The organism is Moraxella oblonga NBRC 102422, from assembly GCF_001598275.1.
Classification (GTDB): Bacteria; Pseudomonadota; Gammaproteobacteria; order Pseudomonadales; family Moraxellaceae; genus Moraxella; species Moraxella oblonga.
The window spans coordinates 1-57,671 of the sequence record NZ_BCYQ01000001.1 but is presented as its reverse complement, the minus strand read 5'-3'; the positions used below and the strand labels follow the sequence as shown (position 1 = coordinate 57,671).

The 57,671-nt window shown below is 40.4% G+C and carries 44 protein-coding genes (1 of these 44 running past the window's edge); 26 read left to right on the top strand and 18 right to left on the bottom strand.

Annotation, left to right across the window (positions count from 1 at the left end):
- Together MOB01S_RS00210 and MOB01S_RS00205 are read right to left on the bottom strand one after the other, a co-directional pair.
- Window positions 1-3,822: the 5' portion of a UvrD-helicase domain-containing protein gene (locus MOB01S_RS00210; protein WP_066799855.1), read on the bottom strand. The gene continues 45 nt to the left of window position 1, outside the view; the window shows 3,822 of its 3,867 coding nt (coding positions 1-3,822); it begins with the start codon at window positions 3,820-3,822; the stop codon falls past the left edge of the window.
- A 32-nt stretch (window positions 3,823-3,854) separates the two neighbouring features.
- Window positions 3,855-7,925, bottom strand: coding sequence for an exodeoxyribonuclease V subunit gamma (locus tag MOB01S_RS00205; protein ID WP_066799854.1), 4,071 nt, complete (start codon window positions 7,923-7,925; stop codon window positions 3,855-3,857).
- A gap of 102 nt (window positions 7,926-8,027) precedes the next feature.
- Between MOB01S_RS00205 and dnaE the strand changes: the two genes are divergently transcribed.
- The 3 genes from dnaE (at window position 8,028) to recR (ending at window position 12,874) form a co-directional block, all read left to right on the top strand.
- Window positions 8,028-11,855 (top strand): DNA polymerase III subunit alpha, encoded by a 3,828-nt coding sequence (gene dnaE / locus MOB01S_RS00200; RefSeq protein WP_066799852.1) that lies wholly within the window; start codon window positions 8,028-8,030, stop codon window positions 11,853-11,855.
- 93 nt (window positions 11,856-11,948) lie between these two features.
- Window positions 11,949-12,281 carry a YbaB/EbfC family nucleoid-associated protein gene (locus tag MOB01S_RS00195; RefSeq protein WP_066799849.1) on the top strand — a complete coding sequence of 111 codons (333 nt, stop codon included), beginning with the start codon at window positions 11,949-11,951 and terminating at the stop codon, window positions 12,279-12,281.
- A complete protein-coding gene (recR, locus tag MOB01S_RS00190) occupies window positions 12,281-12,874 on the top strand; it encodes a recombination mediator RecR (protein WP_066799845.1) in 594 nt (197 codons plus the stop codon). The genes MOB01S_RS00195 and recR overlap by 1 nt, the downstream gene beginning before the upstream one ends.
- A 23-nt stretch (window positions 12,875-12,897) precedes the next feature.
- On the opposite strand, the gene dnaB is transcribed toward recR, so the two are convergent.
- Window positions 12,898-14,349 carry a replicative DNA helicase gene (gene dnaB, locus MOB01S_RS00185; protein ID WP_066799834.1) on the bottom strand — a complete coding sequence of 484 codons (1,452 nt, stop codon included), beginning with the start codon at window positions 14,347-14,349 and terminating at the stop codon, window positions 12,898-12,900.
- A 116-nt stretch (window positions 14,350-14,465) separates the two neighbouring features.
- Between dnaB and pdxA the strand changes: the two genes are divergently transcribed.
- Complete coding sequence (gene pdxA / locus MOB01S_RS00180; RefSeq protein WP_066799831.1) at window positions 14,466-15,458, top strand: 4-hydroxythreonine-4-phosphate dehydrogenase PdxA; 993 nt, start codon at window positions 14,466-14,468, stop codon at window positions 15,456-15,458.
- Window positions 15,459-15,561: 103 nt separating this feature from the next.
- On the opposite strand, the gene MOB01S_RS00175 is transcribed toward pdxA, so the two are convergent.
- From MOB01S_RS00175 to tusD, 4 genes are read right to left on the bottom strand one after another with little or no spacing between them, the layout of a single operon-like run.
- On the bottom strand, window positions 15,562-16,170 hold the full coding sequence (locus MOB01S_RS00175; protein WP_066799829.1) for a ubiquitin-associated-like domain-containing protein: 609 nt from the start codon (window positions 16,168-16,170) through the stop codon (window positions 15,562-15,564).
- Window positions 16,167-16,484: a TusE/DsrC/DsvC family sulfur relay protein gene (locus MOB01S_RS00170; protein ID WP_066799826.1), complete on the bottom strand. Its 318-nt coding sequence runs from the start codon at window positions 16,482-16,484 to the stop codon at window positions 16,167-16,169. The genes MOB01S_RS00175 and MOB01S_RS00170 overlap by 4 nt, the downstream gene beginning before the upstream one ends.
- A complete protein-coding gene (locus MOB01S_RS00165; RefSeq protein ID WP_066799823.1) occupies window positions 16,484-16,780 on the bottom strand; it encodes a hypothetical protein in 297 nt (98 codons plus the stop codon). The genes MOB01S_RS00170 and MOB01S_RS00165 overlap by 1 nt, the downstream gene beginning before the upstream one ends.
- A 21-nt stretch (window positions 16,781-16,801) precedes the next feature.
- A complete protein-coding gene (gene tusD, locus MOB01S_RS00160; protein WP_066799914.1) occupies window positions 16,802-17,182 on the bottom strand; it encodes a sulfurtransferase complex subunit TusD in 381 nt (126 codons plus the stop codon).
- Between the two features lie 87 nt (window positions 17,183-17,269).
- Between tusD and glnE the strand changes: the two genes are divergently transcribed.
- Together glnE and ypfJ are read left to right on the top strand one after the other, a co-directional pair.
- On the top strand, window positions 17,270-20,032 hold the full coding sequence (gene glnE, locus MOB01S_RS00155) for a bifunctional [glutamate--ammonia ligase]-adenylyl-L-tyrosine phosphorylase/[glutamate--ammonia-ligase] adenylyltransferase (protein ID WP_066799821.1): 2,763 nt from the start codon (window positions 17,270-17,272) through the stop codon (window positions 20,030-20,032).
- Between the two features lie 93 nt (window positions 20,033-20,125).
- Window positions 20,126-21,022: a KPN_02809 family neutral zinc metallopeptidase gene (gene ypfJ, locus MOB01S_RS00150; RefSeq protein WP_066799818.1), complete on the top strand. Its 897-nt coding sequence runs from the start codon at window positions 20,126-20,128 to the stop codon at window positions 21,020-21,022.
- Between the two features lie 61 nt (window positions 21,023-21,083).
- Here the strand turns inward: ypfJ and MOB01S_RS00145 are convergent, their stop codons facing one another.
- The 5 genes from MOB01S_RS00145 to MOB01S_RS00125 all read right to left on the bottom strand — a co-directional run bounded on the left by MOB01S_RS00145 (window position 21,084) and on the right by MOB01S_RS00125 (window position 24,963).
- Entirely contained in the window at window positions 21,084-21,371 is a 288-nt protein-coding gene (locus MOB01S_RS00145) for a YeaC family protein (RefSeq protein ID WP_066799815.1), read from the bottom strand.
- A gap of 213 nt (window positions 21,372-21,584) precedes the next feature.
- A complete protein-coding gene (locus MOB01S_RS00140) occupies window positions 21,585-22,508 on the bottom strand; it encodes a bestrophin family protein (RefSeq protein WP_066799812.1) in 924 nt (307 codons plus the stop codon).
- Between the two features lie 3 nt (window positions 22,509-22,511).
- Complete coding sequence (locus MOB01S_RS00135; protein WP_066799810.1) at window positions 22,512-23,309, bottom strand: purine nucleoside phosphorylase YfiH/LACC1 family protein; 798 nt, start codon at window positions 23,307-23,309, stop codon at window positions 22,512-22,514.
- A 4-nt stretch (window positions 23,310-23,313) separates the two neighbouring features.
- A complete protein-coding gene (locus MOB01S_RS00130; RefSeq protein WP_066799809.1) occupies window positions 23,314-24,291 on the bottom strand; it encodes an RluA family pseudouridine synthase in 978 nt (325 codons plus the stop codon).
- Window positions 24,292-24,294: 3 nt separating this feature from the next.
- Window positions 24,295-24,963 carry an NYN domain-containing protein gene (locus MOB01S_RS00125; protein ID WP_066799808.1) on the bottom strand — a complete coding sequence of 223 codons (669 nt, stop codon included), beginning with the start codon at window positions 24,961-24,963 and terminating at the stop codon, window positions 24,295-24,297.
- Window positions 24,964-25,218: 255 nt separating this feature from the next.
- On the opposite strand from MOB01S_RS00125, the gene MOB01S_RS00120 reads away from it, so the two are divergent.
- The 3 genes from MOB01S_RS00120 (at window position 25,219) to MOB01S_RS00110 (ending at window position 29,627) form a co-directional block, all read left to right on the top strand.
- Window positions 25,219-26,190, top strand: coding sequence for an outer membrane protein assembly factor BamD (locus MOB01S_RS00120; protein WP_066799806.1), 972 nt, complete (start codon window positions 25,219-25,221; stop codon window positions 26,188-26,190).
- A gap of 37 nt (window positions 26,191-26,227) precedes the next feature.
- Window positions 26,228-28,279 carry a DNA primase gene (locus tag MOB01S_RS00115; protein WP_066799804.1) on the top strand — a complete coding sequence of 684 codons (2,052 nt, stop codon included), beginning with the start codon at window positions 26,228-26,230 and terminating at the stop codon, window positions 28,277-28,279.
- 94 nt (window positions 28,280-28,373) lie between these two features.
- Window positions 28,374-29,627 carry a transferrin-binding protein-like solute binding protein gene (locus MOB01S_RS00110; protein WP_066799801.1) on the top strand — a complete coding sequence of 418 codons (1,254 nt, stop codon included), beginning with the start codon at window positions 28,374-28,376 and terminating at the stop codon, window positions 29,625-29,627.
- Window positions 29,628-29,699: 72 nt separating this feature from the next.
- Here MOB01S_RS00110 and hrpA read toward each other — a convergent pair whose 3' ends face one another.
- A complete protein-coding gene (gene hrpA / locus MOB01S_RS00105) occupies window positions 29,700-33,884 on the bottom strand; it encodes an ATP-dependent RNA helicase HrpA (protein WP_066799906.1) in 4,185 nt (1,394 codons plus the stop codon).
- Between the two features lie 156 nt (window positions 33,885-34,040).
- Here hrpA and MOB01S_RS00100 point away from each other — a divergent pair, with 156 nt between their 5' ends.
- From MOB01S_RS00100 to MOB01S_RS00080, 6 genes are all read left to right on the top strand, one after another.
- Window positions 34,041-34,967: a MotA/TolQ/ExbB proton channel family protein gene (locus tag MOB01S_RS00100; protein ID WP_066799798.1), complete on the top strand. Its 927-nt coding sequence runs from the start codon at window positions 34,041-34,043 to the stop codon at window positions 34,965-34,967.
- A gap of 28 nt (window positions 34,968-34,995) precedes the next feature.
- Window positions 34,996-35,886, top strand: a complete 891-nt coding sequence (gene tolA, locus MOB01S_RS00095; protein ID WP_066799795.1) for a cell envelope integrity protein TolA — start codon at window positions 34,996-34,998, stop codon at window positions 35,884-35,886.
- A 16-nt stretch (window positions 35,887-35,902) separates the two neighbouring features.
- Window positions 35,903-37,228, top strand: a complete 1,326-nt coding sequence (locus MOB01S_RS00090; RefSeq protein ID WP_066799793.1) for a PD40 domain-containing protein — start codon at window positions 35,903-35,905, stop codon at window positions 37,226-37,228.
- The gene (locus tag MOB01S_RS12255) at window positions 37,228-37,413 is read left to right on the top strand and encodes a hypothetical protein (protein WP_157073841.1); all 186 of its coding nucleotides are present in this window, start codon (window positions 37,228-37,230) and stop codon (window positions 37,411-37,413) included. Before MOB01S_RS00090 ends, MOB01S_RS12255 begins: the two co-directional genes overlap by 1 nt.
- Window positions 37,414-37,517: 104 nt before the next feature.
- Window positions 37,518-38,663, top strand: a complete 1,146-nt coding sequence (locus tag MOB01S_RS00085; RefSeq protein ID WP_066799787.1) for a beta-ketoacyl-ACP synthase III — start codon at window positions 37,518-37,520, stop codon at window positions 38,661-38,663.
- Window positions 38,664-38,728: 65 nt separating this feature from the next.
- The gene (locus MOB01S_RS00080) at window positions 38,729-39,172 is read left to right on the top strand and encodes a thioesterase family protein (RefSeq protein WP_066799904.1); all 444 of its coding nucleotides are present in this window, start codon (window positions 38,729-38,731) and stop codon (window positions 39,170-39,172) included.
- A 496-nt stretch (window positions 39,173-39,668) separates the two neighbouring features.
- On the opposite strand, the gene tpx is transcribed toward MOB01S_RS00080, so the two are convergent.
- The 4 genes from tpx to MOB01S_RS00060 form a co-directional block, all read right to left on the bottom strand.
- Complete coding sequence (tpx, locus tag MOB01S_RS00075; RefSeq protein ID WP_066799785.1) at window positions 39,669-40,169, bottom strand: thiol peroxidase; 501 nt, start codon at window positions 40,167-40,169, stop codon at window positions 39,669-39,671.
- 29 nt (window positions 40,170-40,198) lie between these two features.
- Window positions 40,199-41,065, bottom strand: a complete 867-nt coding sequence (locus MOB01S_RS00070; protein ID WP_066799782.1) for an SDR family oxidoreductase — start codon at window positions 41,063-41,065, stop codon at window positions 40,199-40,201.
- Window positions 41,066-41,196: 131 nt separating this feature from the next.
- Complete coding sequence (gene sohB / locus MOB01S_RS00065) at window positions 41,197-42,171, bottom strand: protease SohB (protein WP_066799779.1); 975 nt, start codon at window positions 42,169-42,171, stop codon at window positions 41,197-41,199.
- 65 nt (window positions 42,172-42,236) lie between these two features.
- On the bottom strand, window positions 42,237-44,123 hold the full coding sequence (locus MOB01S_RS00060; protein WP_066799777.1) for a potassium/proton antiporter: 1,887 nt from the start codon (window positions 44,121-44,123) through the stop codon (window positions 42,237-42,239).
- 203 nt (window positions 44,124-44,326) lie between these two features.
- Between MOB01S_RS00060 and aspS the strand changes: the two genes are divergently transcribed.
- From aspS to msbA, 11 genes are all read left to right on the top strand, one after another.
- Window positions 44,327-46,126, top strand: coding sequence for an aspartate--tRNA ligase (gene aspS, locus MOB01S_RS00055; protein WP_066799774.1), 1,800 nt, complete (start codon window positions 44,327-44,329; stop codon window positions 46,124-46,126).
- Window positions 46,127-46,226: 100 nt separating this feature from the next.
- Window positions 46,227-47,159 carry a lysophospholipid acyltransferase family protein gene (locus MOB01S_RS00050; protein ID WP_066799765.1) on the top strand — a complete coding sequence of 311 codons (933 nt, stop codon included), beginning with the start codon at window positions 46,227-46,229 and terminating at the stop codon, window positions 47,157-47,159.
- Complete coding sequence (locus MOB01S_RS00045; RefSeq protein WP_066799762.1) at window positions 47,143-47,916, top strand: glycosyltransferase; 774 nt, start codon at window positions 47,143-47,145, stop codon at window positions 47,914-47,916. The genes MOB01S_RS00050 and MOB01S_RS00045 overlap by 17 nt, the downstream gene beginning before the upstream one ends.
- 266 nt (window positions 47,917-48,182) lie before the next feature.
- A complete protein-coding gene (locus MOB01S_RS00040) occupies window positions 48,183-49,487 on the top strand; it encodes a phosphoethanolamine transferase (RefSeq protein ID WP_245639962.1) in 1,305 nt (434 codons plus the stop codon).
- Entirely contained in the window at window positions 49,487-51,079 is a 1,593-nt protein-coding gene (locus MOB01S_RS00035; RefSeq protein WP_066799756.1) for a glycosyltransferase family 2 protein, read from the top strand. Before MOB01S_RS00040 ends, MOB01S_RS00035 begins: the two co-directional genes overlap by 1 nt.
- Before the next feature lie 123 nt (window positions 51,080-51,202).
- Complete coding sequence (locus MOB01S_RS00030) at window positions 51,203-52,048, top strand: glycosyltransferase family 25 protein (RefSeq protein ID WP_066799753.1); 846 nt, start codon at window positions 51,203-51,205, stop codon at window positions 52,046-52,048.
- Window positions 52,048-52,824 carry a glycosyltransferase family 25 protein gene (locus MOB01S_RS00025; protein WP_066799746.1) on the top strand — a complete coding sequence of 259 codons (777 nt, stop codon included), beginning with the start codon at window positions 52,048-52,050 and terminating at the stop codon, window positions 52,822-52,824. The genes MOB01S_RS00030 and MOB01S_RS00025 overlap by 1 nt, the downstream gene beginning before the upstream one ends.
- Window positions 52,825-52,835: 11 nt before the next feature.
- Complete coding sequence (locus MOB01S_RS00020; RefSeq protein WP_066799744.1) at window positions 52,836-53,633, top strand: glycosyltransferase; 798 nt, start codon at window positions 52,836-52,838, stop codon at window positions 53,631-53,633.
- Between the two features lie 107 nt (window positions 53,634-53,740).
- Window positions 53,741-54,352 carry a glycosyl transferase gene (locus tag MOB01S_RS12740; RefSeq protein ID WP_245639961.1) on the top strand — a complete coding sequence of 204 codons (612 nt, stop codon included), beginning with the start codon at window positions 53,741-53,743 and terminating at the stop codon, window positions 54,350-54,352.
- Window positions 54,349-54,888 carry a glycosyltransferase gene (locus tag MOB01S_RS12735; protein ID WP_245639960.1) on the top strand — a complete coding sequence of 180 codons (540 nt, stop codon included), beginning with the start codon at window positions 54,349-54,351 and terminating at the stop codon, window positions 54,886-54,888. Before MOB01S_RS12740 ends, MOB01S_RS12735 begins: the two co-directional genes overlap by 4 nt.
- Before the next feature lie 295 nt (window positions 54,889-55,183).
- Complete coding sequence (msbA, locus tag MOB01S_RS00010) at window positions 55,184-57,031, top strand: lipid A export permease/ATP-binding protein MsbA (RefSeq protein ID WP_066799743.1); 1,848 nt, start codon at window positions 55,184-55,186, stop codon at window positions 57,029-57,031.
- A gap of 224 nt (window positions 57,032-57,255) precedes the next feature.
- On the opposite strand, the gene MOB01S_RS00005 is transcribed toward msbA, so the two are convergent.
- Window positions 57,256-57,639: a hypothetical protein gene (locus MOB01S_RS00005; protein ID WP_066799740.1), complete on the bottom strand. Its 384-nt coding sequence runs from the start codon at window positions 57,637-57,639 to the stop codon at window positions 57,256-57,258.
- Window positions 57,640-57,671: the final 32 nt, after the last annotated feature.

Sequence of the window (57,671 nt, the reverse complement as noted above, 5' to 3'; positions counted from 1 at the left end):
AATCAAACTCATGGGTGGTTGCCAAGTAATTCTCCCCAATGACAAATCACGCTTATCCACACCTCGCAAAAAGATAAATTCTACTTCGCCCAAATAGCATTGTTCATTACCCACATAATCCTTAATACGCAATGATAATAAACGATGCAATGCTACTTGATAAATACAGGCTTGCAACCAATAACCAGACTGCAACATGGTATCATTAAGTGTATTTTTTTCATAATAACATAGCTCTTGACCGACAAAATTTGATTTATAATCCACGACATAAAATTTGCCATTATATTCATATACCAAATCCATCACACCATTTAAAATATCATATATTTGTTTTTTATCATCACTTTCAATCAAATAAAATTTGTCTTTGTATTGTTGCAACAAATCATTTAAACCATCAATATTAAATGACTCTGAAAGCCCCAAAGAAAAACTCATCTCTTTGATGAATGATGGTTTTTTAGCCAACTGCAACTCTAATAATGATACCCCCGATGACATGGGTGTATTCATAATAAGTTGTAACCAATCTTTTAATTGCTGATGTGCAGATGGTGTATTTTCTACCATATCATGACTGGTACGAGAAAGCATATATTGTTTAAATAAGTCTGATTTCATCGCACATTCATTAATGATATTACTGACATACTTCTCATCATTGGTATTAATTTTTTGCAAAAGTTCATGCAAAAATGTCCCAGCATCTTTACCTCGCATAAAATCACGGCGAATGTCATGAATATCGTAAGTCATGGCACTTGCATTCATATCACCCAACATCAATAATGCAGTTTCTTGTTCTTCTTGGTCGTACCAAGATTTATCCAAACGACTCATCAAACCAGATGCACTGGTACTGTGCTTGCTCTTAGTGTCAAAATCAGCAAATATCTCTTCCCATGACTGATAATCTATTTTGGTTCTTTGTGTTTTTATGGCATGATATGGCGTATCAACCCACGTACATTCATTTAGCTCAATCCAATCTATATGATTTTTTAACCTATCAGGCAGATTTAGTTTTGCATTATCTGTATTATCAAACCATAGATATAATGGACGTTCTTCTAAAACGGTTTTATTATAAGCATCTCTTGCCACCACAAATAATTGTTCGCACGCTCGTGTTAGGGCAACATAACCCAATCTTCTTAATTCATCTATTTGTTCTTTGATATATTCACTTTGTTTGCTCTTATTGGGAGAGATATATCGTACAAAATCATCGGTACTGTATGGATAAAATTCAATTTTATTTTTGTCTTTTTTACCCTTCAAAGCATCATCAAGCTCAAATACATAAACAATATTAAATTGCAAACCTTTGGATTTGTGAATGGTTAAAAGATTTACCCCAGATTCACTTGGTAAAGGTTTTCTTTCATATCTCTCTTTATCATCTGGATACATCATCATTTCATCATACCACGCCAACAAATGCAATTCGTGATGATGTTGCAAACGACTTTCACCACCGATAATCTCAATGAGTTGCCATAAATCTGCCAAATACCGCTCACCTTGTTTAGCACATTGTTGCCACAAATTAGGATATTGATTGGCAATATTTTTTAATGGATTATTTAATAACGCATAATAAAGACCACTCATCACACCATGCCGATACCAATTTTTTTTGGCTTCTTTTAAATAATTAATGATATTAATATAATCTTGTTTTCCAGATTCAATGATTTGCCATGCTTCTTGTAGATTCATATCAAAAAGCGAACATGTTAATAACCGCCCAATATGTCGGTCGGTAGGATCTATCATGGCAGTAAATAACGCATGAATATCTTTGGCGGATTGGGTGCTAAAAATACTCACACTTTGTGCGGAAATGGCAGGAATGCCTCGTTGATTTAGTGCCTGTTTAATGATGGCAAGCGTACTTTTGGTGCGTGCCAATATCGCAATATCACTTGGAACAATTTCTCTATCTACAACTTGATTGGAAATTTTATTTTTATCAGTAATTTTGTGATGATGTAGCAGATTGTTAATATGCGACACAACATAATCAATAGCGTTGTCTTTATTGGCATAATCCACATGCAAAACACTCACTGCATGATTACCCAAATAATCATCATTGTGTGATTTGTGCCATGACAAATGAGAGTTCGGCTCAGCTGCTTTAATATATTGATAATAAATACCTACACCCAAATTAGCAGGGTTTTCATGATAAGTTTTGTCATTATTTAAAAACCATTCATTAAGCGAATCAATCAAATTTTGATGAGAACGGCGATTTTCCACCAAACTTAGTGATTGGTCTAATAATGATGGTTGATTGGTAGTTTTGCCATAATTTTTGATAAAATTATAATTGGAAACATCACCACCCCGAAAATGATAAATTGCCTGCTTTGGGTCACCTACCAATAACAAAAACCCTTTAGGTGATTTTTGCTGATTACGTTCTTTTAACATAGCATCAAGATACAAATGACGCAATAAATCCGCCTGCAAACCGTTAATATCTTGGGATTCATCAATCAATGCCACAGGATATAAATGACGAATATGACGGCACAATGATTCGCTTTTTGCTAAGGCTTCATTTAACCGCACCATCTGAAACGTAAAAGTGCTTTGTTGTTCACTTTCTAATTGTTTTTTAAAATTTTGGCGAATATCTAAGGCAATACGCCGATACAACTGACGTGCATAAATATCTCCCAATGTACTAATTTTTGCAATCCATTCATTGAGCTTGATGAGTAAATGCAAGGGTAATTGTAAAAATACCTCTTTTTCTTTTTCAAAATTTTTATTAAATAAATCATTAAAATTGTCACTTGTGCATTCACCAAGCCATTTTTTTTCTTCGGTGGTGAGATTGTGGTAAAAATCTTGTCTGTCTTGGCTGATTTTTTGTATGATATTTGGCAAACAATAAAACAATTTTGTCAAAGGTTTTTTGCCATTCAAACCAAATTTTTTAGCACCATCTGGCTGACAATAGGGCAAAAACGCCGACCAATCTGTCGCCAAAATCTCACCAATAAACCCATCAAACGCCACCCATACATCATCAATACTTACCACTTCATCAATGCTTGCTTGATAAAACTGTAAAGTCGTCTGTACCACCTGCAATGCTGATGCCACATCATCAAATAGTTCTGATGAGACAAGCCTTGCCAAACGTGGCTTGGTCATCACACGATGATGTTCACGGCGTAATTCATCATGAATAAGAGATGTTAGTTGTTGCTCACTTTGCATATCGCTGATGAGTGTGGTTTTGGTATGATAACTAATCTCGCCTGCAAATTCTTTGAGCAATTTTTGGGCAAGACTGTCAAGCGTCCCCACAAACAACCTATCCAAAGTCGCAAGCAGAAGAGACAGTTGATGCACCGCCCTATCCATTGCGGACGTATCTTTATCACAAAGCAACTGCTTGACAAGATAAACATGAATAGGGTCATCACACGATGCCACGCCAGAATCTTTGGCAACCTGCACAAGCTTATCCATCACATCATCAATATGTTGTCCAAATCCTACCTCAAACCATCGTGGATAAGTCGCACGCTGGGCAATAATCCATTGTAAATACTGATAAAATTCCTGCAAACGACTTTGTAATCTTTCTTGAATCTCTTGGGCAGAATCCCGAGTAAATGTTGTGGCAATGATACGCTCTGGGGAGTATTTTTTCTCAACCAACAAACGCAATAAAATCCCCGTCAAAGTCCAAGTTTTACCTGTACCTGCGGACGCTTCAATCAAATAACCGCCATTCAAAGAACAGGCGATGGCGGGTATGGATTCGTTCATGGTGATTGGTGAAGTTGTCATGTTTTTATGATTTTAAAATAATGGAAAAATGCCTAATCAATGGCTTTTAGATGGCGAAGCAACGGCTCAAACAGCACATCAGTCATGGGCAGATGAGCAAGAAGCATGGCTATGGGGTCAGCATTGCCTAGCACAAATTGCCAATTCTCATCAAGTCTATCTAGCCAGCCCCCAAAAGCCTTGTTGGGGTCAAATTTATCTTCTTGGCGAGATAGACCAATCAACGCATTTTCTACCGTCATGATGATGGGCTTGGTCTGAGCAAGAGTTGCAAATAGCTTGAAGTTCGTCAAATGTGCCACCGCTTCAGCTTTGGCAATGGCGGGCAAATAAAACGTGGTTTTATCTTTGTATTGTTTTAGGGTGCTATCAGCCCCCGCAAATTGCCAAATGCTGATTTTTGTCCCCGTAGGCACTTCATCATCGGTCAGTTGCCACAACAAATGTCTTAACCAAAAATTAAGTAAATGCTTGGGTCTAGGCTTGGAAGGACTAACATAAAACCACACAGGCGAATCATGGGGCAACCTGTCCGTTAGATGATACCATACCATGCCATCTATGCCAATTGCCACTTTTTGTTCGTGAAGCTTGGTGATACATAATGACAATCGCCGTGTGTCCAACGTAGGTAATGTGATATTGACGTTTTGCAATCCTTCAAAAAATTGCTTAAAACGCTCCATCGTATGCTCTTTGATGTCATGAGGCATTTGTTGCCGAACCACGCCAGCAGGCAACAGACTGTCATAATACAAAGGTTGTAGCGTCTTGTTTGTCATCACATCGTCATTGCATTGCTCTTCGTCAAATGCCCCAGCCGCCACCGCCTCTAAAAACATCTCATTTACTTGATATTTACCCAAACTATCCAATGATAAAGGTTCATCAAGCTCTGTATCATATTGGGTACTTGGCAAACCAATTTTTGGCTCTAAAAACGCCCCAATCATGTCTTTTAAACTGCGTATGATGTTTGACAATCTATCATCATGTGGCTTGCCAGTCGTGCAAATGTGATTGTATAATGCTTGTGCGTTATCATGGTTTGGCTGTGCTTGATACAGTGCCATCAATGTCCACGTTTGGCGAAAAACGCCAGCCCAATACGCCAATGTTTGTGCATCTAATAATGCCACCTTATTTTCAATCACTGTTGGCGTACACAATGTCTCCCACACACTTTGCCACAATGGTGCAGGAGGTAGATAACATTGCCGTTCATGTTTTAAGTGTTCAATATGGCGTTTTAATGGCTCTAACACCCCATAAGAATCATCATCGGTGCCTTGATTGACATAAAAATTTTGTTCATCAAAAGGTGTAGCACAATGCCATGTGATTAAATAATCTTTCACCAAAGACGACATGGCACGACTGATTTTGTTCATGTCCATGCCATCATTGTCGTCCACCTCCCCTTCCCACTTGGCTTCTTCGGTGAGAAATTTGACAAGCTCACTCACAGGCGACGCAGGCAATAGCGTATTTTTACCATCTGGGCTAAGCCCATTATAAAAAATCATTGCCTTATCCGTACAAAGTAGTGCGTCCAAAAACGCCCCATTATCATCATCTTCGTTGTAGCGGTCGCCACGCCATTTTAGCCCTGCTCTCATCAAATCAAGCCGAACCGATTTATCTTGTCGAGGAAAAGATGACAGATTCATGTCCAACATCACAGTCAGTCCAAAAGGAATGCTCCTAACCGCCCCAAATCTTGCCACCGTAATCACCGATGATGGTTCAGCACTTACCGCTTGGGCGATTGTGGTTTCTGCCAAACTTTGTAATACAAACTGACAACTTAGAGCAATGTCGCTTTTTTTATATCCTTTGTCATTGTTTTGGTAATTGTCATAATTGGCATTTGCCCTTAGGCTTGCTTTTATGGTGTTTTTGGTATTAAAAATCGCCCGCATTTCTACTGTTTTTTTCAATTTGTCAAAATAGCGGTCAATGATGTCTTTTTCAAAACTGTCCAAAATATGCTCCACCACATCTACTTTGGTATAATCATCACGATGGGTATCCAACCCTTGATGAATGGCGGTCAAAGCAGTGATGATGGGTTCATCAGACAACTGTACACCCACCAATGGCAACACTTTTTCAGCAAAGGCGTTTTCTTGCCACGCAAAGGGGTGTAATGTGTCATAAGCCTGTGGCGTACCCATGATGTTTGGAGAAATCAAACCCAAAACCACACGGTCTAAGGCATAGCTAAATGTATAACGATAATCATTGTCTGCCTCGTCCAAGGTTTTTGCCAAATGTCGCTCATCAAAACCCCGTTTAAACCCCGCCTGCGTCAAAAGCTCACAACCCCGTTTCATCTCTTCAAAACTAAGCCCAAACGACTCATATAGTGGAGGTGTCAACAACCATTCGTAAACGTCTTGAGCATAAAACCGACTGGTCGGTTTGCCAAGCAGTTCATAAAAGCCCAATATGGCATTAACCAAATCACTAATCTTTTTATCAGGTACGCCTGTGATTTTGATGGGTAGACTTAGCCCATCCATGCCACGTCCATCAGGAAACACCGCCCGAATCACGTCTTCGTTTTTTGCCACATCAGGCAACAGTATCACCACATCAGACAGGTTGGGACGACTACCGTCAGACTTTGGGGTGTTTAAATATTGGGCAATATATAGCCGTGCCAGTTCAAGCTGACGTTTTAGGCTGTGGCAGGCATGAATAGATAAACTATCATCAAAAGGTAGGGGAGTTAGCATATTTTTTGCTAATGATAGCGTAAAATCCTTTGCCATATTTTTGTCTTGCAGTACCAAAATATCTTGTTTGATACCGCTTAGCAAACTGAGCTTGTTTGGCGTTTGATTTGGTAACTCACCAAACAGTTCATCAAAATCATCTTCCATATCCGCCATCTCAACCAGCATGGCAAAAGTTTCACGAGATTCTTTGCCAAGCCTTGATAATAGTGTATGCCCATAATCTTTTAGGTGGACATGTTCACGGTTGATGATGCGTTGGTGTTCAAGCCAATATTTATCCACAATATCCGCCCAAAACATCTTGGACGGATTAAAATGAAGCAGATGTATGTCGCTGTATTGGGATAAACGTTTTAAAAAATCCAGTTCTACTTGGGGGATTTGTTGGACGGTAAATAGATACAAGGTTTCTAGTTTGGCACGAGCCGACAACGCCAACTCTTTGCCCCGATTGCCTTGTAAAATTTGCCAAAACCGCTTTTCAAGACTATGGCGATACAGATAGGTTTGTCCAAACAGCTCGCACCACAAAAAATGTAAGGCTTTTTCTAAACTCAAATAATGCTCTTGTAACCAATCTGGCATGGGTTCGGGGGGTGTTTGTTTGGGTTTTTGATAATCATGATTGCCAAACATTGCCAACATAAAAGTACAAGAAGCAAGTGATTGGATATGTTTCATGGTGCGGTGCAACATTTTGCCAAGTGTCCAATCCATAAGCCATCTATCGTGCAGTACTCTACCACCAAAATCATCAGGACGTATCACGATGAATTGTTCATCAAACTTGGCTTTGTCCGCCATCATTTTTTTGACAGTGTTTTGTAAAGATTTGTTTAATGCCCAATCAAGTAACCATTTTGGACGGTGTGTTAGATAACGCACATAGACATTTGATAACTCTTGGCACAACTGCCACAAGCGATGTTCAGCAATGAAGGGCGCGCCATGTTCGTCCTCTTCTACCAGAGGCAACAACAAAAATGCCAACACATCATCTTTGTCTATCTTGTTGATATGACGACTTTTGTTTGATAAAAAATCAAACAAACGCCACCGCATGATAGAGCCAGACAACACCGCCACTTCTGGCACACTCAAAACATCATTGGGGTGGGCTTTTGCATCTAGTTTAATAATATCGCTCATCATCTGCCATTGGTATTTACCCCAAAATTCAGCAACAAATAGCGTACTAATACCCGTCTGTTTGGCAACTTCTTTTTGCACCCAATCCCCAATCACCATAGATGGCACAATCACCTGAAATGGCATAAAAACTTGTTCTTTGTTTTTATAAAATCTAATCAGATGTGCCAAAAGTCGGCGTGTGTCGTTGGATTGAATGATATAAAACATGACAATAAAATGATGGACGGATGAACTATTTTACCGTGATTTGGGGGATTTTGCCATGTTATTTTTCCATGTTATAATGACAAAAAAATTCAGAGCAACATCATGACTTTTACGCATTTAGGTGTCCGCACCGAATACGCCATCGTAGATTCTATCATACGCATCAAAGAGCTGGTCAAACAAGCCAAAGCAGACGGACAAACGTCTTTGGGGATTGCTGACCCACACAACGCCTTTGCTCTTGTCAAATTTTATAAGACCTGCGTAGAAGCAGGAATCAAACCCTTGCTTGGCTCAGAAGTTACTGTCGGTCATGCCATAGATGACAACGCCGAATACGAAAATTTTAGCGTGATTCTCTATGCCATGAACAACAAAGGCTACCAAAATCTATTAAAACTCATCTCCGACAGCTACACAGACCGCCCAAAAGGCGACAATGGTAAAGTCAGCATTGAGACACCCATTGTTACTTATGACAACTTATTTAAGCATCACGAAGGTCTGATTGTCATACTCACCCACCGCTCACCCACCGCCCCCATGCTATATAGTAGGTATGCCGAAAAAGTGGGTGAGACACTTAAAGAATGGCAAGCAATATTTGGCGACCGTCTGTATCTTGCCATCAAACGCACGCACAAATCAGATGATGATTATAACAAAAACGCCATCATTGAAGGCTCAAAAGCTGGCATACCCATCATCGCCCACAATGACGTACGTTTTATGAATCCAACCCCAAAAATCGTGGGCAAAGAAGCTACCGCAAGCTCTGATTTTGAAACACACGAAGCTCGTGTCTGTATCGCTACAGGTTGGGTGCTTGATGACCAAAACCGCCCCATGATTTATACAGACAAGCAGTATTTTCGTACCAGTGCCGAAATGATGGAGTTGTTTGCTGATTTGCCCCAAGTGATTGAAAACACCAATCTTTTGGCATCTCGTTGCAACGTAACACTCACGCTTGGCAAAAACTTCTTGCCTGCCTTCCCCATACCAGAAGGCATGACCGAAGAGAGCTTTTTTCGCAAAACTGCCGAAGATGGCTTGAACAGACGACTTGATAAACTCTATCCCCCCCAAGACAGAGATGAATCATGGGCAGACGTGCGTAAACCCTATGATGAACGGTTGGAATTTGAAGTTAATATCATCTTAAAAATGGGCTTTCCTGGTTATTTTCTCATCGTCATGGACTTTATTCGTTGGGCAAAAGAAAATGGTATCCCAGTAGGACCAGGGCGTGGCTCTGGGGCAGGTTCTTTGGTGGCATATAGCCTAAACATCACAGACCTTGATCCGTTGCGGTACGATTTGCTGTTTGAACGGTTTTTAAATCCAGAGCGAGTCAGTATGCCCGACTTTGATGTGGATTTTTGTATTGAGGGGCGAGACCGTGTGATACAGTATGTGGCAGATACTTATGGACGTATGGCAGTTTCGCAAATCATCACTTTTGGTACAATGGGTGCAAAAGCGGTGATACGAGATGTGGCTCGTGTACAGGGCAAATCTTTGGGTCTTGCCAACAAAATCTCCAAACTCATTCCCAAACTCAAATATGATTTGCACACCTGTCGCTATGGCAACGGCAAAGAAGGCAATGAAAAATTAGAAGCAATCAGTGAGCTTGTGGACATGCTAGATAACCCTGAAAATGGCGACTACGAAGATGCCAACGAACTTTGGGAAATGGCAGTCAAATTAGAAGGCATCACTCGCAATGTTGGCAAACACGCAGGGGGCGTACTCATTGCCCCAAACCAAATCAGCGATTTTAGTGCGGTGTACTGTGATGACGAAGGGCATTTTGTTAGCCAATATGATAAAGACGATGTGGAGGCGGTTGGGCTTGTCAAATTTGACTTTTTGGGACTTAGAAACCTTACCGTCATCAAATCCGCCATCAACAACATCGATGCACGCCGTGCCAAAGAAAACCTTGCTCCCATTGACCTAGATGAGTTACCCCTAGATGACATGGACGTTTATCAGTCAGTACTACAAACAGGCAATACCACCGCTGTATTCCAACTTGAAAGCTCTGGCATGAAAAAATACCTAAAACAGCTTAAACCCTCCAACATTGAAGACGTGATTGCGATGTGTGCCTTATATCGCCCTGGTCCTTTGGAGACAGGCATGGTGTCGGATTTTATTGATAGAAAACATGGCATTCAAGAAGTTGCCTACCCTGACCCTGATTATCAACACGATTGGCTAAAACCTGCCCTAGAACCCACCTATGGCGTGATAGTGTACCAAGAACAAGTCATGCAAATCGCCCAAGTGCTTGCAGGTTACACACTAGGCGGTGCTGATATGCTAAGACGAGCCATGGGTAAGAAAAAACCCGAAGAAATGGCAAAACAGCGAAGTGTGTTTGTAGATGGTGCGACAGGGCTTGGCATTTCTGGGGAGCTGGCTGGGCAGATTTTTGATTTGGTAGAAAAATTTGCAGGTTATGGCTTTAACAAATCCCACTCCGCCGCCTATGGGGTGCTTGCCTACCAAACTGCCTATTTAAAACACTATTATCCTGCCGAATTTATGTCAGCGGTACTCTCATCGGAAATGCGAGATACAGACACGGTGGTGTTTTTATTGGGCGATTGCAAAGAAAATTTTGGCATCACGGTATTACCTCCCTCCGTCAATCACAGCCAATGGGAATTTGTTACCGACCCAAAAGACCCCACTCACCGCACCATCATTTCAGGGCTTGGAGCGGTCAAAGGTGTGGGCGAAGATGCTGTTGCTAGTATCATACAAGCACGTCAAGAAGGCGAATTTTTGGATTTGTACGATTTTTGCAATCGTGTTGATACCAAAAAAGTTGGCAAACGTGCCTTAGAAGCTCTAATCTGTGCAGGGTGCTTTGATGATTTCGCCCAAAAACTTGCCCCCCATTTTACCAATATGGATGGCAAAAACCAAAGTTACCACATTCGTGGCGGACTGTGGGAACAGCTTCCCACCGCCATGGAGGTTGCCCACCAAAACCGCCAAAATGTTGAGGCAGGGACGTTTGATTTATTTGCTGAGGTTGATGATGGTTTGTCAGTCGCCCCACCCCTGAAAAACATCATCTGGGGCGAACAAACTCGCCTGCGTGGCGAACAAGACACACTAGGGCTATATCTGACAGGACATCCTTTGGATAAATACCGCCAAGAATTTGAGCGATATACCAACATGAACCTTGCTGAACTTGATGTTACAGGCAAAATAGCAAAAGTAGCTGGGCTTGTCGTTGATGTTGCCAACTTTGGCAATCGCATTGTTGTTACACTTGATGATGGCTTGGGACGTATGGAAGTAAGTTGTTATACTGACAAATACCAGCATTTCAAAGAGTTATTAGAACCCAACATTAGCCTAGATGAGTCTTTGATTGATAAATACGCCCCCATCGCCAAAGTGGATAAAAACTTTAACCCCAAACGCCTAAATGTCCAAAGTTTGGGCAAGGTTGATAAAACAGACTGGGAAAACATCAAAAACTTGAACGGGGCAATTTTGTTGGCACGGCTTAACCTTTCCGAAAGTGAGGATAAAACCCGAATCTACGCCCGCTTACAAGGGGTGGACACACTACTACACACCCGCCTAAAACACCTAGATGGCATATACATCAAACTACCTAGCCATGACAGTGAACGGCTAGAAAAATTGCTTGGACTTTTAAAAGAGCATTATCCGCCCAGTGCCGATTTGTGCATCAGCGAAACACAAACGGATGCACATGGTAACGAGATTGATGAGATTATCAGTGATGGTTGTTTGCCTGTACATTTATACTTATATGATGAGTGTAGTGTCAATAAAATTGCTGTCAATGACCGATTTAGACTATGCCCTTATGATGTGGTATTTAATGAATTGGAAAAACTGTTTAACCCCCAAGAGCTAAAAATCCTATAAATAGCAAAACACCCTCTAAGTAACAAAAAATCCACGCAGGGCAATAAAAATTTTGTTATAATTAAACCCACATTTTAACAATAGGAAAATTGTATGAATATTCAAGCCCTAATGCAACAAGCCCAAGCCATGCAAAAGCAAGTTGAGCAAAATGTTGAATCTGCCAAAAAATCATTGGCAAACAAAGAAGTGCATGGCGAGGCAGGCAATGGTCTTGTTAAAGTAACCATGACTGGTCGTCATGTCATCAAACGTCTCTCTATTGACCCAAGCCTCATGAGTGATGACCCCGAGATGATTGAAGATTTGGTAGCGGCAGCCGTCAATGACGCTGTTCGTCAAGCAGATGCTCTCCACGAAGAGGTCATGGCAGGTGCAACCACAGGCATCGGCATTCCCAAAGGCATGCAGGGCTTGTTTGGTTAATGCTTAGTCCAAAATTTGACCAACTCGTCAAAGATTTGCAAATCTTACCATCCGTTGGGCAAAAATCGGCTCAGCGGATGGCTTTGCATTTACTATCCAAAAATCGCTCGGCAGGACTGGCATTGGCACAAAGCCTGCTAGTGGCAATGAGTGAAATCAAAGAATGCACCCTTTGTCATTCGTTCAGCGATGATGAGGTGTGTGGTATTTGTAATGACATTCGCCGTGATGATGGACTGCTGTGCGTGGTGGAGCAAGCCTCTGATGTGGTTGCCATTGAACAAAGTGGAGCATATCGTGGCAAATATTTTGTGCTAGGCGGACACCTATCACCCATTGATGGAATCGGAGCGGACGATTTACACATAGATGAGCTTGTCGCTCTTGCCAAAAGCAAAGTCATCAATGAGCTTATCATTGCCACAGGAGCAACCATTGAGGGGCAGACAACTGCCTTTTTTATTCATAATGCACTTAGTACCCACATCGCCAAAATCACCCGTTTGGCACAAGGTATGCCAATGGGTGGTGAACTTGGCTATGTGGATAGTTTGACCTTGCAACAAGCTTTGCACAATCGTGGAGTGCTATAAGGAGGATAGGAACTCCACTCCCATCATTCCTCAACATCAAAGCCTTCAGGTGTGGGTGTGCCGTCCATGTTGTCAAATTTGGTGTATTCACCGATGAATTTAAGTAAAAATTTACCCGTTGCACCGTTACGGTTTTTACCGATGATGATTTCGGCAAGTCCTTTGAGTTTGTTATCACCGCCACCTTTTTTGCTTTTGCCAGAGCCATCATCTTTATCTTTGTAAGCATCTTCACGATAGATAAAGATGATTACGTCCGCATCTTGTTCAATTGCCCCAGAATCACGCAAATCTGACATGATGGGTCTTCTGTTTGGACGGTCATCCACTTTACGGCTAAGCTGGGACAATGCAATGACAGGACAATTCATCTCACGAGCCAACGCCTTTAAACTTCGGCTAATTTCACTGATTTCTAGAACACGGTTATTCTCCATACCGGGCACTTTCATCAGTTGCAAATAATCCACCACAATCAAGCCTAGTCCATGCTCATGCTGTTTGGCAATGCGTCTGCACGTTGAACGTACCTCGCTGGGGGGTAGGTTATTGCGTGCATCTATATATAAGTTGGCGTTGGAAAAAAAGGTACTGGCCTGAAAAAACCTATCCCATTCATACTCGTTCATGTGCCCAGAACGCAAACTGCCTTGATGAATTTGCCCAAAAGCAGAAGCCATACGCATCATCACCGCTTCGGCTGACATTTCCATAGAAAACATCACCACAGGCAACTCTTGATGCAACACTGTTTCGGCAATGTTCATGGCAAGGGTTGTTTTACCCATAGATGGGCGAGCAGCAAGGATAATCAAATCACCTTTTTGTAGTCCTTGTGTTTTGTTGTCAAGCTCCTCAAAACCTGTTCGCACCCCAATCAAACCATCAGATTGATTTTGTAGTGCATTTAAATGTTCAGCAACGGTCGCCAAAATCTCATCAGCACGTCTAACACCTTGATGTGTATTTTCGTTATGATAATTTTCATTGATACGAAAAATATCAGCTTCCACCATATCCAAAATCTCACTCACACTACGCTGTTTGGGGTGGTATGCCATGTTTAGCATATTATTGGCGGACTTGATGAGCTGACGATAAACAGACAATTCACGGATACGCTCGGCATAGGCGGTGAGGTTAAAGAGCGTGGCAGGACTTTGGTTGATTTGCATAAGATACTCTTCACCACCAACCAATGACAACAAATTTTGTTGGTTGAGATAGTCATAGACCATAAGTGTATCATAGGGCTGTTTGATGCGAGACAGATGGGCAACCGCTCCAAAAATCTGCTTGTGGCGTTCCCCATAAAAATCATCTGTTGTGATGATTGTTTCTACCTGTTCAAAGGATTCGTCCACACTCATCAAAGACGCAAGCAATGCTCGCTCAATGTCTAGATTGTGTGGTGGCTGTAAACTTAGTAGATTGTCTTTATCGTTTGTGGTTTTTTGGGCGATTTCGTCAGTCATGGCAGGATTTTAAATTTAGGGCTTATCATTTTAACATAAATCATCAAAATTTTACTTTTTAAAATATCAATCACAGATTACAATACCCCTAATTTTAGCAACCCAAATCACACCTTATGAAACCAAAACTTATTACCACAGGCGAACCTGCTGGCATTGGCATGGATATTGTCATTGATGTGTTGTCCAAACAAATTTTTAACACACCCATGGTGGTGTGTGCAGATGGCAAAGTGTTTGGCGAACGTTGTGAAATGTTGTATCAAAAAGGTGCGATTGCACAAATACCACCATTTGCCATCATTGATGATTTTTCACAATATCAAGGGCAAAATATATGTCTTTTAAATATACCATGCAAAGATAAAGTAATTGCTGGAAAACTCAATGTGAACAATGCTCATATGGTAGAAAACCAACTGAATATTGCACATACATTAGCAATACAAAATAAAGTTTCAGCCATCATCACTGCCCCCATTCAAAAATCGGTGATGATAGATGCTAAGATTAGGCTTGATAATGGCGACATATTTAGCGGGCATACCGAATATTTTATGCACAAGTGCAAACTTGACAAAGTAGTCATGATGCTCGCCAACGCCAAAATGAAAGTCGCCCTTGTTACCACCCATATCCCCCTAAAAGATGTACCGCACGCCATTACCGCCGATGCAATCACCCAAACTGTTACTATCACACATGATGCCCTACAACACACCTTTGGCATAACAACCCCAAAAATTCTAGTATGTGGACTAAACCCTCATGCAGGCGAAGACGGACATCTGGGCATGGAAGAAAAAACCATCATCAATCCAACCTTACAAACATTCAAAGATAAGGGTATGGACATCTCACTGGCATTGCCTGCTGATACGCTATTTACCGATAAATATCTACAAAATGCTGATGTAGTCATTGCAATGTACCACGACCAAGGGCTTGCTCCACTCAAATCGCACGGCTTTGGCGATACGGTAAATATTACGTTAGGACTGCCCTATTTGCGTACATCTGTTGACCATGGGACGGCATTGGATTTGGCGGGGACGGGCAAGGCGAGTAGCAGTAGTTTGGTGCAGGCGATTAAAATGACGTGTTTGTGATTGGGGCGTTAAGATTTAATCATATACCCAAAATGGTTTTGGCGTAAGGTGCGTAATACGCACCTACATTTTAAAAAAAGATTATTTTTAAAATACGATTGGATTAAATATTACCATAAATTTCAATGACGTTATCAGCTTTGGATTTTTGTTTTAACCAATCTATGACTTCTTGATAAAATTCCATGACCGCTTTATCATCATCTTTTAATAAAGCCAATTCATCAATGACCGCCAATATCGCCTGATGATTATATTGATTATAAAAAGTATAATCAAAGTCATTGCAATGCTTAGAAAATATAGGCTCAATCAACCAAACATCTTTCATTGGAATAAAAATATGGTCTTCTACATTGTCATGCCAATAATCTTTATCTTTGGATTTAATATAAATCTCAAATCCTGCTTCACGATAACGGCGTTTATCATCTCGGGTTGTGATGATTTGATGAATAAACACATCATGGTATTGTAATTCTTGTATTTTTTCAATCGCTTTTTGTGGATTGTGCTGAAAAAATTGATAACATTTATGAGCTAACTCATCATCGCAATGTGTTTTTTCTATAATTGCTTGGACATTTTGTTGGTGATATAGGTTAATTGCCCTTTCTATATCATTATTGCTATTTTTTAATAATGCCAATGCATCTTTGGTAGAACAATCTATTTTGGATTTTAAGGTTTGTATTTGAGAAAAATTATTCATAAGCAGTTCGGCGGTTTTGGTAATCCTGCCACACGATTGACATGGCGAGCCACCAGCCCTGTATTAAACAAAGTTTGTAATTTGGCATTTGTGATTTCATCATTAGGTAAGGCTTGCGACAAATGTTTGATGAGAGGGCGAGTGCTAGGACTGTGGTGGTATTTGTCAAAAAATGTCCGCACTTCCCCCAAAATACGGTAATGTACATCTGTTAGCACCACGTCAAGCGTGTTAGCAAGCTGTTGAGCAATATCGGGCGTCCACATGGTATGGTCGGTCAAATGTCCGTCTTGGTCTAAGGTTAAACCACTCATCAAAACTCCAAGATGCTGTCAAAATTTTGTAAGTTCAATATATCCACTTTTTGTGTATTTTGCAATACATCAACGTCAGACACATCAAAATCCACCCATGCCTGTGGCAAATCGTACAAATCCAAAGATTGTATCATGCCATAAATGCGAGTACCTTTGTCCAAAAACAACGAACGACTATTTATGCCTAACATAAGCTGTATCTTGTGGTCAAAACTGGCAAGTACAAATGCCAACGAAATGGCTTCATAACTAATAAGTTCGCTATTTGTCTGTATTTTTATTAAAATATTCATTGAGTAATCCCAATCAATCCATTAAAACTGCATTAACTTGGTGTCATCACCAAGCATTAGTGCCAGCTCTGACAATCCAACCAAATAAAAAGGCGACCGCAAATTTTCGCCGTCAAGCCCATGACGGTTGGCATTTTCGCTATCCACCACGCCACGAGCCAATGCTGTTCCTACACAGACAGGCAATCTTAATCCCTGTGTGTTTGCCAATGCCACCCATTCATCAGCAAGGTTTGGCACATCGGCAGTTTGCCACATCAGGCGGTTGGCAATGTATGCACCATCCCCATAAAAAAATACTCGCAAATCATCACCTTGTGCTAAGGCGTGTTTGGCAAAATCTAAGGCTTGAATATGTCTTTTATCATGGGGACTTTTGGTGATGAGTAACAACGTTGTCATGGTTTGGCATGGTAAAAAAGATTGAAAATGGGGTTTATTATACCTTAAAATGGCAAAATATTCCCACAAAAATCGGAAAATGACATCATGCACCACCTAGACCCCAACGATTTGGCACGATTTAGCCCCTTCGCCCATAAAATTTATCAAAAAAACCCCAACCAAGCAGACGCATTTTGGCAAATGTGGGGAGATAAAGCCCTAACCCAGACCGATTTTGAACACATGATAATCACACACATGAACGGTCAAAAAAACTGGGAACAAATAGACGAAAGTGTATTTATGAATACCTTGCGTATCGTGCGTAACTTATTGATGTTAAAATGGATTTATCAAGACATTCACCGCCTTGTTAGTTTAGAACAACTTACCCAAGAACTCTCTGAATTTGCCAATGTATGCTTGTGTTTGAGTCATGATTTTGTCCGTACAAATCTCATCACACGCTATGGAAAACCGACCAGTCGGTTTGATGACAAAATGACAGATGATGAGTTAATGATAATAGCGATGGGTAAGCTAGGAGCAGGCGAACTTAATTTGTCAAGCGACATTGATTTGGTATTTGTCCATGTCGGTACTGGTGAGACTGATGGTAGAAAAACCATTGAAAATCAAAAGTTTATGACAAATCTAGGGCGTGGTATCATTCGTTTGCTTAGCGAGGTTACTGAGCATGGTTTTGTGTTTCGGATAGACATGCGACTTCGCCCATGGGGTGATGGCAGTCCGCTTGTCATGACTTTGCCTGCCCTAGAAAAATATTTTGCCCAACATGGGCGGACGTGGGAGCGGTTTGCATGGCTCAAATCACGGCTTGTCAATGACGTTGATGGGCGTTTGGCACAAAGGTTATTAAGTATTACTAAAAATTTTGTCTATCGTTATTATATTGATTATACCGCATTTAGTGCCTTGCGTGAGATGAAAGCGATGATTGTCGCCCAACAAAACCAACGCCAAGACAATGACAACATCAAGCTGGGCGTAGGTGGCATACGAGATATTGAGTTTATCGTGCAGTCATTTTTGTTGATTTATGGCGGTCATCATGCCAAATTGGGACAAAATCTCACCACGCTCACCGCCTTGGATAGACTGTGTGAGCTTGGATTTTTGCCCCAAGAACAAGCTGATGAGCTTGGGCAAGCCTATCGTTTTTTACGTAGACTAGAACACGCCATTCAAGCTCGTCATGACGAACAAACTCAAAGATTGCCCACAGGTGATGAGCTTTTGGCGGTGGCGATGGTAATGGGCTTTGAGACGGTGGATAAATTTTTAGAAAAACTAAACAATCACAGGCAAAACGTCTCCACCCCCTTTAACACACTCATTACCGACCGCCAAAATCCCACAGACGAGCTGACCGACAGCGATGACGTGTGGGTTAAACTCGCCACACTTCTAAACAATGAGAGCATGACTGCACTCAAAGAGTTTGCCACCTCTCGCCAAGTTAGTTTGCTTGATGATGAACCCAAAAAACGCTTTGATGATGCTTATCCCATTTTGCTCCATGCCCTGTATTTGCACGCCAAAACCGACCCTGTATTAGCAGACATTGCAGTACCACGTTTAATCACGTTGCTTGAAGCGATTGTACGGCGGTCTATCTATCTAGTGATGATTGCTGAAAATCCCAACGCCACTATCGCACTCATTCCCATGCTATCGGCAAGTCCTTGGATTGCCAAAGAGTTGGCACTACACCCCATGCTCCTTGATAACTTTTTACAAAAACGCTATTTGCACTTGCCAAACCTTGATGAGCTGACTGATATTTTGCGTCAGCAGGTGCTTAGGGTTGAGCCATTTGATGATGAAACTTATTTATCGGTCATTCGCCATTTTAAAAAGACACAAGTCCTAGCAGTGGCAACGGCAGACATTTTGGGACTTCGCCACATCATGAAAGTATCCGACAGCTTGACTTTCATCGCCCAAGTGGTACTATCATCTGCTCTCCAACGAGCCTTTGATGAGCTGATTACCAAACACGGCTTCCCCAAACTGCAAACAGGCGAACGAGCCAGCAGTGAAAACATGGGCGTGGCGATTGTGGGCTATGGCAAATTGGGTGGACTTGAAATGTCTTATGCGTCTGATTTGGACGTGGTGTTTTTGCACCAACTGGACGAACAAGCGGATACAGACGGGCAAAAGGCGGTCAGTGGTATGAAGTTTGCCTCTCGCCTTGTCCAAAAAGTACTAAATTATCTCACCACCCAAACCCGAGATGGGCGAGCTTATGAAATGGATATGCGACTGCGTCCTTCTGGCAACGCTGGCGTAATGATAGTATCTGTACACGCTTTTGAAATTTACCAACACCAAAAAGCGTGGGCATGGGAACACCAAGCACTCGTGCGTGGGCGAGGTATTGTAGGCGATAAAGCAGTGCTGGCAGAATTTGACCGCATTCGTTTGGACATACTAAAAAAACCCCGAGACATTGACCAAGTTCGCCAAGATGTGATAAATATGCGTCAAAAAATGCAAGAACATCTTGGTACAAAAACCAACCACACTCATGAATTTCACCTAAAACAAGACGGTGGTGGTTTGGTGGATATTGAGTTTTTGGCACAGTTTATGGTGCTTGCTTTTGCCCACAAATACCCCAATTTGGCGGTTTGGTCGGATAATGTGCGTATTTTTGAGGAAGTTGCCAAAACAGGACTGTGGGAGCAGGAGCGTTGCCAAAAATTGACAGAGGCTTATTTGGATTTACGTAAAAAAACACACGAGCTTGCTTTGTCTGACCAGACCGTCATTGTTCAAGATGATGCGTGGGACGCACTTAGAAATTTTGTATGTACAGTATGGTTGCAGGTAATGAATTAATCTAGATTTGGCAGATTAAGTAAGTACCACAACCTACTAAAAAGGCGTAATTCGTGTTAAAATCTAAACTTTTGTTATTATTGCAGGTTAATTATGCAGTGGAAAGGTCGCAGACGTAGTGATAATGTAGAATATCGTGGCGGTAGCACAATCAAAAAAGGCGGTATAGGCATTGGCAGTATCATCATTGCTTTGATACTTTGGAAAGTGTTTGGTATCAACCCCCAAACCACACTTGGTGTTGCCGAACAGCTAAACAGCCAAACTGTCCAAACCACCCCCGTTCAACACACACCCGAACAACAAGAAGTTCATGCTTTTGTGGAAACGGTACTGGCAGATACCGAAGATGTGTGGACACCGATTTTTGCAACTTTGGGCAAAACCTACGTCCCACCTAAATTGGTCGTATTTACAGGGTCTGTGCAATCTGCCTGTGGCGGTGCAACCTCAGCCAGTGGACCTTTTTATTGCCCTGCTGACCAAAAAGTGTATTTGGATACGCAGTTTTTTGCTGACATGAAAACCCAAATGGGCATCACAGGTGACAAACAAGGCAGTAGCCAACTCTCCAAGCAAAATACCGCAGGCGACTTTGCCCAAGCCTATGTCATCGCCCACGAAGTCGGTCATCACATTCAGACAGTACTTGGCATTTCATCACAAGTACGTCAAGCCCAAGCCCAGACAAATAAAGCCAATGCCAATCATCTTTCGGTTCGTCAAGAGTTACAAGCCGACTGCTTTGCAGGACTGTGGGCAAATCACAATCAAAAACGCACTAACTTTTTACAAAAAGGCGACATTGAGGAAGCACTAGATGCTGCCGAAAAGATTGGCGATGATTACTTACAACACAAAGCTCACGGACATACCATTCCAGACAGTTTTACGCATGGAACAAGCGAACAACGCAAACGTTGGTTCTATCGTGGGTTTGAATCAGGCGACATACAGGCGTGTGATACCTTTGGTGTGAAAAATATCTAAAATCACATCATAACCAAGACGGTTTGTTAGGGCAAATTATCATTTGCCCTATTTTTAACTTTTATTTAAACTTAACAGGTCGTTCTGCATTGGGGTAGTGATGTTCATGCTCCACATCGCACGCTTCGCCAACTATATTGCCTTTTTCGTCTTTGGGTTTTTCTATGTAACCTGTACGTTCGTGGACAGGTAGATATTCATGTTCCCACACCATGACTGCCTGCATACAGGTTTGGCGTTGTTCATCTGTTAGGCGTACACCGTTTTCCCATTTACCAATCTCAATGGCAGTGCGAAATTTGGCAACGATTTCAGGGCTTAAACTATTTAAAATGTCTTGTTTATTCATCATTTTTCTCCAAAAATCCCATTATATAGTAAATTTAATCCAAAATCCAACACAGCTTTTTCGTTTTTGATGAACAAAATCAAACCACACTCTTCAATTGACACCAACCAAACCATAAATTTAATAGGCTTTGTGAGAATAAATGAGACAACGCTTTCTTACAACAATCACCAATTTTGTATCATTTAAAGTTATTGTGGCATGGCAAAAAGATTAAGACAAATAAAAATGCTTAGGGGTGTGTGCATGAGGCAATTCATCACCCAATAACGCCAATGTCTCACGTTCAATAAGCCTTACAATATTATCAAGGGGTAAATCATTCAAATCCAAACCAAACGGCTCTTCTAATTCTTTGGATAACTCATCAAGCCCCAAAAATAAATACGCCACCAGTCCCACCAACAATGGTGTCCACAAACCCAACGTACTACTTACCCCAAATGGCAACAACCAACAAAAACAAAATACCGCCCGATGAAGCAACACCGAATAAGGTAGAGGCAAAGGCGTGCTATTAATGCGGTCGCACCCTGCTTGAATGTTACCCATTTCTATGACGTGGCGTTGGATACTGCTATAAATGATGTCGCTGATTTGCCCTGTATTGACGGCATGGATTAGGCGAATTTGGATATTTTCTAAAATAACTTGCGGTGCATTGATGTGATTTTTGATTAATGTATTTAATTTTTGTTGCTTATTATCATCTAAATGCAAATAATCAGCAAATCTATCGGCAGGCAATTGTTGATGTCTCAATCTGTCTTTTAATAAGTTGGTAAAAATCAACATATCCACCAATATGGCACGGCGTTCGTTTTCATTTAAAAACCGTGTATCTCGGGTAAAATGGCGAGTATTGGCAATCAATGCTCCCCATAATTTACGTCCTTCCCACCATCTATCATAACAGGCATTGTTGCGAAAACTTAAAAATATGGATAAAATCACACCCAACACCGTAAATCCCACCACAGGCACGCTTTTGACGGTATAAACTTGATAATAAGTAAGCCCCCACGCAATCATGGATACTGCCATGAGCATGATAATCATAGGTAACACTTTTGGCAATATCGTGCCACGCCACATAAACAATAGTGCCAAATTGTTGGATTTTTCACGAACAATCATAAATCAATATTTAACAACCACCATAGCCATACGCCCTGTGGCGTGTTTTTTGGCGTGAGTTTGTTGGCGATACGAATATAAATTAGGCTTATCATAACTACATGGCACATTGTCATTCATCACAGTGATGTTTAAATGAGCCAATTGTAACCGAGTGAGCTTGACAATATCAATCAAGCATTTTTGTGTATCATTTTGATTACTGATTTTATCTTCAATGATTGTCTGATATAATTCATCAAAGGTCAAATCAACCAACTGTTTATCAATCACGCTATTGATGATATTATTTGCCAATGTTTTATCAATTTCATAACTGGCTTGACTGATACACGCCCCAATCACCGCTTTGATGTTTTTATCAAAAAATTGTTTGACGGTATTGGCAATAATACCCTTTGTCAAACCCTGCCAGCCTGCATGAATGCAAGCAATTTGACCACCATCACAGTCATTAAACAACGCAATCGGCACACAGTCCGCCGTCATGATGGATAGCCCCACCCCACATTCATCACTGATGAGTGCATCTGCATTGGCAGGCGTAATTTGTGCTTTTGCTGTCGTTACATCATTGCCATGAATTTGATTTAGCCAATGGATTTGATGGATTTTACCGCCAGTTAATTGGTGCAACTCACGAAGTAAAGTCGCACGATTATCTAAAACATGAGGAGCATTATCTAGCACGTGCAAACCCATATTAAACTGCCCATACACATCATCACCCCATTTATCAAACCTACCTGCGTGTGTTTGGATAACCAGAGTGTGATTATTTTGGTATAAAACATCAAACATGCGTTTAGCCCTCACCTTGTAAAAGTTCAACCATACCCACCATGTCAGGTGGTAGTGGTGCTTCAAATACCAATGTCTGATGTGTGGTTGGGTGTACAAAACCAAGTTTGTGAGCATGTAGTGCCTGACGGGGGAATTCTATCACTGCTTGGCGGACATCGGCAGGTAGCCCTGACTTTGGCAGTCCGCCATACACTTTATCACCCAACAAGGCATGACCAACATGAGACATATGTACACGGATTTGGTGGGTGCGTCCTGTTTCAAGTCGCACGGTGAGTAAGCTATAATGCGTGCCTAATGCTTGGGCATGGACGACATGGGTAACAGCAGGCTTGCCAGCGTCTGTAACAGTCATCTTGGTGCGGTGAATGCAGTGGCGACCTATGGGAGCATCAATCGTGGCATGGCGTAAAATATCATTTGGCACGCCCGTGGCAATCGCAAGATACTCACGATATACCGATTTGTCTTTTAACTGCTCCGTCAAATCAAGCTGGGCGGTCTTGGTACGAGCAACCACCAACAGCCCTGATGTGTCCTTATCAATACGATGTACAAGACCCGCTCTTGGCAAATGAGCATTGTTGGGATAATGGTAAAGCAAGGCGTTCACTAGCGTACCAGTCAGATTGCCTGCCCCTTTATGTACCACTAACCCCACAGGTTTATTAATCACAATCACGTCATCATCTTCGTAGACGACATCAAGAGAGATATTTTCAGGCAAGTCTTCACCATGATTGGTAAGAGTTGTCATCAAAGTCAGCTCATCGCCCAGTTTGACGGCATATTTGTTTTTTTGGGGCATACCATTAACCAATAACTCCCCATGATCAATAAAGCCCTGAATCTGTACCCTTGAAAAACCATCAAATACATCGGTGGCTATCTTGTCAAGGCGTATGCCGATTTGTTGTTCATTAACAAGGTGCGATAATTGCACCGATTCAAACTCTATGTCTTCGTTTTCTTCATTCATAAATCAATAACGCTTTTTGGGAGTAAAAGTTGTCCAAAGCTCATCAATATATCCAAATACCGATTCATGGACAGTTTTGTGCATACTATCTAATACCAACTGTACGCCCTCATAGCGAACGGTATCCGCCACCAACGTAAATTCGTCATCATTACTGATAATCACAACTTTATCAATTTGTTTTTTGAGTGTCAAACTCATCAAATCTGCACCCATTTGTATACCCACACCTTTTTGGTGTAAGTCTAGCACAAATTCGTTGTCGGTCAAATCATACCATTGTCTTTTGCCCCAAAGCAAATCTTTGGCAATACCCGTCTTTAATCGCCAAACATCAGCACCCACCGACAGCTCGCCAAGTCTTAATAGGGTTTTGGGTTGTCTTTGCAATAATTGATGAAGCTCATTTCTAAAAATCGCTTCTTTGGTTTTGGACAAATCAAGCAATTCTCGGCTGATGGGTTTATGAACTTTTTTGTTGATGGGTGGGCAATCATAAAAATAAATGCGATATAACTCATCGCCCATCTGACTTTGGTATTGGGTGTGTTTTAATGCCAGATGAATGGCACTTTCTGCGATTTTTTGGGCGTGATAATGTTCGTCTTGGGGCAAATATTGACGTAAACGCTGTATCAAAAACGCTGTATCAATAAAGATGGCAGTTTTCATTTTTTCACCTTAATAAAAAAGCCCAAAGGTTCGGCACTTTTGGAATGAAGAAAAAGAGCGTACAACTATGGGCGGGATATATGCACTATTTTATAACGTTCAAAAAGTTTGTCAAGCATTATTTGACGATTGCACACCATGTTTACATTCTGGTAAGAATATGAAAGAAATTTGCCCATGTTGCACAAAAAATAACTATTCAATCATCATCAAAATTGTGATACACTAACACGATTTCACCATTTGGGATTGATAATGAAAAACACAGCCACGCTTGCTCTTAGCTTATTGACCGTGATGACATTGACCTTGACAGGGTGCAATACTGTCAAAGGTTTAACAAAAAAAGACAAAGAAGTCATCACCACTGCCGAAAAGAGCGAAGATGCCTACTACCAAGATGCCCAAAATGCCTTTGCCAAAGAGCGTTATCGTGAAGCCATCATCGCCCTAAATAACGTGCGGACATTTTATCCTACGGGGGCAAATGCCGAGCAAGCCTTGCTTGATTTGATTTATGCCCAATACCAAGCCAACGACTTTGAAGCGGTACTAACCAGTACCAGTGAATTTATTCGCCTTTACCCAAATAACCCAAATCTTGACTATGCTTTGTATGTACAAGGCATTACCAACATGGGTGGCTCTCCCAAAGCATCTCGCCTATTTTATCTTGACCAATCCCAACGTGATGTATCTTATTTGCGTTTGGCATTCAACGATTTTCAGACACTCATGACGCATTTTCCAAACAGTATTTATGCTCCTGATGTTGCTCAGCGTATGACTGCCATCTATAATGATTTTGCCGAACATGAACTTGTGGCAGCTCGTTGGTACATCAAAAGAGATGCTCATGTGGCGGCGGTCAATCGTGCCAAATGGGTATTTCAATACTACCCCCAATCCCAAAGCGTACCAGAAGCCATCGCAATTTTGGCATACAGTAACGACAAATTGGGGTTGACCGACACCGCCAACCAATACAAAACCTTACTCCAAATCAACTACCCCCAATACCTAAACCAAGACGGCTCAATCAAACTCAATCTAGGGGCAACCTCCATCACCAAAAAAGCCCTATCATCACTCTCGCTAGGCAAACTTGGGCGTGCCAAAGACAAAGATGACATAAGTTACCAATCCACTTATGATGGGCAAACCACGCCCCAAATCATTCGTCAAGCAGTTAGTCTAAATTTACCCACCAATAACCCCTCCCAATAAAACACGCCCACTGCGGTGGGCTTTTTAGTGCTTTGCCATGCGTATCCCTGACACCATCTTAGAACGACTCAACAGCCAAGCTGACCTTGTGGCGATGATAAAAAAACACACCACATTAAAACCAGCAGGACGTGAATTTAAGGGCTGTTGTCCTTTTCATGGCGAAAAAACCCCATCATTTTATGTCAATCCCCAAACCAATTTGTACTATTGTTTTGGGTGTGGGGTTAAGGGCAATCCCATCAGCTTTTTACGAGATTTTGAACGCCTAACTTTTAAAGAAGCGGTAGAACTTCTTGCCGACCAAACAGGCATTGATTTGCCCAAAGATGACCATACCCCCCAACAAATCCAATACAAAAAAACCGCCAACAAACCAAACAACATTAACACCACCCCCAATCCATCATCTGTGCCAGATGTTGATTTTGGAGCCAAAAATCTTAGCCATACCAACCATCAACCCACCAATACCCATCTAGAAAATTTGGGGCAAAATGACCTATCCCAGCCTCATTGGCATCATTTTGACCCCAACAATACATCCGCTCCCACCAGTGAAGAGGGCAACCTCTACGCTTTATTAGACCAAATTTGCCAATTTTATCAACATCAGCTTGCAAATAACTCTACCGCTCGCCAGTATTTTTTATCTCGTGGGCTGACCGAGCAAACCATACACGAGTTTGGTTTGGGCTATGCTCCAACAGGGTGGCAACACTTAGAGCAAGCCTTTCCCTATGATATTGAAGGCTTACGCATACTGGGCTTGGTACGCACTTCACAAAAAGGGCGGGATTTTGATTTGTTACGAGACCGTGTGATTTTTCCCATCAAAGACCGTCAGGGGCGAATCGTCGGTTTTGCGGGGCGGTCTTTGGGTGATGAAATGCCTAAATACATCAACTCATCAGAATCACCTGTATTTGCCAAACAGCATATTTTATATGGGCTTTATGAAGCTCGCCGTGCCAAAGCTACCGATTTTTTGGTGGTTGAAGGTTATATGGACGTGATTGCCTTGCACCAAGCGGGCATCTATGGGGCAGTTGCTCCAATGGGTACAGCCATCAATGAAAACCAAATCGCCCATTTGCTCAAATATAACGACACACTAACCCTATGTTTTGATGGTGATGAGGCAGGGCAACGAGCATCTTGGCGAGCCTTAGAGGTATCTGCCCCCATTTTGACCGATGACAAACAGCTTAAATTTTTGACCTTGTCAGGCGGACACGACCCAGACACTTACATCAAAGCCTTTGGGACAGAAGCCACACGCACCGCCATCACCCAAGCCAAAAGTACATCCGACTATGTCTATGACACCCTAAAATCACGCCACGATACCGCCACACCCGAAGGCAAAGCCCAAGCAATGTCTGAATTAAAATCCTTAACTGGCAAATTCCCCAAAGGATCAAGTTTCAAATGGTGGCTAAACAGCGATATTTATGCACGCTTCAAGGACAAAAAATCCAAACGCACCAGCGATACCATCATTTATGACAGTCAGCTTGACCGCCACACTCAGCTTTGTTTGTGCCTACTGTATACCCCCAATATATTAAATCAAGACCCATTGGTACAGTTATTTCAATCATCTAGCATACATCATGCACATATACCATACGAACAAAGACTACACAACTACGGTCTTGACGTACCCCCCCTACCCACTTGGCAAATGTTGCATGATGACCTTGCCAAACTGGTGTCTGTCATACAGCAATTATTACAGACAGGTTATATACAAACAAATAACAATCCAACACACATTGACGGACAGGCTCATCTCATCATGGCAAGCCTACCAAATCCAACTCTACAACACAAATTAACATCTGCTTGGCGTGAGTTTTTTCATCAATTACAACACCATCACCCCACCGCCAATCATGAAGAAATTTCTTTGTTTTTTAATGAGTTACTTTGTCAAGCACTCCAAGATGCCTTGAAAAAACAGCATGAAGAGAGCAAAAATCTCATTTTGTCCGAAATCCACAAACGGCGAATGCAACTACTCACCAAATGGGATAACGAACATACCAAAACCCAACTTGCTTCTTTGTTTGAAAAACGCCCATAGCAAAATCTAATTTTAATAAAAACTAACAAAATCATTGACAAAAATATATTCCTTATTTATAGTATGGGTATATGTTTGTTTTTTGGAGTTTGTTATGACCATAAAAAATGTCAGATTAGGTTGTGTTATTGCTGGCGGTTTATTGCTAGGCTTGTCAGGTTGTGGTAGCTCTGGCGGTGGTTTTGGGGATAATTCGGTGCGTAGTACACCCATCATCACACCCAACAAAACCAACAATCAGAACCAAACTACCCCAAATCGCAATCAAAACAGTCAAAACAACCAAAATACCGCCCAAAATCCCAACAATCGCAATAATCTTGCGACATCAGCCCTAAACATGAATAATTTTGGGTTTTCCACACCTGTGGCAAATAAAGCACCCTTAAATATCACCTATGTGCCTCGCCCACCTGCACAGTTGGCACAAGAAGTACAAAAGGTGCTAGACGGCACAAACCGCCTAAGAGCTCAAAAAGGACTAAAACCCTTAAAGTTAGACCCCAATCTATCTGCCTATGCCCAAGTCAGGGCGAGTGAAATTGCCATTCAATTTAACCACAAAAGATTAGACAATGGTACGATTGGTAATTTTGGTGAAAATAATCATGGAGGTAGTCCAATGGCGGAGGGTGCAGTAGAAAGTTGGAGAAAGAGTGCAGGTCATTATGCCAACATGGTAAACCCAAGTTATGAAACTATTGGCATAGGGATAGCGTACGACCCGAATAGTATTTATAAATATTACTGGGTGCAAATTTTTAATGCTGATATTTATAATGGCAAAAACTATAAAGCTCCCTATGAGTTCATTGACAACACCACAACCAACCCTAAGCCCCTAGACCAAGTTGTTATCAACGGTACAGCCATTCCATTGACACAGCTAGACAAACAAGGTCAATGGCAACAAATCGCCACGAATGGCAATCAAGGGTGGGTAAATGGCTATCAGCACACTCGTTTTGGGGTAATCACACCACAAGGGGCGAATGCAAGCCATCTGTATTATCAAGGACAACGCACTTCTGATGTTGCCATACCTAAAAGCGGTACAGCAACCTATAACGGCACGGCTCTTGTCGTCAAGGGCAGTCAAGTAAATACCGATGTCAAATCCCAATTCACCGCCAATTTTAGTACTCGCAAACTAGATGGCAAACTCACCCAAAACAACGCCACGCTTTACAACATCTCTGCCGACATCAATGGTAGCGGTTTTGCCAGTAAAAAAGATGCACCCATTCAAACACAAGGAGCATTTTTTGGACAAAATGCCCAAGAGTTGTCAGGCGTGTTCAAGGATACCAAAACCGACACAAAAGGCGTGTTTGGGGCAAAAAAATAAACCCAACAAAAAAAACATCGTCAATCGTTGATGTTGGCGATGTTTTTTTATAAAATTATAAATACATTATATTTATTTTGTATTTAAATCTCCCCACAGTTTTTCAAGTTTCTTAGCCGATACCGAACCCATCGTCTTCATCGGCTGTGCAAAAAGCCCGATGCGATACTCCTCTACAAGCCAACGATAGGGGGCGATTTTGGGGTCGTGAACACGGTTGGCAAGGCGTTCCATGTGTTCGTCTAGGGCATAGACCCCATCTAGGTCATTGTCTAGATTGTTGGGCAAACGGTCAAGGCGAACCTTTAACGCCCCCAAATAACGAGGGTACTGTCGCCAAGCATCATAAGGCACACGATAAACAAAATCACCAAGCGACAAATCATCAAGCTGGTCTTCAATGTCATCAATGCTCTCACCAAAAATCTCACGGTCAAGCATCAGCATTTGCCCACGCACCGTCTGCCATGTGGTATAAACTTCCTTTAACACCTTTAACATCTCTTGCCCCACCGCCAAAAACTGACTACCTATCAGCTCTTTGACCGTCTCAAACTCATTTTTGGTTAATGGTATTTTGTCCAATAAATCACCCATCTTGTCATCACGCACAAAGCCTGCTACCTTTTCACGCACACTCGTATCCAAAAAAGGCTTGGCATACTTTTCAAAAGTCGCTTGCAAGGTTGCATCAACAAGCATGGTTTTTAATTTTTCCAAATCACCAAGTGGAGCATACGCCATCTTAAAGGCTTTATCAATCTGGGAGGTGAGCTGTTTTTGTTTTGCCCCAAGCGTAAGTTTGACAAGCGATAACACGCCTGCCTTATGGGTAATCAAGGCTTTTTGCAAATCACCAAATTCTACCACCGCCACTTTGCCCGTTGCGTCAGCATTTAATGCAAAAAACACTTGTGTTACCATGCCTTTATGATGACGGGTTTTGATAAAGTCAAAATGCTCTGGGAAAGTCTCATGAATGCCTTCGCTCACCTTTTGTACTTGGCTCATCGTTTGGTATTTGGCTTGCAATTTGGTCAGGTCTCGCCCCTTGTCCATCACTCTCCCCTTATCATCAAGCACACAAATTAAGGGTTGTAAATAGGTATCAATTTCGCTTGGCTTAAAGTCATCAGCATTTGCCTTGACCCCCATTCTTAAAAGCCCTCCACAAAGCTGGTCAAGTAGCCCCACGCCATTACCCTGCACCAGTTTATCCATCAAGGCTTGGGCGGTATCAGGAATGGGGACGATTTTTTTGCGAATGTCTTTTGGCAAGGTTTTTAAAAGACCAACCACCAGCTCATACCGCCAACCTGCAATCCCCCACAACAAATCCACGCCATCAAGTTGGGATAATGCTCCCACACCCACTTTAACACTCACACCATCATCATCGGAGCTTGGGTCAAAGACATAGGATAGGGGGAATTTGACCGCTCCCACCTGCCAAAATTTGGGAAATTCTTGCCCTGTGATGACATTGTCATTAATCACATCTTCGTCTTTGAATTTTAAAAACTCATCATCACCCACTTTGCCAAGCCAATCCTCAAATGCCTTGGCAGAGGCAATGTGAGACGGAATTTTATCATCATAAAATTCATAAAGTCGCTCCTCATCTACAAGCAAATCCCTACGGCGTAACTTATCTTCGGTATCGCCCACGTCTTTGATTTTTTGGCGGTTGTGAGTCAAAAAAGGTAAGGTTTTGGGATATTTTTCTTCGTCTACATCACCCACCAGTGCATCACGAATAAAAATCTCACGACTTGCCACCAAATCCACCGTCTCATAATTGACCAGTTGTTTGTGAACGATGATTAAGCCAAACAAACTAATCTGGGCATAAGCACGCACTCGCCCTTCTTTTTTTGACCAATGTGGTTCAAAATAGTGGTATTTTAGTAGTTCTTTACCTGCTGACAAAATCCACTGTGGCTCTATTTTGGCAAGAGTACGCATATACACCTGTGATGTCTCCACCACTTCAAACGCCATGAGCCATTCAACGCCTTTTTTGTGCAAAATGCTGGCTGGAAAAATCCTTGCCTTTTGGTTTTTGGTCATCAGATATTCGCCCACTGTATCGCTCTTGTGAGCCACAAAAGACAGCAGTGCCGCCAATAACGCCCTGTGAATACTGGCATAATCTTGATTAAATTGGCTAAGTTTGTTTTTATCAAAATGACCATTGTCGTCTTTTAGACTTGCCAAAATCGTACTTTTGCCAAGTGGTTTTTTACCCCCATTTAAGCCAAGGCGACCTTTGGGAGAATGATTACCTCTGTCATTATTGATGTTTGTTTCTTGATTGTCTTTGCCAAGTTGATAACCCAAATCATTCATCATTTGGCTAAGTTGTTCGTGTGTTTTTTGCCATTCTTTGATGCGTGGAAAAGACAAATAATGCTTTTTGGCAAAATTTTTACGTCCATTACCTGTCAGTTTTTCGCCATTGTGCATGTCGTGGTTATTAAATAAAACTTCAAATAAATTAATATAAAATAAAAAGTCAGAATCATCCTTACGAAACAAAGCGTGCTTTTGGTCAGCTTGGGCTTGCTTGTCGGCTGGACGTTCACGCACATCTTGTACAGCAAGGGCGGAGACGATGATGAGCATTTTGTCAAGACAAGCAAAATCCGCCCCTGCAATCAGTATACGAGCAAGGCGTGGATCTATGGGCATTTTTGCCATTTTTTTGCCAATCTCAGTAAGGTTTGACAACTTGGTTTTTTGCCCTTTTAGGGATTTTTTGAGAGCGGTTTTGGTGGGTGTGTCGGACAGGGCGGACAACTCATAAAGCAGTTTGCGGCCATCATTGACAAGGCGTAAATCAGGCTCTGTGATAAAGTCAAACTGTGCCACATCACCAAGTCCCAAATTTTCCATTTGCAAAATCACACTTGCCAAATTGGTACGCAAAATCTCAGGTTCGGTAAATTTAGGGCGAGCATCAAAATCTTCCTTAGAATACAGTCGTATACAAATACCGTCCGCAATTCGTCCACACCGCCCCGCCCTTTGATTGGCTGCCGCTTGACTGATAGCCTCAATGGGCAAACGTTGAATGCGTGAGCGGTAATTATAACGGCTAATCCTTGCAAAACCCAAATCAATGACATAGCGAATGTTTGGCACGGTCAAGGCGGTTTCGGCAACGTTGGTTGAGATGATAATCCGCCTGCCCCCTGTGGGTTTAAAAATCCGCTCTTGTTCAGCAAAAGTTTGGCGAGCAAATAAGGGCAAAATTTGAGTATGGGGCGGTGCGTAAGCGGTCAAAATCTCCTGTATCTCACGGATTTCAGCTTCGGTACTGGCAAAAATGAGAATGTCTGATGAGCTTGGGTGTCCTTTGGCTTTGGCATCATCAAAACACTCAGTGATGGCTGATGTTAAAGCCCTAGGAAGTTTGTCCTCCATGTCATCAAAAGCATCATCATCATGGCTTTTGACGATTTCATCTATCAAAGGACGATAGCGAATCTCTACAGGGTAACTTCGCCCTTCTACATTGATAATTGGCACATCGCCCTTGACAGCAGATTTAAAATACTGGGCAAATCGCTCAGTATCAAGCGTGGCGGAGGTGATGATGATTTTTAAATCATCTCGTTTGGGAAGTAGGCGTTTTAGATAACCTAAAATAAAGTCAATGTTTAGGCTACGCTCATGAGCTTCATCAATGATGATGGTGTCATAGCGAGTCAAAAATCTGTCGCTTGATAATTCAGCCAGCAAAATACCGTCCGTCATCAGCTTGACAAGACTGTCCTTTGTGCCTTCTTCACTGAATCTAACCTTAAAACTCACCGTCTGACCTAAGCTCTCGCCAAGCTCTTCGGCAATCCTTGTGGCGACACTTCGGGCGGCAAGTCGGCGGGGCTGTGTATGCCCAATTTGCCCTGTAACGCCCCGCCCCGCAAGCATGGCAAGTTTGGGAAGTTGAGTGGTCTTGCCAGAACCCGTCTCGCCTGCAACAATGATAACTTGGTGGTTTTGTATGGCATGGATAATCTCATCAGCACGGGCGGTTACGGGCAAATCGGCATTTAATAACGCAGGTAAATTGGCAGGCATGCTCTTTGCTCTTTTTTGCACCGCTTGGGCGGAACGCTGTATCAGCTCATCAAGCTCCCTTTGTTTTTTGGCTTTGATGTCGGTAGGAAAATTCCCCCTTAACTCTCGTTCTAGGCGATAGAAGGTGTGGCGATCTTTGGCAAGTATTTGGGGCATGGGATTTTGTTTTGACATTGTGCTGTTATTTTTAAATAATGAAAAGTGCATATTGTAACGTTTTTCGCATTTAAGTACAATTAAGTACAATTTTACACCTTTTAAATATTTGGCATGGCGTTTTTTGCAAAGGCAAGATATAATAGGTAGATTTCTTTATCTGTTTTGATTACCATGTCCAACTTAAATGTTATCACACTCTTTTTACAAACCAGTTTGGCTGTACAACTTGTTGTAGGATTTTTGCTTCTTTTGACATTGGTAAGTTGGTTTGTTATTTTTCGTATCGCAAGACGAACCAACGGCATTCAAAAATTTGACGAAGATTTTGAAGTGTGGTTATGGGGTGGCGAAAGCCTACAAGCCCAATATGACATGGTGAGAAATGATTTTGACCGTGTGGGTTTGGAGCAGATTTTTTATATCGGTTATGATGAGTTTTTGACCGCCCAAAAAATCACCAACAGTCATACACACGTACTAGAAGTTACCGAACGCAAATTTAACATCATATTAACCAAACAAAAAATCCTATTAAGACAAGGGCTTAGCCTACTAACCAACATCAGCATAGTCGCCCCCTACATCGGTGTACTTGGGGCGATTTGGGGCATGGTGGGGGCACTTAGTTTGTCTGAAAACATCACTTTTGACATCATCATACCAGACATCATAGAAGCCTTGCTCATCATAGCATTAAGTTTATTCATCACCATTTCTACCAAATGGGCATTGAACTACTTTGATGCCAAAATTGAAAGCATTCATGACAACCGCATATTGTTTTGCGAAGAGTTAATTGGGTTTTTCTCTCATCAACACATGATTGCCCAAAAAACCTTGCAAAACACCCAAAACCAATTGCCCCCAGCCACTTCAATCGCCCAAGAGACAATCGCACCAACGCCCAGTGAACCCAAATTAATATCACAACCAGCACCAGAACCTAAGCCAGAACCAACAACCAAATCTGAGCCAGAATTGACTTTATTAGATGAACTTGAAGAATTTGATGAGCCAGAATCGGCACTGACCCTAGAACTAGATACGATTGTGACACCAGAAGCACACGCCCCCCAAAGCCACAACCTAATCAAATAAACAATAATTATATAATTATACCATTATGATGTACGATGATTACGATGACGAACCTAGCTTGTTGTTGCCCCTATTGCTCACACTCGCCATACATGGTTTGGTGGCACTGGGGTTGATGTTGGGCTATAAAGAAAAACCCAAACCCAAAATCATCGTCATGCAGGCTAGCGTCATTGATGCCAAGACCCTAAATGCCCAAAATTCATCTGGCAATCTTGCCAAACAACAAAAAAGTACGGTCAAGCCTACCGAGCAAACGCACGCCAAAAAAACAAAAACCACAACACCAACACTCTCTGACCAAATCAGCGAATACAACGAACGCATGGCACAGCGTGAACGTGTTTTTCAACAACAACTGGCAGATTATGCCAACTCAATGGATCGCCAAATCGCTTTGGATATTGAACGTAGAAAACAAGCCCAAAAAGAATTGGACAACGCTCGCCAACGTGAAGTAGATGCCTTACGAAGTCGTACCAAAAGCAACGAAGAAATCGCTCGTGAAAACCTTAAAAGTTTGAATGAAGCCAGCGAACGTCTAAAAAACCAAGAAGCCCAAACTCAAACCACCCAAAACACCAAAAGCACCGAACTTGACAACTCTCCTGCACCCAGCATACCCAACATCAATCGTGGCGGTCAAGTAGGTAGCACCTCAAACGTCAGTAAAAGCGAAGCCCAAGCCAACATCGCAGGGCGAGTACAAGCCAAATGGATGAAGCACAACAACCTCAAAAATCGCCATCTGACCGCCACCATTCGCATTGACGAACAGGGCAATTTGGTTTCGGTAAGTTTTGGGGCGGGCGATAAAGATTTGCAACCCTCGCTTGAAGAGGCCATTCGTGAAGCTTCCCCTTTTCCTGAAATGAAAGGCATTAGCACCAGTTTTTCCATCAAATTTTACACCGATTAAATCCTAAGGAGTTTTTATGAAAATCAAATACTTATCCCAAATTCTTGCCATAGGCACATTATCTATCTTGCCAAGTTTTGCTCACGCTGATGATGTGGTTTATGGCGATGCCATTGATATGTCCATGCCTGATGATATGATGGGTGATGAGCCTGTATTTGAAGTTCGCAAACAAGGTGTACAAAACCCCTACCAAATCGCCTTGATTCCTTTTTTAAATACCAGCACCATCAATAACATCATTGAAAATAACCTAAAATATACCGAACTAAAAACAACCAGCCAAAATCTACCCCAAAAAGCTCATACTTCGGCAGAAATTTACCAAAATCTCAATCACTGGCAAGCCTCTGGTTTTGAACACGTGGTGGTCGGTCAAAGCCAAAGTATGCCAAACAACCGAGTTGCCATTCAATATGAAGTCATTGAAGTGGCGACAGGTCGTGTCATCAACGGACAACAAACCTACGTCAGCGACAACAACATCAATGCTCTACGCCATGCAGGACATATCATCAGCGATAAAATTTATGAACTTATCACAGGTGAGGCGGGGGATTTTTCAGGGCAAATCGCCTATATAGAAGAGACTGGCAACCCTCGCCAAAAAACCTCCAAACTACAAATCATGGATGCTGATGGGCAAAACATGCGTACCTTATTTACAGTGCAAGGCTCTATTTTTAGCCCCACATTCTCACCAGACGGCACACGCATTGCCTACGCTGTACAACGCCCAAACGGCTTGCCCGTCATTCACCTACAAAGCACAGATGGTGGTGATAGCGTGGTGATAACACCATTTCGTGGCAACAATCTTGGGCCATCTTTTTCTCCTGATGGGTCAAACCTACTATTTTCTGGCAGTCATGAAAACAACGACCCTGCCATTTATGAATTACACATTCCCTCAGGGCAAGTTAAAAAAATCACCCAAATGCTTGGGGCAGAAAACTCCCCAAACTACGCTCCTGATGGACGCTCTTTTATATTCACCGCCGACCACAACTCACGTACCCCACGTCTATACCGTTATGACCTTAGCACAGGACAAATCAGTTCGGCAGGTGGGGCAGGTGCAAACCCACGCCTAAGCCCAGATGGCTCAAAAATCGCCTACGTATCAGGACGTAGCCTTGTAGTAACAGGCGTGGGCACGATTGGCACAACAGGCATTGATGAATCCGCCAGCTTTTCTCCCAATGGCAACCGCATTATCTATTCGTCCTACAACGGTGGCAACGGTCAAATCACCATTCGCTCACTCAAAAATGGACAAGCCTTCACACTCACCACCAATGGTAAAGTGCGTGAGCCCACATGGTCTCGTGGTGGTCGCTAATGAGAATAATTCTCTCTTTATTAGTGTTGGTTTTGGCAGGCTGTCAGCACATACAGCTTGTCAAACATCCACTACCATTCAACGACAAAAATGACACAATCACTCCTTCCACCCAGCCACTCTCCAAGGTGAATACAGACAACAAAGCATTAGAGGGAGTTTACATTTTAGAAAACTGGTTTTAAAGATATTTTGGTTATTTTTTGTAAACATATGTATTTTTACAATCTGTTACATTATTTTGTGGTAAACTATCGACATCTTAGTTTTCACTCAACAAGGAAAATTCATGACCATTTACATTACCGCCACAGGTCTACACATTCCCAAAGATAAAATCACCAACGAAGAGCTGGTTACTGCATTCAACACCTATGTAGATAATTACAACACCAAACATTCAAAAGAGATTGCTGATGGTGAAAAGGTCGCCTTGCAGTATTCAACCGTTGAATTTATTGAAAAAGCCTCTGGCATCAAATCTCGTTATGTTATTGATAAAAAAGGGATTTTAGACCCAGAAATCATGGCACCCATTTTCCCTGCTCGTAAACTGGGCGAAGAGCTTTCTATCATGGCAGAAATGGGTGTAGATGCTCTCAACCAAGCATTGAAAAATGCAGGGCTGACAGGGGCAGATTTGGACGGTATCATCTGTGCCTGTTCCAACTTCCAACGTGTCTATCCTGCCATCGCCATTGAAATCCAACAAGCGGTTGGTATGGTAGGTGGATTTGCTTTTGATACCAATGTAGCGTGCAGTGCAGCCACTTTTGGCATTGCCCAAGCTGTTGGCATGATAAAAGCAGGACTTGGCAAACGCATTGCCATTGTCAATGTAGAAATACCATCGGCACACCTAAACTGGCGTAACCGTGATAGTCACTTTATTTTTGGAGATGTGGCAGCAGCAACCATCATTGAAGAACTAGACACACCCAAAGGTTATGAAATCTTAGATAGCAAACTATGGACACAGTTTTCCACCAACATCAAAAACGAATTTGGCTTTATGGACAGAAGCGAATATCTACATGCCAAAACCGCTTTATATCCTGACCTTGATGAACCCGTAACTGACAAATTATTTTTGCAAGAAGGTCGCAAGGTGTTCCGTGAAGTTTGCCCAAAAGTCTCTGAAATCATCAGCACGCATTTGGCAGAAAACCACATCAATACCAATCAAGTCAAAAAACTATGGCTACACCAAGCCAACATCAACATGATTGATTTGATTTTACGCACCGTCATGGGCAAAGATGCTAATAAATCCATAGCTCCAATTATCATTGACGAATTTGGTAACACCAGTTCGGCCAGTCCCATGATTGCTTTTCATCGTTGCCAAGATGGTGTTGAAAGCGGTGATTTGGCAGTGATTTGTTCGTTTGGGGCAGGTTACTCTATCGGCTCAATCATCGTCAAAAAAATATAATGACAAACACATCAAAGGGCGGTGATATCGCCCTTTTTTATCAATCAACAAAAAAAAGAGTAGCCATGACCACACCCATTTTCAAACATCATTACAAAGTCTACATCAACCACACAGACGCAGGGGGTATTGTTTATCATGCCAACCATTTGACTTTTTTTGAAAACTGTCGCCGAGATTGGTTAACATCACTTGGCATGAACGGCTATTTTTTTAATACAGACGGCACAGCAACCGGGACGGACAGTACAGAAGGCAAAATACATTTTGTGGTAAGTCATGCAGAATTGGCGTACAAACTTCCCCTACTTGTTGATGATGTATTGGTCGTTACCGTACAACAAGCCATCAAAAAATCCGCCAGTCTAGTCATTACTCAGCACATCTATCGCAATGATGATGACTTTACACAAGGAAAAATTGCAAGTACAGGAGTAATTACTCTTGCCTGCGTTACCAATGGTAAAGATGGTATTCGTCCTTGTCGTCTGCCCAAAGTGTTTTTATAATGCCTTACCTTTATACCGAACGAACTTAACATACACTAAGGATTGTAGAGCAAATTACAATTCGCCCCCTACCATTATTTGCTTTTAAATGGATTTTTATGTCTTGAATTGTCGAATAAAAAAAGCCTCTGTGGTGGTATCAAAATTTTATATTTAATTCACATCACAATCATACAAAAAACCTTGTTGGTTTTTTAATAGATTTTACTATATTTGATAAATCATCAAATAATATCATATTTATGTCAGTTTCAACTTTATGCAAGCATTTGATTGTTATAAGGATAGACTATAATCCCCCAACACCTTAAAAATAAATTTAAATCCATAACTGATTATTTTTAAGTTGGGAATGAGATTAAATGTATTAGACATCACAAACTCCACCTATCCTACATATTACAACCACCACAATTTTATATCATCTACGATAAATATTATGTTAAATAAATTAACCTAAAAAAAATAAACCCCACTTTCATGGGGCTTATGTGAATTATAACACATTCAACGCACTTTCATAATCAGGTTCTTGCTTAATCTCTGGCACAAGCTGGCTATGTAGAACTTTGTTGTCGCCATCTAGCACGATAACCGCACGAGCAGTCAAACCTGCCAACGCTCCTGTTGTCATTGCCACACCGATGTTTTTGGCAAAATCAGCATTTCTAAAACAAGAAAGCGACTTAACATTATCAAGCCCTTCTGCCCCACAAAAACGAGCGTGAGCAAAAGGCAAATCACCTGAAATGCAAAGTACCACCGTATTTTCAAGGGCAGATGCCTTTTCGTTAAATACACGCACCGAAGTGGCACAAATGCCTGTATCAATGCTTGGAAAGATGTTTAAAATTTTGCGTTTGCCTGCAAAATCAGATAATTTGACCTCTGCCAAATCATTGCCCACCAACACAAAATCAGCAACCGTATCGCCAACTTTGGCAAAATCACCAGCAACTTCAACCGCATTGCCAGCTAAGGTAATTTGACTACTCATAGGTATTCCTCAAAGGTTTGGTTTAAAATTTATAAAAATTTGGTAATTAACCGAAGGGGCAAGTACTTCATACCCAAGCCAATCGGCACCCAAGGCCACGCTGGAACATAAGCCTCATCAACTTTGGCTTCAATGGCTTTGACAATCACATCTGCCCCCTCATCTTCTTCTACTTCAAAGGGCAAATATTTTGCCCCAATATTCAAATCGGTACGCACATAACCAGGGAAAATAGTAGAAACCTTAATCGGTAATTTTTCGCTAATGGTATCAGCCCGAATGCCTTCCGCCAAACTTGCAAGCCCTGCCTTAGCAGCAGCATAAGTGGTCAAATGTCTTGGCAGTCCACGCACAGCTGACATTGACGAAATCACCACCAAATGCCCACTATTTTGACGGCGAAAAATCTGCATCGCCGATTCGCATTGGGCAAGAGCGGAGATAAAATTGGTCTCAGCGGTCGCACGGTTGATGGCAAATCGTCCGTGCCCAATCACACGGCTATCACCCACGCCTGCATTGACAATAATTTTGTCAAGTATTGTACCATTATTTTCAATGTCTTGGGCAAATGCCTCAAATACCGTAAAGACATCATCATAAACGGTTACATCAAGGGTGCGTACATAAACTTTTATGCCAAATTCTTTTTCAAGTTCGGTTTTTAAATTCTCCAAACGTTCCAAACGTCTGGCACAAATCGCCAAATCATAGCCCAAATAGGCAAACTTACGAGCCATCATCGCCCCAAGCCCAGAACTTGCCCCTGTAATCAAGACGGTTTTGCCTTGACCAATACCACGAATGTCTTTTAAATCTTTGATTTTATTAAAACGGTTGGCAATCACTCTGCCCAACTTATCAGCTTTGGCAAAGGCTTCTTCTAATTTTCTCATGGCATACTCAACATTAGATTATTACAAAAATGACAAATAGCGAACTCATGACGCTCGCTATTTATTATTTATGGATATTGTACACCAATTTTCTCATAATGATAAGCAAAATAATGTACACAACCCATCACTTATGGGCGGTTATATTTGGCAAGTTGCTCACCAAAAGATGATAGGGCTTGCCCTGCCATATTACCCACTTTGACACCCATTTGTTCAAAACCCAACTTTTCTGCTAAAGTTGGCTTGGTGCGTGTGTGCAAAGCAAAGACATCATGAGTTTTCATGAGTTTCAAAATATAGGCATCTGATGTACCAAGCTCATCAACAAGCCCCAAATCCAACGCATCTGACCCAAACCAAATCTCGCCCGTTGCTAGCTTTTCAATGTCCAAATTAGGGCGGTATTGTTTGATGTGGTTTTTAAACAATTCATGAATGCGGTTTAAATCGTCTTGGTATTTGGCACGGTCATCATCATCATTTTTGCCAAACATAGTAACGGTGCGTTTGTACTGCCCTGCGGTAAACAGCTCTACATCAATGTCGTGCTTTTTTAAAAATTCATAAAAATTAGGCATTTGCGACACCACGCCAATAGAGCCCACAATAGCAAAGGGCGTTGCCACAATCTTGTCTGCCACACACGCCATCATATAACCGCCACTGGCTGAGACTTTGTCCACACAAATCGTCAAAGTCAATTTGGCTTCTTTGATGCGGGCAAGTTGAGTCGATGCCAGACCATAAGCATGAACCTGACCCCCTGCACTTTCTAACCTTAGCACCACTTCATCACCTGCTTTGGCACTGCTGATGATAACACTAATCTCCTCACGCAAATGGTCAACGGCAGAGGCTTTAATATCACCATCAAAGTCTAACAAAAAAACGTTTTTTGTAGAGGAATGTTTATCATCATTCTCTTGCTTGTCTTTTGTTTTATCTTTGGCTTTTTTACAAAATTTACCCAAAACACCACATTTTTTACTGTCTTTTTGACCATCGTCTAGGGCGTGTTTGAGCTTTTCACCCTGCTTATCTTGCATTTTATTTAGATGAATAATATGCAACTCGGTGGGCTTTTTAGATGAATGAAATAACATATGTTTACCTTTTAATAACTCTCTACCTAAGTAGATGGGGACAACCATTACCATTTAAAAGGACATTAGTCTTTTTTTATGGCATTTTTTAGCCCCACACCATGTAGCCTCCCTCTATCGTCCACATCACGCACCACCAGCGACCAACAACTGTTCAATTTCACCTCATCACCCTTGACAAGTTCGGTGTTCACCTGCGATGACATGAATTGTGCCACTGTCATGTCTTTTACTTCGGTCAAATGCTTAACTAACTCACTATCCACACCAGATAAAACAGATGTTTTTTGGGGAGTGGTTTGGGGAGATAGTTTACCAAAACCACCAAACGCATTATCAAAGGCTTGCGTTACAGGAGTCATTTTGGCAAATGCTGGTGGCGTAACACCACTCATCACCAAACGATAAAATGGCAAATCACCAATCTTAACATGGGGCGACAAAAGCCAATCGCCATAAAACTCGCTGTTTTTTTGGTACTGGGTTACTGAGTTATTAAAAATTTTGGCAATACGGGGGGCAACATCTGCACTCATGGCATACCACACCACATCACCCACTTTGAGTACGGTATCATCATTGATTTTTACCAACCTTTTATGACGAACCAACGCAAAAACACTCACGCCATCTAAATTAACTTTACTTGAAATATGCTCTGGGTGTCGTCCGATAGCAAACGCCCCTGCCTTTACTTCAAATTCATACAAAGTAATGTTGGCTTTATCACCTACCCAAATCTCATGCTCCGCTTTGGGTTCACTGTCTGTTGGTAGCCATACCTTAAATGCTTTTGCCATAAAAGGAATGGTCGCCCCTTGCACCAAAAGCGATAAAATTACCACGCCAAATACAATATTAAAGGCAAGCTGCGCTCCTGCCACGCCATTCATGATGGGTAAAATGGCAAGCGTAATTGGCACCGCCCCACGCAAGCCCACCCACGAGATAAAGCCAATTTCACGAGAACGAAATCCAAAAGGCACAAGGCTACTTGCCACCGCCAATGGGCGAGACACAAACAACAACACCAAAAAAATCATCAATGAATAATGCCACATCTGTAAAATATGAGAGGGTGTCACCAAAAGCCCAAGCACCACAAACAGCACCGCTTGGGATAGCCATGCAAAGCTATCCATCACTCGCAGGACGTGTTCGGTGGCACGCACTTTGGTGTTGCCTATCACCACGCCTGCCAAATACACCGCCAAAAAGCCACTACCACCCAAAAGATTGGTAGCCCCAAACACCGCCAAACCTGCCGACATAATCAAAATGGCGTACATTCCTTCTGCCAAATGTACTTTTGGTAGAAGTCTTGACAAAGCAAAACCTGACACCAACCCTACAATCAGTCCCACCAAAATCTGCGTAACAAGCATTTTTAGCATGTCTAACACTGTCATGCTGGCAGGGTCAAGATTAAGAGCAATCAATACCGTTACCAAAAGAATGGCTAAGGGGTCATTTGCTCCTGATTCTATCTCCAAAGTTGCCTGCACACGGTCGTTAAGTTTAACCCCACCATTTCTAAGTAAACTAAAAACCGCCGCCGCGTCCGTACTACCAACAATCGCTGCCATGAGTAGTCCAAGTCGCCAATCCACTTCCAAAAGCCAAGTGGCAAATAACCCCAAACTCACAACGGTTGCCAACACACCCCAAGTAGCAAGTGTGATTGCGGGTTTTAAGCCCACACGAAATGAAGTTAACGATGTTCTTAAACCACCATCAAGCAAAATACACGCCAGTGCTGCCTGACCGATGAAGTTTGCCAAGTTGTACTCTGCAAACGTAATTCCCAACACCCCTTCTTCGCCAGCAAGCATGCCCACACCCAAGAAAAATAGAAGCAATGGCACACCCAAACGAGCTGACAAAGTACTTGTCATGATACTGGCAAAAATAAGCAAGGCGGACACAAGGTAGACGATGTTTAAGGTGTTCATGCGCGCGTAATTCCTCCCAAAATAATGATAAAAGCAACCCCAATCTAGAAAATCAATCCTACCACATCGCACTCAATTTGGCTATTTATAAATATAAATTCTACAAAAATCAGACAAAATTTTGCCAAACATCTTGCACCTTTCATCATTACAAGGCATAATAGCAAGGTTTACATTTTAAATGAATTTTATAGGCATATTTTATGGCAATTCGTACACATTATTGCGGTAGCGTTACCGAAAGCTTAATTGACCAAACCATTACCGTGGCAGGCTGGGTACACAGAAGACGAGACCACGGTGGGGTGATTTTTTTGGATATGAGAGACAGAGATGGACTGCTACAAGTCGTCATTGACCCTGACACCCCAGAAGCCTTTGCCACTGCTGATGCTGCTCGTTCTGAATATGTCTTAAAAATCACAGGACGAGTGCGTCAAAGATACGAAGGCACGCAAAACCCCAATATGAAAAGTGGGCAAATTGAACTACTTGCCAAAGAGATTGAAACGATTGCCACCTCTGAAACTCCGCCATTTCCTTTAAATGATGATTTTACCAATGTTTCAGAAGAACTTCGTCTAAAATACCGCTTTTTGGACATTCGCCGTCCTGAAATGCTTGACCGCCTGCGTTTTCGCTCCAAAGTTACCACCCTTATTCGTAACTACCTTGACGAACACGGCTTTTTAGATGTAGAAACGCCCATTTTGACCCGTGCCACCCCAGAAGGGGCAAGGGATTATTTGGTGCCAAGCCGTGTCTCCAATGGCGATTTTTATGCCCTACCCCAAAGCCCACAACTGTTTAAACAACTTCTGATGGTGGGTGGTATTGACCGTTATTATCAAATCGCCAAATGCTTTCGTGATGAAGATTTGCGTGCCGACCGTCAGCCAGAATTTACCCAAATTGATATTGAAACCTCATTCCTTGATGACAACGACATTATGGACTTGATGGAGGGAATGACTGTCAAGCTCTTTGATGAGCTTTTGGGTGTCAAATTTGACAAATTTATCCGTATGCCGTACTCAGAGGCTATGCGTGATTATGCTTCTGATAAGCCTGATTTGCGTATTCCCTTAAAACTTGTTGATGTTGCCGACATTATGCAAGCGGTTGAATTTAAAGTCTTTTCAGCCCCTGCCAATGACCCCAAAGGACGCGTGGTTGCCTTGCGTATCCCACAAGGGGCAAAAATCACTCGTAGCCAAATTGATGACTACACCAAATTTGTTGGCATTTATGGAGCAAAGGGCTTGGCTTATATCAAAGTCAATGATGTCTCTAACATCAACAACGGTGTGGATAAAGAAAGCGGTTTGCAATCGCCCATCATCAAAAATATGACCGATGAAGTCTTGGTTGAACTCATTAAGCGTACAGGTGCCGAAAATGGTGATTTGATTTTCTTTGGGGCGGACAAAGCCAAAGTCGTCAATGATGCAATGGGAGCCTTGCGTGTCAAAATCGGACACGATTTGAACCTTTTGACAGCAGAATGGGCACCCTTGTGGGTTGTGGATTTCCCAATGTTTGAAGAAACCGATGATGGCAAATGGACTTCGGTTCACCACCCATTTACTCGCCCTAAGGGGTCAGTTGATGAGATGAAAAACAGCCCAGAAACCGCCCTATCCATCGCTTATGATATGGTATTAAACGGCACAGAGATTGGCGGTGGTTCACTTCGTATCAACACCCTAGAAATGCAAAAGGCGGTGTTTGAAGCACTTGGCATTAGCGAAGCAGAAGCCGAAGAAAAATTCTCATTCTTGCTAAATGCCCTAAAATATGGTGCACCGCCTCACGGTGGTTTGGCGTTTGGTCTTGACCGTTTGGTAATGTTAATGACAGGAGCAAGCTCTATTCGTGATGTGATTGCCTTCCCCAAAACCAAAACGGCTGAATGCCCATTGACACAAGCCCCTGCCGAAGTTGATGCCAAACAGCTCAAAGAGCTTGGCATTCGTGTGCGTGAAAAAGAGAAAAAAGACTGATTGGGGATTTTTCCGTTCGTCCTGAGCTTGTCGAAGGAATGGACGGAAAACCGTTGTGGTTCGACTTAGCTCACCACAAACGGCTTTTCTAATATCCATAATGATGTACAGTATTCTTTTTTCCCTACTTAAAATTGTGCCAATACCTGTGTTTTGGGTGCTGGCACAATTTGGTGCTTTTGTGCTTTGTCTTTTTAAAAACAGCAGTTTGTACCGCAGTACCAATATCAACATTATGCTAACTTGCCCAACTTTAAGCGACAAACAACGCCAAGTTTTGGTCAAAAAAAGCATTATAAATCAACTGTTTAGTACAATGGCAAGTGCAAAGGTATGGGTAATGCCAACAACTTGGGCAACCGCTCAAATTGTCAAAGTACACCATCAGTACCACCTAGAAAACGCCCTAAAATCCAATAAAGGAATGCTTGCCATCGTCCCTCATATTGGCACTTGGGAGATGATGAATGCGTGGATCAATGATTTTGGCAGTCCTGTTATTATGTATAAGCCTTTGAAAAATCAAGCAATTGATAGCAGGGTCAAAGCAGGACGGCAACGACTAAACGCCACCCTTGTGCCCACCGACAGCACAGGTGTCAAAGCAATCTTACAAACCTTAAAGGCAGGTGGATTTAGCATTGTGTTGCCAGACCATACCCCAGACCCTAAGGGCGGAGTCATTGTGCCGTTTTTTAACATTCCAACCCTAACAGGGACACTGGCTCCCAAATTGATTGGCAAAACAGGCTGTGCTTTGGTGGGCTTGGCTTGTGTTTATCAAAAAGACGGCTTTCATATTTATTGTTATGACCTAAATAATCCAAACCTGTATGATAAAGACAGTCAAATTGCTACCAAAGCCTTAAATGATGAAATGGCAACAATGATTAACGCCCATTTTACTCATTATATGTGGGGCTATCGCAGGTTTAAATACACACCGATTGCTGATAATTTATATTTATTGGATTTTAATACCATTTATCAAAAGCGATTGGCAATGGAGAACGATAATGACAACTCATCATAATACCAATCATCACAACGAAAACCGTTACATCATTTGTATGAAATGGGGCAAAAAATATGGGGCAGAGTATGTCAATCGCCTATACAATATGGTCAAAAGACATTGCACCCTTGACTTTCAAATGGTCTGTTTAACCGATGATGAAACTGATATTGATAAGAATGTCAAATGCTATCCCATTCCTGCCTTAAATTTGCCTGATAATATTCCAGAGCGAGGCTGGAAAAAACTCACCACCTTTAAACCAGAGCTTTATGATTTAAAAGGCGTTGCCCTTTTTTTGGATATTGATATTGTTATTACTAATAATATTGATTGTTTTTTTACTCACAAGGCACAGTTTGATGACAGCGTGATGATTATCAGAGACTGGAAAAAGCCGTGGCGAATGGTCGGTAATAGCTCAGTCTATCGCTTTAAAGTGGGGCAAAATACTTATCCAAATTTACTCTCCTACTTTGAACAAAATTTTGAAAAAATTCGGGGGGAAGTTCGCCACGAACAGGCGTTTTTATCTAACTACCTACGAGAACATCATCATTTGGAATATTGGGATAGTTCTTGGTGTGTCAGCTTTAAATACCAGTGTGTTCAGCCTTTTCCGATGAGCTTTTTTAAAGCCCCCATCTTACCCAACAATGCCAAAATGGTGATTTTTCACGGTGAGGTCAATCCCCCTGATGCGATTGTCGGACGAAGTGGTAAATGGTATCGTAAGGTGTTGCCAACGCCTTGGATTGTGGAGTATTGGAAATAATGCCAATGACTATCATAAAGCAATACCAACAAAAATACAATAAAGCATTTAATTATTGTGTTTTTCTATTTAATCTATTGTTTGCCTTTATTATTTCTTTTGGGGTTAATGGCGAATTTCCAAGAATACACGATACCTTAATGGTATTTTGTATTTTGAATTTATTGTGGTTTAAACCCATTCTTTTTAAATTACTGAGCCCCTTATTATTGATATGGCTTTTATATAGTCCAATTGGGTTTTTATATGGTTATCCCAATTATGGTATGATTGCCTCTTTATTAGAAACCAATAGCAATGAAGCCTTAGAATTTTTTGATAAAAAAATTATGATTTATGGGTTTTTGATTGCAACTTTTTTTATTATTTTCTATCAATTAAATAAACCAATAAAAGCCAGTCAAGCACAATATAAATTTTTTAAATATTTTTCTATTTTGCTTATTGTTTTTTTTACAGTAAGCATTGCCAAAGATTACAAAAAACACAATAACTTTACTTTGCGTTCTTCTGAACTACTATATATTTTTCCACATACCAACAATCAATATGATTTTTATAAAAAAACCAAACAAGAATTACAAAATTTATCTGGCCATCAAAAAAACTGGGTTGTAACTGATAGCCATCAAAACTATCAAAATTATGTTTTAATTATTGGCGAAAGTGCATCAAAAAACTATTTGTCTGCTTACGGCTATCCTGTTCAAACATCGCCTTTTTTAAATCGGGTTAATGGCATAAAATATACCAATATGATTGCTCCTGCACCCTATACTACACAATCCGTCCCAAGATTATTAAGTATTCCAAACCAAGATAAAGTAGAATTTTATAATAATATTGTTGCCCTTGCCAATCAAGTTGGTATGAATACCTATTGGGTGTCCAATCAAGACAAATCAGACATTGCTGATAATGAAATTCATTATATTGCTAATAATAGCAAAAAAACCCATTATTTATCTGAAATTGCACCGACTTCAAAGCGTTTTGATTATCAACTATTACCAATTATTAAAAACATTTTGGAACAAGACCATCACCACAAACTTATCATTGTTCACTTAATGGGCTCACACCCTAAATTTCATAAACGAGTAGATTTTAATAAAGCCCATTTTAAATTTGATAATGACTATTTATCAGATTACCTATCTAGCTTATTACAAACAGATATGCTAATAGAAGAATTATATTCTGATTTAAAAAATAGCAATGAGCCATTTAGTATTGTTTATACTTCTGACCACGCCTTAACACCAACTGCATTAAAACACGGCATTAGTCAATTTTCATTACAAACACCCTTATTTAAGATTTCCAGTGATGACAATACACAAAAAACAAATGACGATATTATTTCTGGATTTGGTTTTGTGTGGTTTTTGACTGAATGGTTAAATATTAATACCGACAACCAACAAAAAAATAACTTTTTAACTCATTATAAAGTAGATTCTCTTAATGATGTTAAGTTTTTTGATAATGCCGCCAAACCTTATTTGTCCGCCCCTGCTTTTAATGGCGAATTATTAAAACCAAATAATGATGAATTGGAGGGGAAATAATGAATGTCAAATACACTTTATCTATTGTAATGATTGTCAAAAATGAAGCCAAAAATTTAATGATTTCTTTACCTGCCTTAAAAGATTTGGCAGATGAGATTATTATTTTGGATAGTGGTAGCACCGATAACAGCCAAGACATTGCCCTGCAATATGGGGCAAAATGGTTTATTAATACCGACTGGCAAGGCTTTGGCAAACAAAGACAGCTCGCCCAGTCTTATGCCACAGGCGACTGGATATTAGCCTTAGATGCCGATGAAGAAATTACACCTAAATTAAAAAATAGCATTTTAGAAGCCATCAAACATAAACCTGACAATACAGTTTATGGCATTAAGCGCCTTGATTTTGTATTTGGGCATTGTATTGATAACCCTTATTGGGGCGTAAAAGCCCATTGGCGATTATATCCCAAACATTTTAATTATGATAATAATCTGGTTCACGAATCGGTGGTATTAAATAATGCTCAAACCAAACATTTAGATGGCTTTTTACATCATCATACTGCCGAAACCCCCCTATTTTGGCTAGGTAAACGCCTAGACTATGCCAAAGCGTGGGCAGATAACAAACATAAAAATGGCAAAAAGGGGAAATTCCCTAAGGTAATTTTAAATCCTTTATGGGCATTTATTAAACAATATATAATTGATGGGCGGTTTTTACAAGGCAAATATGGATTAATTTATTCTTTATTATTTACCCAATATACTTTTAATAAATATGCGTGTTTATATGATTTAAGTCATAATCAAGCTGATAGAGCTTTTTTAAATTCTCTTGAGGCAAGCAAACAATTAAAACCCATTGAATTATCTCATAAAAAAAGCACACTTTCTTTGGTAATGATTTGCAAAAATGAAAGCAAACATTTAAAAGCCTGTTTAGATACCGTCTATGATATTGTTGATGAAATTATTATTTTAGATAGTGGTAGCACTGATAATACCAAACAAATTGCCAATGAATTTGGAGCAAAATGGTATGTCAATACCAATTGGCAAGGCTTTGGCAAACAACGCCAATTGGCACAAAGTTATGCTACTGGTGATTATATTTTGGTATTAGATGCTGATGAACGCCTTGAACAAGAACTAAGAGTGGCGATTGTTAATATATTAAATCAGCCTCTACAAAGAAATAAGGTTTTTAGTGTAGCACGGGTAGATTCTTTTTGTGGTATTGAAATACAACCAAAAAAATGGTACACTGATAAATTTGCACGACTTTATAGCAATCAAGATTTTAAATATTCTAATTTGGAGGTACACGAATCTTTAGAGCAAAAAGGCGTGCCAAGTCAGGTATTAAATGGTTATTTGCCACATATTACCAATGATAATTTACACCACTTTTTATTAAAAAATGTACGATATAGTAGCGATTGGGCAAACGAAAAACATCAACAAGGCAAACAAATTAGTATTATTGGCATATTATTGCGTTCTTGGTTTTCGTTTGTTCGTGAATATATTATTCGCCTATCTATTTTTGGTGGTGCTTATGGTTTTATTTTTGCCTTTGCGTCTTTGGGCTATACAATGGATAAATATATTATACTTTGGCAAATGAATCAAGAGAAATAGCATGAAAGGTTACTTTATTAATCCCTATATCAATTTTAGTTTTCAAAATAGTGAGTAATTAGTTATTAAAGAGAGGAAAACACATAAAAAAGCCTTACAATAGCCAAATTAATAGTTATGAGAATGGCAAAAGAACCAATTCGTCATATGTTATCACTTGATGATAATGAATACACGGGAGTTATTTTAATGAAAAATTATGTTATTAGTTTAAAAACCGCAACTGATAGAAGAGAACACATAATTAATGAATTTGGTAAGCAGAATATCAAGTTTGAGTTTTTTGATGCAGTAACCTCTATAAATATTAACAATATTTGCGCTCAACTTGATTTAGAAAATTTACAACAAACAAACAATCTAACAAATGGCGAAAAAGGTTGTTTTTTAAGCCATGTCGCTTTATGGCAAAAAATGCTTGATGATAATCTAGAATGGGTTGCTATTTTTGAAGATGATGTATATTTGGGTCAAAATGCTCACTTATTGTTAAATAGTCATGATTGGTTGCCTGAAGACATCAAATTGTTAAAATTGGAACACTTTCATTCACCATTAAAACTTGGTCATTGTATCAAAACTATACAAAACCGTACTATTTACCCACTATATTCAGCCAATATCGGGGCGGCCGGCTACATCATTCATCAATCTGTCATTAAATCCTTATTTGATATGCTAAGACATACTAAAATCAGCCATATTAAACCATTAGATCATTTTTTATTTGAAGATACTTTGGATAATCATATTAATATATTTCAATTAAGTCCTGCATTATGTATTCAAAGTAGTAGGTTGATTGTTGATAACCATTTAAAAAGCAGTATAGAAAGCGAACGAAGTGCCAGAATGAGGCAGGAAAGCAATAGCCGAACTTTTATAGAAAAAATTAAGCGTGAACAATCTCGTCTATTGCAACAAATTAGCAAAAAACTCAATAAGACCCAACCTGTGGAGTTTCAATAATGAAAAATTATGTAATCAGCTTATTAGATGCCACGCAAAGACGAAACCATATTATTCAAGAATTTAGCCAACAGAACATTGAATTTGAATTTTTTGATGCAATTGTGCCATCACAAGTTAATGAATTAGCAAATAAATTTCAAATAAACATTAAAAATGCTAATCTTACACAAGGTGAATTAGCTTGTCTTATCAGCCATATCTCATTATGGCAGAAGGCAATTGATGAAAATTTAGATTATATTTGCATTTTTGAAGATGATATCTATTTAGGAGAAAATGCTCATGTTTGGCTATCCAATCAAGAGTGGATACCAAAAAGAGCACAACTCATCAAGTTAGAAATGTTTTATGATACTTTGTTTCTAGGAAAACCCATATTTTCTCATCATCATAGAAAAATTCATCAATTAAAACAAGAGAATTTGGGGACAGCTGGATATATCATTCATCAAAAAATTGCTAGTCAATTGATTATCTTTATTCGTACTATGTTTCAAAATACAACTAAGCCAATAGACCATATTATGTTTGGTGATTTTTTACGCTATCATTCGGATATTTATCAAATCAATCCCGCCTTGTGTATTCAAACAGATAGGGTTAATCCAACTTTTCTCACTAGCAACTTAGAAGGAGAAAGAAAACAAAAAAGGGTAGAAATTGAAAAAACAAAAACCAAATTATCATTCTCACAAAAAATAATAAGAGAGCTAAAAAGAGTGTTTCACCAACTATACAGCCTAATATTTGCCACCCGTCTTTATTTCAAATAGGTTTTAAGAAAATGACAACAAATATACAATTACCAACTATACATGCTCTTTGGATTGGTAAGCAATTAGGGAAAATGCCCAATGCTTGCTTATCATCTTTTATTAAACAAGGACATCAAGTTATTCTACATTGTTATGATGAGATTAACGATATACCGAATGGTGTACAAATAGCAGATGGCAACTTAATCATTCCACAAGATAAAATCATCAAACACAAACAAACAGGGAGTTACGCCCTATTTTCAGACATATTTCGTTACGAATTATTAAGAAAAGTTGATGGTGTCTATGTGGATTGTGATGTCTATTGTTTAAAGCCAATTATCATTCCAGAACATGGCTACTTATTTGGATTTGAAGATGATACAAAAATCAATGGAGCGGTATTAGCACTACCAAAAAATAGTGAACTACTCAATAAACTCATAGAAATTTCTTACGATACCCATTTTATACCGCCATGGTATCCTCAAAAGAAGCAAAAACGTTATAGACTAAAAAAGTATTTTGGGTTCTCTAAACACATTTCAGAAATGCCTTGGGGCGTGATTGGTCCAGATGCCATCACTTATTTTGCCAAATATTTTAAAGTTGATAAATTTGCCCAAGATATTGATATATTTTACCCAGTACATTATAATCAAGTATCTATGCTATGTAATGGACATTTAGAATTAAATGACATTACCACACGTAGAACCCTATGCATTCATCTATACAATGAAATGTTAAGACATATCAATCCCAACGAATTAAATCAAAACTCTTTCTTATATAAAATATTAAATAATATTAGTATTTTATAACAACTCAGTTATTGGAATTTTATTTATGAAAAGTCATGTTATAAATCATAGATTACCCATTGATATGGTTTATACAAGTTTATATTATTAACAAAATTCGGTGTATTATGAAGAAAGCAAAGATAAAAGTTGGGCTGATTATTGATGAGTTTTTTGGTGCTGTTGGTACAGCTTATGGTGGTTATGGGTTTTTGGCACGCCGTCATATCGCAAAGTATATTCCAAATTCAGAAATTCAAATAGATGTACTGTTGGGTCGTGGAAAAAATAGATTTACAGCAGAGCATTATAGCGTTGATGAAGTGAATGTCTATCGCTTACCAAAAAGAAGTTGGTTTGCTAAATATTGGTTAAAAAAGCAAGACTACGACATTTATTTAAGTATTGAACTGGTTGATGATTATGTATTAAAACATGAAAGCAATCCTAACAAAAAACTTATTCTTTGGATACAAGACCCAAGACCAATGTATGAGTGGGATGAGATAAATACCGTTAAATTATTTCCAGAAACCTGCTATTACAACCAAAGAGTTTATGATTTGGTTCATGAATGGTATTTAAAAAACCGTATTAAATTTATATCACAAGGTTATTTTCTAAATCAAAAAGCCATTGACTTATATCAATTGGATAATAATGTAAATATTCAATACTTACCAAACCCAATTGATATAGATTTTGATTTTGATATTCATCAATATGAAAAAAAAATATGATTATATTTTTGGGTCGCTTGGAGAGTGTAAAGCGTGGTTGGTTATTTTGCGAAATCGCTAAACGGTTGCCACAATTTAACTTTTATGTTTTAGGTCAAACATTTAGAGAAAGTAGTAAAAACGCCCAAATCTTTGACGAATACAAAAATATTTCAAACTTGCACTTTGTTGGGCATGTTGATGGCGAACAAAAGACACAATATTTAAAAGATGCAAAAATTTTAGTAAATACATCAATACATGAAGCATTACCAATTTCGTTTTTGGAAGCCCTATCCTATGGCACATTACTGGTAAGTAATCGCAATCCAGAACAACTCACTGAAAAATTTGGTGTTCATGTTGGTGATGTATTAGGGGACGGCTTTGATAAAGTAGATTTATATGTTCATGCCATTAAATACCTCATGAATGATGAAATAAAAATGAGAAATACAGCTATTAATGCAATCAAATATATTAAAAACACTCATAATGTAGACGATTTCATCAAAAATATCAGAAAGATACTCATAGAGGAAATTGAGAAAAAATAATTTAAACAAAAAACCCTTTTAATTAATGAGTCATAAACCTCTTGTGAAAGTGTGATTTTATTGGGCTTGAAAAATTTCTAAGCTTAGAAAAGTTAGAGTTTCTAGGCTAGGATATTTGAATTTTACAAGAGGTTTAATAATAATATACACAACAAATACAGCAAAACATCATCAAAAAATCGCAAGAATACAACATCACAAAAGTAGGTGAGGCATGGCATGAGTTATTCATAAAACTGCTTACCAAGTAACTTTTGTGCTATAATGGCAACAATTTTAATATACATCATTAAATATGATTCATAAACTCACCTTCGGTTTATTTACCGAAAAAGATACTGCTAGCTTTATACGCCTTCTATCATACATCAAACCCTATAAGCTACGCATTATTTTTGCGCTGATTGCCATTATAGGCGTTGCATTTACTGAAAGTTATTTGGCAGCCTTTATTGCACCACTTGTCAATCAAGGCTTTGCCCTTCCAAGTGATGTTTCTCCCATCAAAACAGACAACGGAGTGATTGCCAGTTTTGTTCATCTTAAAGATAGCATTCATTACGCCATTTGGGGTACAGCCAACAAGGTATGGATTGTTCCCTTGTTTTTTATGGGTTTGGTGATTTTTAGGGGGATTTGTCGGTTTATCAGTCAGTATCTGATGTCTTGGGTGGCGATTGTTGCCATCAGTCAGCTAAGGCAAGATATGTTTAATAAAATGCTTGATTTGCCCTCATCTTATTATCAAAACACCTCATCAGGTCATGTGCTGATGAATATGGTGCAAATGGCAGAAAACTCAATGAATAATGCCAGTAACGTATTCATTGTATTAACCCGCGATACATTGATTGTCATTGGGCTGGTTTGCGTTTTGTTTTATTTAAATTGGCAATTGACTTTGGTTGTAATTGTGATGTTCCCTGTTTTATCTTGGATATCACGTTATTATAGAGATAGATTAAAGGATATTATTAACAACGCTCAGCTTAGCATTGGTTCTTTAAATAGCATTGTCAATGAAACCCATCAAGGTCATCGTGTTGTCAAATTATTTGGTGGTCAAAATAAAGCCTCTCAAAATTTTAACATCATCAATAACACCATTGTCAGACTGGGCAAAAAAATCACCCAAGCCAATGCCAGTCGCTCTCCTGTGAGTGAAGTCATCGGCTCAACTGCTTTGGCGATTGTTATCTTCATTGCATTGTGGCAAAGCCAAAAAGGTATTACAACCATCGGTGAGTTTATGGCATTCATCGTGGCAATGATGCAAATGTTTGGTCCTATTAAAAATTTGGCAAACATCAGTATTCCCATGCAAACCATGTTTTTGGCATCAGATTCTGTCTGTGAATTTTTAGACCAACAAAATGAGCATGACACAGGCACGATGACACTTAGTCATGTCAAAGGTACTTTGATATTTTCAAACATCAATGTCCAGTATCACGCAGACACCAAAAAAGCTTTGGATAATTTTAACCTATCCATTGCAAGTGGTGAAAAAGTTGCTTTAGTGGGTCGTTCTGGTTCTGGCAAAACAACTGCCATCAATCTATTGCCACGATTCATCACTCCAAATAGTGGTGTAATCACCCTAGATGGCGTTGACATCAATGACTTAACGTTACGAAATCTACGTTCGCAATTCGCTTTGGTGTCCCAAGATGTATTTTTGTTTGATGATACCTTATTTGAAAATGTACGTTATTCTCGCCCCAATGCCAGCGAAAAAGAAGTCATCAAAGCACTAGAATCAGCAAACCTAATGGAAATGGTAAATAAACACCCCTTAGGGTTACATCAGCCCATTGGTGCTAACGGCGGTCAGTTATCTGGCGGTCAAAGACAGCGAGTTTCCATCGCCAGAGCCATCTTGAAAGATGCACCCATTTTATTGCTGGACGAAGCCACCAGTGCCTTAGATAACGAATCAGAAAAACTCATTCAAAGAGCATTAGATGAACTCATGAAAGGTCGCACCAGCATTATTGTGGCTCACCGCCTGACTACGATTGAAAAAGTAGATCGCATTATTGTTATGGATGAGGGTAAAATTATAGAAGAAGGTTCTCATGCAGAGCTGATGGCAAAAGATGGCTACTATGCCATGCTCCGCAACCTACCAAATCTAACTTAATTATTACCAGCAGATACCAACAGAAATCCCCCAACTCACCAAGCTGGGGGATTTATGGTAAACTCTATTCAAAAATAAACCAAGTTTTTTTTTGTTCGTGGTAAACTTATAAAACCATAATGAAAAAACCACCTCATCCACAGGCAAGCTCAGGGCGAATGGTTTCTTTTGTATGGTTTTGATATGAATTAAGTATAAATTAAGTGATACAACACATATCACAATCACAAACCAGTAGCAAACTCACTAACGCAGGCATTTAGCGTTTTGGTAACGGCGTTGGTGGCGATATGTACACGAGCTTTTTCATCAATCACCGCCTGCCCAATTTCCATCATATTGACACTTTGTGGAGCTTTTTCGCTGACACAACCACAAACTTTGTTTTCTAATGATGATTTTTGCGTCTCTGTCATCAGCATGGTAATGGTTTTATAGGCATTATAACTGTTTAGTTGGCTACGGCACTGATGATCTACAGCAGTCTTAAAAATTGACATACCCACATTGGTGGCAGTATTTACCGCACTGTTTACGCCTGTATCTGTGGTTGCACAACCAGTTAAAATCATGGCACTCGTCATTATGCTTAATACTACTTTTTTCATACAAACCTTCTTAATTAATAAAAATTAGGGTG

What these genes read in the sequence shown, in the direction of transcription:
- glnE (WP_066799821.1), top strand. Translation starts at nt 17,270, where the DNA reads ATGCACCACCTAGACCCCAACGATTTGGCACGATTTAGCCCCTTCGCC.
- MOB01S_RS00205 (WP_066799854.1), bottom strand. Translation starts at nt 7,925, where the DNA reads ATGTTTTATATCATTCAATCCAACGACACACGCCGACTTTTGGCACAT.
- MOB01S_RS00085 (WP_066799787.1), top strand. Translation starts at nt 37,518, where the DNA reads ATGACCATTTACATTACCGCCACAGGTCTACACATTCCCAAAGATAAA.
- MOB01S_RS00110 (WP_066799801.1), top strand. Translation starts at nt 28,374, where the DNA reads ATGACCATAAAAAATGTCAGATTAGGTTGTGTTATTGCTGGCGGTTTA.
- tolA (WP_066799795.1), top strand. Translation starts at nt 34,996, where the DNA reads ATGTACGATGATTACGATGACGAACCTAGCTTGTTGTTGCCCCTATTG.
- hrpA (WP_066799906.1), bottom strand. Translation starts at nt 33,884, where the DNA reads ATGTCAAAACAAAATCCCATGCCCCAAATACTTGCCAAAGATCGCCAC.
- MOB01S_RS00120 (WP_066799806.1), top strand. Translation starts at nt 25,219, where the DNA reads ATGAAAAACACAGCCACGCTTGCTCTTAGCTTATTGACCGTGATGACA.
- MOB01S_RS00145 (WP_066799815.1), bottom strand. Translation starts at nt 21,371, where the DNA reads ATGAATAAACAAGACATTTTAAATAGTTTAAGCCCTGAAATCGTTGCC.
- MOB01S_RS12735 (WP_245639960.1), top strand. Translation starts at nt 54,349, where the DNA reads ATGATTATATTTTTGGGTCGCTTGGAGAGTGTAAAGCGTGGTTGGTTA.
- tpx (WP_066799785.1), bottom strand. Translation starts at nt 40,169, where the DNA reads ATGAGTAGTCAAATTACCTTAGCTGGCAATGCGGTTGAAGTTGCTGGT.
- MOB01S_RS00080 (WP_066799904.1), top strand. Translation starts at nt 38,729, where the DNA reads ATGACCACACCCATTTTCAAACATCATTACAAAGTCTACATCAACCAC.
- MOB01S_RS00135 (WP_066799810.1), bottom strand. Translation starts at nt 23,309, where the DNA reads ATGTTTGATGTTTTATACCAAAATAATCACACTCTGGTTATCCAAACA.
- dnaB (WP_066799834.1), bottom strand. Translation starts at nt 14,349, where the DNA reads ATGACTGACGAAATCGCCCAAAAAACCACAAACGATAAAGACAATCTA.
- MOB01S_RS00040 (WP_245639962.1), top strand. Translation starts at nt 48,183, where the DNA reads ATGATTGCCTCTTTATTAGAAACCAATAGCAATGAAGCCTTAGAATTT.
- MOB01S_RS00090 (WP_066799793.1), top strand. Translation starts at nt 35,903, where the DNA reads ATGAAAATCAAATACTTATCCCAAATTCTTGCCATAGGCACATTATCT.
- recR (WP_066799845.1), top strand. Translation starts at nt 12,281, where the DNA reads ATGCTTAGTCCAAAATTTGACCAACTCGTCAAAGATTTGCAAATCTTA.
- MOB01S_RS00165 (WP_066799823.1), bottom strand. Translation starts at nt 16,780, where the DNA reads ATGAATATTTTAATAAAAATACAGACAAATAGCGAACTTATTAGTTAT.
- MOB01S_RS00025 (WP_066799746.1), top strand. Translation starts at nt 52,048, where the DNA reads ATGAAAAATTATGTAATCAGCTTATTAGATGCCACGCAAAGACGAAAC.
- MOB01S_RS00020 (WP_066799744.1), top strand. Translation starts at nt 52,836, where the DNA reads ATGACAACAAATATACAATTACCAACTATACATGCTCTTTGGATTGGT.
- dnaE (WP_066799852.1), top strand. Translation starts at nt 8,028, where the DNA reads ATGACTTTTACGCATTTAGGTGTCCGCACCGAATACGCCATCGTAGAT.
- MOB01S_RS12740 (WP_245639961.1), top strand. Translation starts at nt 53,741, where the DNA reads ATGAAGAAAGCAAAGATAAAAGTTGGGCTGATTATTGATGAGTTTTTT.
- MOB01S_RS00005 (WP_066799740.1), bottom strand. Translation starts at nt 57,639, where the DNA reads ATGAAAAAAGTAGTATTAAGCATAATGACGAGTGCCATGATTTTAACT.
- ypfJ (WP_066799818.1), top strand. Translation starts at nt 20,126, where the DNA reads ATGCAGTGGAAAGGTCGCAGACGTAGTGATAATGTAGAATATCGTGGC.
- MOB01S_RS00070 (WP_066799782.1), bottom strand. Translation starts at nt 41,065, where the DNA reads ATGAGAAAATTAGAAGAAGCCTTTGCCAAAGCTGATAAGTTGGGCAGA.
- MOB01S_RS00115 (WP_066799804.1), top strand. Translation starts at nt 26,228, where the DNA reads ATGCGTATCCCTGACACCATCTTAGAACGACTCAACAGCCAAGCTGAC.
- MOB01S_RS00195 (WP_066799849.1), top strand. Translation starts at nt 11,949, where the DNA reads ATGAATATTCAAGCCCTAATGCAACAAGCCCAAGCCATGCAAAAGCAA.
- MOB01S_RS00175 (WP_066799829.1), bottom strand. Translation starts at nt 16,170, where the DNA reads ATGAATAATTTTTCTCAAATACAAACCTTAAAATCCAAAATAGATTGT.
- MOB01S_RS00100 (WP_066799798.1), top strand. Translation starts at nt 34,041, where the DNA reads ATGTCCAACTTAAATGTTATCACACTCTTTTTACAAACCAGTTTGGCT.
- pdxA (WP_066799831.1), top strand. Translation starts at nt 14,466, where the DNA reads ATGAAACCAAAACTTATTACCACAGGCGAACCTGCTGGCATTGGCATG.
- MOB01S_RS00045 (WP_066799762.1), top strand. Translation starts at nt 47,143, where the DNA reads ATGACAACTCATCATAATACCAATCATCACAACGAAAACCGTTACATC.
- MOB01S_RS00035 (WP_066799756.1), top strand. Translation starts at nt 49,487, where the DNA reads ATGAATGTCAAATACACTTTATCTATTGTAATGATTGTCAAAAATGAA.
- MOB01S_RS00050 (WP_066799765.1), top strand. Translation starts at nt 46,227, where the DNA reads ATGATGTACAGTATTCTTTTTTCCCTACTTAAAATTGTGCCAATACCT.
- MOB01S_RS00060 (WP_066799777.1), bottom strand. Translation starts at nt 44,123, where the DNA reads ATGAACACCTTAAACATCGTCTACCTTGTGTCCGCCTTGCTTATTTTT.
- MOB01S_RS00140 (WP_066799812.1), bottom strand. Translation starts at nt 22,508, where the DNA reads ATGATTGTTCGTGAAAAATCCAACAATTTGGCACTATTGTTTATGTGG.
- aspS (WP_066799774.1), top strand. Translation starts at nt 44,327, where the DNA reads ATGGCAATTCGTACACATTATTGCGGTAGCGTTACCGAAAGCTTAATT.
- MOB01S_RS00170 (WP_066799826.1), bottom strand. Translation starts at nt 16,484, where the DNA reads ATGAGTGGTTTAACCTTAGACCAAGACGGACATTTGACCGACCATACC.
- MOB01S_RS00030 (WP_066799753.1), top strand. Translation starts at nt 51,203, where the DNA reads ATGGCAAAAGAACCAATTCGTCATATGTTATCACTTGATGATAATGAA.
- sohB (WP_066799779.1), bottom strand. Translation starts at nt 42,171, where the DNA reads ATGTTATTTCATTCATCTAAAAAGCCCACCGAGTTGCATATTATTCAT.
- msbA (WP_066799743.1), top strand. Translation starts at nt 55,184, where the DNA reads ATGATTCATAAACTCACCTTCGGTTTATTTACCGAAAAAGATACTGCT.
- tusD (WP_066799914.1), bottom strand. Translation starts at nt 17,182, where the DNA reads ATGACAACGTTGTTACTCATCACCAAAAGTCCCCATGATAAAAGACAT.
- MOB01S_RS00125 (WP_066799808.1), bottom strand. Translation starts at nt 24,963, where the DNA reads ATGAAAACTGCCATCTTTATTGATACAGCGTTTTTGATACAGCGTTTA.
- MOB01S_RS00130 (WP_066799809.1), bottom strand. Translation starts at nt 24,291, where the DNA reads ATGAATGAAGAAAACGAAGACATAGAGTTTGAATCGGTGCAATTATCG.
- MOB01S_RS12255 (WP_157073841.1), top strand. Translation starts at nt 37,228, where the DNA reads ATGAGAATAATTCTCTCTTTATTAGTGTTGGTTTTGGCAGGCTGTCAG.